This window comes from Streptomyces griseoviridis, assembly GCF_005222485.1.
Lineage (GTDB): Bacteria > Actinomycetota > Actinomycetes > Streptomycetales > Streptomycetaceae > Streptomyces > Streptomyces hintoniae.
Window position 1 is genome coordinate 1,484,804 of the sequence record NZ_CP029078.1, and the last position, 56,313, is coordinate 1,541,116.

The window sequence follows — 56,313 nt, forward strand, 5'->3', positions numbered from 1 at the left end:
CGTACGCCAAGATCCGTGACGACGACAAGCCCCCGCCGCAGCGGCGGGGCGATCCGGGCGGACGCCGAGTCCTGCCGCCGCCCGGATGACCGGTCGACAGGAGTGGATCGGCAGGAGTGGAGGACCCGAGCACGACGGGTCGCCGGGACGGTCACGCCATGACCGGGTCCGAGCAGCCCTTGGGGTGAAGCCGCGACCGCGCGGCCGGGCAACTTCGCCAGCCCGAATCCGACAGGTCATCCTTCACAGGCGGCTGACGAAGGGTTGCGCATGACTGCGCTCAATCGTGTCCCGTCGCTCATGGTCAGGGCCGGTACGGCCTCGGCCCTCACGATCGCCGCCGTGGGCGGTTCGGTCGTGGTCCCCGGTGTCGCGTCGTCCGCGGCGGCCGCCGCGCCGGCGACGAAGGCACTTCAGGTGGCGGCGTCCAAGAAGGGCTCCCCCTACCGGTACGGCGCCACAGGACCTGGTCGCTTCGACTGCTCCGGGCTCACGTTGTACTCGTTCAAGAAGGCGGGCAAGAGCCTGCCGAGGACGGCCGCCGGGCAGTACAACAAGACCCATCACGTGTCGTCCAAGAGCCGCAAGGCCGGGGACCTCGTGTTCTTCCACTCGGGCTCCAGCGTCTACCACGTCGGCATCTACGCCGGTAAGGGGAAGATCTGGCACGCCCCCAAGTCCGGGGACGTGGTGCGCCTGCAGAAGATCTGGACCAAGAGCGTCTGGTACGGCCGGGTCAGCTGACCCTCCCCCCGAGGGCACCGGCAGCTTCGCCGTCGCCGTCAGGGCCCGTCCCGGCCCCGCGGCGGCGGCACCGCCGTTCCCGGTCCTGAGGCGGCGGCCACGGGGCCGCTACGGCTCCTGCCGGCCCGCTCGCGACACCGGGCGGGCCTCGACCGTCCACGGCAGTTCGATGGAGACGGTCTTGCCGCCCTCCCGGGTGGGCCACACCCGCACCCGGCCGCCGCACTCGGCGGCCAGCCAGCGGATGATCACCATGCCCCGGCCGTTGTCCTGCTGCACGGCGGCCGGCAGCCGCTTCGGGAACCGGGGGTGGCTGTCGGTGACCCCGACGCGCAGCCGCTCGTGCCGTTCGAGCTCCATCACCACGGTGAAGGTCGGCGACTGGCCGAAGGTGTGCTGCACGGCGTTGGTGGCCAGCTCGGAGACGATCAGGCGGATGGTGTCGGCGGCGTCGCTGTCGGCCGCGAGGCCCCACTCCGCGAGCGCCGACACCACGTAGCCGCGGGCCGCGGAGACCGATGCGGGCTCGCTCGGCAGAGTGACGGATGCTTCCAGGTGGTCTGCCATGGCGACGTCGTCCCTTTCCCTCGGGACCGGAGTCCGACATGGAACGGATGGTTCGAGTACGGTCCCGGACTGGTGGTTCGCCGCCAGACTGCCATTACCGCGCCCGTCCCGGCTGGCGATCCCCCAAGATATGCATATATCTGTCGCTCGAAGCGGTGAACTCTGCGACGCGAGACCGTATTTGAGTGGCCCGGAAGGAGTAGGGAGTACTCCATGCAACATGGTCCCGCGGTGCGCCGCCGGAAACTCGGCGCGGAACTGCGCACCCTGCGGACGGTCGCGGGGTTCACGAGCGGCGAGGCCGCCCGCATCGTGGGATGGCACCAGTCGAAAGTCAGCCGGATCGAGACCGGCGCCAGTGGGGTGAAACAGGCCGATGTGCGGTTACTGCTGGACGCGTACCGGGTGGCCGATCCCCAACAGCGCGAACTGCTCATGGTGTTGGCGGGCGGCGACGAGGGCGGCAACGGCGGACACCACTGGTGGCACGCCTATCGCGGGGTGCTTCCGCCGACGTACCGGGACTTCATCAGCCTGGAGTCGCAGGCGAGCGCGATGGCCACACTGGAGACCTCCGTGGTGCCGGGACTGCTCCAGACCCCGGAGTACGCGCGGGCGGTGACCAGCGCCGCCGTCGGGGGCCTCGACGACGAACGGCTCGACGCGCTGGTCGAGGTGCGGCTGGCCCGCCAGCATGTGCTGCGCGGCCAGCCGCCGTTGCGGCTCAGCGCGGTCCTGGACGAGGCGGTGCTGCGCCGTGAGATCGGCGGCCCTGGCGTGATGGTGCGGCAGCTGCATCGCCTGATCGAGGCGGCGGAACTCCCCCAAGTGCGACTCCAGGTACTGCCGTTCACTGCCGGGGCGCATGTGGGCGTGACCGGCCCTTTCGTTATTTTCTCATTTTCGAGCACTTCTGATCTGGACGTGGTGGTGCTCGACCACTTGACGAGTAGCCTCTATCTCGAACGGAAAGAAGACCTCCGGGCCTACACCGAGGCCTTCACCACCCTTCAGATCCGCGCCCTCTCGCCCGAGGATTCGTTGGATTACATCGCCGGGATAGCTGACGGCGCGTAAGGAGGCACCATGTCAGCACTGCCTCGGAACGTCCTTTCCACCGCCGAACTGCACGGCGTGCGCTGGCTGCGCAGCAGCTACAGCACGGGAGCGAACAACTGCGTCGAGACGGCCCTGACGCGCTCGGGACACCGTGCCGGGCTGCTCGCCGTCCGCGACTCGAAGGAACCGGCGGGGCCCGCGCTGCTGTTCTCCCCCGACAGCTGGGCGGGGTTCACGGCCGCGTTCCGCGTCTGATCGGACGCCGTCCGACCGGGCACTCCGCACCTGAACAGTTCTGATCGGTTCCAGCATGACTCCACCCAGTCTGTTCGGATCTGAGCGAGTCTGATCACTTCCCTCTCGGACGACGCACGGCCGTGTCACGCCGACTCATGGTCGCGTCTCGCCGATCACTCGTACAGCGCGTTCGATCTGCTCCCCGGAGAGATCCGCACGGGCCGTCAGCCTGAGCCGGCTGATCCCGTCGGGCACGGAAGGAGGACGGAAACACCCCACGGCCACCTGGGCGGCACGGCAGTCGGCCGCCCAGCGCACGGCCTCCTCCGGGGACGGGGCACGTACGGAGACCACCGCGGCGTCCGGGCGCACCGCCTCGTGGCCCGCGGCGGTCAGCCGTGCGTGCAGTTCCGCCGCGACCCGCCGGGCGCGCGCGGCCCGCTCCGGCTCCCGGCGCAGCAGCCGCAGCGCCGCCAGGGCCGCTCCGACGGAGGCGGGCGCGAGTCCGGTGTCGAAGATGAACGTCCGTGCCGCGTTGACCAGATGGTCGATCACCCGGGCCGGCCCGAGGACCACCCCGCCCTGGCTGCCGAGCGACTTGGAGAGCGTCGCCGTCACCACGACGTCGTCGGCGCCCGCGAGCCCCGCCGCGTGCCCCGCGCCGCGCCCGCCGTCACCGAGGACCCCGAGCCCGTGCGCGTCGTCCACCAGCAGACCCGCGCCGAACTCCCGGCAGACGGAGGCCAGTTCGCCCAGCGGAGCGGCGTCGCCGTCGACCGAGAACACGGTGTCGGACACCACGAGCGCGGGTCCCTCGTGCGCGCGCAGCGCCTTGCGCGCCGCCTCCGGGTCGCGGTGTCCGACGATCTGCCGCTCGGCGCGGGCCAGTCGGCAGCCGTCGATCAGCGAGGCGTGGTTGCCCGCGTCACAGACCAGGAGCGTGCCGTGCGGGGCGAGCGCGGTGACCGCGGCGAGGTTCGCGGTGTACCCGGAGGAGAAGACGAGGGCCGCCTCGAACCCGCAGAACACGGCGAGTTCGCGTTCCAGCTCGGCGTGGAGTCCGGTGGTGCCGGTGACCAGCCGGGAGCCGGTCGAGCCCGCGCCCCAGGTGCGGGCGGCGCGCGCCGCGCCCTCGACGACCTCGGGATGGTGGGCGAGACCCAGGTAGTCGTTGCCCGCCAGATCCAGGAGCGGGGCGTCCGCCGGGCGCGGGCGGAGGGTCCTGACGAGACCGGCGCGGCGCCGCAGCTCCGCCTGCTCGTCGATCCAGCCGAACGCCATGGCTCCTCCGGGCTTTTTGTAGGCAGTGAACAGACATTAGCCGTCGGGCACGCGCCGAAGGATGTGGCGATACCCACACGTCGAAGTGGCTCTGTTGTATGAAGTCTCCTTTGCCTGGGCGGGTCAGGTAGGCAAGGATCGGCTTCCATGGACCTGCTGAACACGCTGGTGGACAAGGGGCTTCGGCGCGAGCTGCCGACCCGCGAGGAAGCGCTGGCCGTCCTCGCCACTTCCGACGACGACGTGCTGGACGTGGTGGCCGCGGCCGGCCGGGTGCGCCGGCAGTGGTTCGGCCGACGGGTGAAACTCAACTATCTCGTCAACCTGAAGTCCGGGCTCTGCCCGGAGGACTGCTCCTACTGTTCGCAGCGGCTCGGCTCCAAGGCCGACATCCTCAAGTACACGTGGCTCAAGCCCGACCAGGCGTCCGAGGCGGCCGCCGCCGGGCTCGCCGGGGGCGCCAAGCGGGTGTGCCTGGTGGCGAGCGGGCGCGGTCCGACCGACCGGGACGTGGACCGGGTCTCGCGGACCATCAAGGCGATCAAGGACCAGAACGAGGGCGTCGAGGTCTGCGCCTGCCTCGGACTGCTCTCCGACGGCCAGGCCGAACGGCTGCGCGAGGCGGGCGCCGACGCCTACAACCACAACCTGAACACGTCCGAGGGGACGTACGGGGAGATCACCACCACCCACACCTACGCCGACCGCGTCGACACCGTGCGCAAGGCGCACGCGGCAGGGCTCTCGCCGTGCTCGGGCCTCATCGCCGGCATGGGCGAGACGGACGAGGACCTGGTGGACGTGGTCTTCGCGCTGCGCGCCCTCGACCCGGACTCGGTCCCGGTCAACTTCCTCATCCCGATGGAGGGCACCCCGCTCGCCCAGGAGTGGCACCTCACCCCGCAGCGCTGCCTGCGCGTCCTCGCGATGGTGCGGTTCGTCTGCCCTGACGTGGAGGTGCGGATCGCGGGCGGGCGCGAGGTCCACCTGCGCACGCTCCAGCCGCTGGCCCTGCACCTGGCCAACTCGATCTTCCTCGGCGACTACCTGACCAGCGAGGGGCAGGCAGGACAGGCCGACCTCGACATGATCGCGGACGCCGGGTTCGAGGTGGAGGGCGCCGGGGAGACGACCCTGCCGAGGCACCGGGCGACGGCGGCGGCCCAGGGCGGCTGCGGCTCCCACGGGGACGCGGACGGCGGGGGCTGCGGGGCGCACGCGGGCGCGGACGGCGGTGGCTGCGGCTCCCACGCCGACGGCGGCGGGTGCGGGGCGCGGGGCGACGGCGGTGAGGGCGGCGTCCGCGGCTCGGCGCCCGTGGCCGCTCCCGCGTCCGGACCCGCGGCGGCACCGGCCGTACCGGCGGGCGCGCGGGCGGCGGGCGAGGCGCGCACCGACCTGGTGACGTTCCGGCGCCGCGGGGCGGGGACGGATCTCGCCCCCAATGCCTGAGCTGTCCTCGCCCGCGCTGTCCGGCCCCGGGCCGGCCGCGCCCGCGCCGGCCGCGCCGCGCCCTCCCGCGCCCGCGCTCTCCGTGCCGGAGCTGCTGGAGCTCGACCGGCGGCATGTGTGGCACCCGTACGGGCCGATGCCGGGCCGGGGTGAGCCGCTCGTCGTGGAGTCGGCGAGCGGGGTGCGGCTGCGGCTCGCCGACGGCGCGGGCGAACTGGTCGACGGGATGGCGTCCTGGTGGTCGGCGATCCACGGCTACAACCACCCGGTGCTGAACGAGGCCGCCCACGCGCAGCTCGGCCGGATGAGCCATGTGATGTTCGGCGGGCTCACCCACGAGCCCGCCGTGCGGCTGGCGAAGCTCCTGGTCGAGCTGGCGCCAGAAGGTCTCGAACATGTCTTCCTCGCCGACTCGGGTTCGGTGTCGGTGGAGGTCGCCGTCAAGATGTGCCTCCAGTACTGGCGCTCGCTCGGCCGGCCAGGCAAGCACCGGCTGCTGACCTGGCGCGGCGGCTACCACGGCGACACCTGGCAGCCGATGTCGGTGTGCGACCCCGACGGCGGGATGCACGACCTGTGGAACGCAGCGCCCGGGGTGCTGCCCCGGCAGGTGTTCGTGGACGCGCCGCCCGCCGGGTACGACGAGGCGTACGCCGAGCGGCTGCGGGCCGAGATCGCGCGGCACGCCGACGAGCTGGCCGCGGTGATCGTGGAGCCGGTGGTGCAGGGCGCGGGCGGGATGCGGTTCCACTCCCCCGCGTATCTGCGGGTGCTGCGCGAGGCGTGCGACGCGCACGACGTGCTGCTGGTGTTCGACGAGATCGCGACCGGGTTCGGCAGGACGGGCGCGCTGTTCGCGGCCGACCACGCGGCGGTGGCACCGGACGTGATGTGCGTCGGCAAGGCGCTGACCGGCGGCTATCTGACGATGGCGGCGACGCTGTGCACGGCGCGGGTGGCCGACGGCATCTCCCGCGGCGCGGTGCCGGTCCTCGCCCACGGTCCGACGTTCATGGGCAACCCGCTGGCGGCGGCCGTCGCCTGCGCCTCGATCGAACTGCTGGTCGGCCAGGACTGGCGGGCCGAGGTGGGGCGGATCGAGACGGGGCTGCGGGACGGGCTCGCCCCCGCGGGTGAGCTGCCCGGGGTACGGGACGTGCGGGTGCTCGGCGCCATCGGGGTGGTGCAGCTCGACCACCCCGTGGACATGGCGGCGGCGACCCGGGCCGCCGTCCGGGAGGGCGTGTGGCTGCGGCCGTTCCGCGACCTCGTCTACACGATGCCGCCGTACGTCACCGGGGACGCGGACGTGGCACGGATCGCCCGCGCGGTGTGCGCGGCGGCGCGGGAGGGATGACATGACGGTCCTGGTGATCACGGGCACGGGCACGGAGGTCGGCAAGACGGTCACGACCGCCGCCGTCGCCGCCACCGCCCTGGCGGCCGGCCGCACGGTGGCGGTGCTGAAGGCCGCCCAGACGGGTGTCCGGCCGGACGAGCCGGGGGACGCGGCCGAGGTGGCGCGGCTCGCGGGCGCCGTCTCGACCACCGAACTCGCCCGCTACCCCGACCCGTTGGCGCCGGCGACGGCCGCGCGGCGGGCCGGTCGGGCGCCGGTGCGTCCGTGGGAGATCGCGGAGGCCGCCGCGAAGCTGGCCACCGAACACGATCTGGTGCTGGTGGAGGGGGCGGGCGGGCTGCTGGTCCGGTTCGACGCGGACGGCGGCACGCTGGCCGACGCGGCGGTCCGGCTGGGCGCGCCGGTGCTCGTGGTGGCGACGGCGGGCCTCGGCACCCTCAACACCACGGAGCTGACGGCCCGTGAACTCGCGTCCCGTGGGCTGGAGTCGGCGGGTGTGGTGATCGGCAGCTGGCCTGACTCCCCCGACCTGGCGACGCGGTGCAATGTGACCGACCTGCCCGAGGTGGCGGGCGCCCCGCTGCTCGGCGCCCTGCCGGCCGGCGCGGGGGCCCTGTCACCCGCCGACTTCCGCGCCGCGGCGCCGACGTGGCTGGCGCCCCGGCTGAACGGCACCTGGGACGCTGCGGAGTTCGGGGCCCGCGAGGCGCTGTGACGACACCGTCACGCAGGTCGGCGGTGAGGGGAGGCGTTGTCCGGGCGGGAGTTCAGACCCTGTCCGGACGGGAGTTCAGACCGTCCACCGGCGCAGCTCCTCGGCGATGTCGTGCACCGTCGCCTCGCCGTTCTTCACCAGCCGGGCCAGTTCGCGGACCTGTACGGGCGAGGTCGCGACCTTGAGGCCGCTGGCGACCAGGTAGGCGTAGGCGACGGCCGACGCGAACAGCGCGTTGGAGCGCTCCAACGCCGGTACATGGACGAGGAGTTGGAGCAGGGCGGCGGCGCGGGCGTGCGGGGTGTCGTAGACCGGGACGTCGAATATCTCGGCCTCGTGCCGGGCGACGGCCGCGACGAGGGCGCCCCAGTCGGCGACCTGGGGGTCCCCCGGCGTCTTCTGTTCGGCGAGCATGAGGAGCCAGGCGAGGTCGATACTGAGGCGGCTCAAGGGATCAGTGGCGACCTTCGCGCGGGCCCTGGCTGCCGGTGCCGCGTCCTTCGGCCTCGGCGCCGAACTCCTCGGCGAAGACCGACTCGTACTGCTTCATGAAGTCGGCCGCCGCCTGTACGAAGGTGTGGCCCACTTCGCCGGTGTCCTGTCGGACCAGTTCCTCGATGTAGCGGTTGACGCTGATGCCGCGGGACAGCGCGCGTTCGCGGGCGGCGGCGGCCGTGCCCTCGTCCACCCGTACGTTCAGCTGGGTCTTCGCCATCCCTCGAAGCTAGCGCGGAACCGCTAGCAGCGGCAAGGTGGCGCGTGCGCGGCCGGCGGCGCTCCGGCCCCGGGAGACGCGCGCCGGGGCGCGCCGGTCCGCGCGGGCTGTCCGGATGGTGGAATTCCGGGCGCGGGGCGGTTGCCCACTGCTGGGATCACCGTATGAGCGCACCGCACATCAGGGCCGCGGGCCCCGCAGATCTGGACACCGTTCTCGCCTTCTGGCGGACGGCGGCCGAGGGAACGAGCATCAGTGACGACCGGGCGGGGGTCGAGCGGCTGGTGGAGCGCGACGCCGGGGCGCTGATCCTGGCCGAGCGGGACGGTGAGCTGGTCGGCACGGTGATCGCCGGGTTCGACGGCTGGCGCTGCCATCTCTACCGGCTCGCGGTGCACCCGGGGCGGCGCCGCCAGGGCATCGGCTCGGCGCTGCTCGCGGCGGCGGAGGAACGGTTCGTCGCGCTCGGCGGCCGACGGGCCGACGCGATGGTCCTGACCCGCAACAAGAACGCCCACCACGCCTGGGACGCGGCCGGGTACGGGCCCCAGGACCAGTGGCTGCGCTGGGTGAAGCCGCTCACCGGCTGAGGCCACCCGAGCGGAATACTTTGCAGGTACTTTACGATTGGAGGATCATCGTCCCCCTTTCGGGGGTGATCCGATCCTCCATGAAAGGTGTGAGCGTCCGCCCATGGGCGAACCTCCCAGTAGCAAGCGCGGCGTACGACATCGCGCGCTCCTCCCCTCCCTGCCCGATCCTGGGACGGAGGTGACCCGATGACCGAAGTGCTCCTCCTGCTGGTGGCGATCCTGCTCTCGCTCGCCTGTGGCGCCTTCGTCGCCGCCGAGTTCTCGCTGACCACGGTCCAGCGCAGCGATCTCGAACAGGCGGTCGAACGCGGTGAGCGGGGCGCCGAGGGCGCCCTCAAGGCCGTACGGAACCTGACGTTCCAGCTCTCCGGCGCCCAGCTCGGCATCACCGTCACCAACCTCGTCGTCGGCATGCTCGCCGAACCGTCGATCGCCAAGCTGATCGCGGGCCCGCTGGAGTCGATCGGCATCCCGGGCTCGACGGCGTCGACGCTGGCGCTGGTCCTGGGCACCGCGCTGTCGACGGTCTTCCTGATGGTCGTCGGCGAACTGGTCCCGAAGAACTGGGCGATCTCCTCACCGCTGGCCGTCGCCAAGCGGGTGGGGAACGCCCAGCGCTGGTTCAGCGCGGCCTTCCGGCCCTTCATCTCCCACCTCAACAACACCGCCAACCGGGTGGTGCGCCGCTTCGGCGTGGAACCCACCGAGGAGCTGGCCGCCGCCCGCGGCCCCCAGGAGCTGGCCGCGCTGGCCCGCCACTCCGCCAAGGAGGGCGCCCTGGAGGCGGACACCGCCGAGCTGTTCGTGCGGACCCTGAACCTCGCCGACCTGACCGCGGAGAACGTGATGACCCCGCGCGTCCAGGTGATGGCCCTGGACTCCCGTGCGACCTGCGAGGACGTGGCGAACGCGACCAGGGCGACCGGACTCTCCCGGTTCCCCGTCTACCGGGGCAACCTCGACTCGGTGGTGGGCGTCGCGCACATCAAGGACGTACTGGCCGTGCCCGGCGAACGCCGCGCGCGGGTGCCCGTCGCCGAGATCATGCGCGAGCCGCTGTTCGTCCCCGAGACCCTCACCGTCGACCGGCTCCTCGACCGGCTGTCCGGCCGGCGCACCATGGCCGTCGTCATCGACGAGTACGGCGGCACCGCCGGGGTGGCCACGCTGGAGGACATCGTCGAGGAGGTCGTCGGCGAGGTGCGGGACGAGCACGACCCGCACGAGACCCCCGGGCTCGCCCCGGCCGGCAGCGACGACGACGGCCACGCGCTGTTCTCCGCGGACGGCGCGACCCGCGTCGACCAGCTCGCCCGGGTCGGCCTGCGGGCCCCCGAGGGCCCCTACGAGACGCTCGCCGGACTGGTCGCGACCGAACTGGGCCGCATCCCGGCCGTCGGCGACAGCGTGACCGTCACCGGATGGCGGCTCGACGTGGTGGACGCCTCAGGGCACCGGGCGGCGCGCGTACGGATGCGGGCGCCCGCCGAGAACACAGCCGCCACGGACGACGCCGGCACCACGACGGCCGACGCGGCCGGCGGGAGGAACGCCCGATGACCGCCGTCCAACTGCTGATCGGACTCGCGACGCTCGTCGTGAACGCGTTCTTCGTCGGCGCCGAGTTCGCGCTGATCTCGGTGCGCCGCAGCCAGATCGAACCGCACGCCGAGGAGGGCGACCGGCGCGCGAAGAGCGTGCTGTGGGGCCTTCAGCACGTGTCCGCGCTGCTGGCGGCCGCCCAGCTCGGCATCACCCTGTGCACGCTGGTGCTCGGCGTGGTCGCCGAGCCGGCCATCGCGCACCTGCTGGAGCCCGCCTTCCACGCGGTGGGCGTGCCGACGGGCGCCGGGCACGCGGTCTCCTTCGTGATCGCGCTGGCCCTGGCGACGTATCTGCACATGCTGCTGGGCGAGATGGTCCCGAAGAACATCGCGCTCGCCGAGCCGGTGCGCAGCGCCCTGCTGCTCGGACCGCCGCTGGTGGCGCTCTCCCGGGCGCTGCGCCCGGTGATCTTCGCGGTCAACGCCTTCGCGAACACTCTGCTGAAGCTGCTCAAGGTGGAGGTGAAGGACGAGGTCACGGCGACCTTCTCGGACGCCGAGCTGGCCCGTCTGGTGCAGGACTCCGGGGAGGCCGGTCTGATCGACGACCGGGCGCTCGAACGCCTGCACGACGCGTTGGAGCTGGGCCGCAGGCCGGTGCGGGACGTGGTGCTGCCGCTGGAACGGGTCGTCCACGCGCGCGTGGGCGTCACCCCCGAGCAGTTGGAGCGGCTCTCCGCGCAGTCCGGGTTCTCGCGGTTCCCCGTGGTGGACGAGAACCGGCGGATCGTCGGCTACCTCCATGTGAAGGACGCGCTGGACGCCATGCCTCGGGACCTGCCGTTCCGGGTGCCCGACATGCGGCCCATCGCGCGCGTGCGGGCCGTCACACCGCTGGACGATGTCCTCACCGCGATGCGCGGCAGCCGCACCCACCTGGCGGCCGTACTCGGTGACGACGGCCGCCTCGCGGGCCTGGTGACCATGGAGGACGTGCTGCAGGAACTGTTCGGGCAGCGCGCCTGAGCCGGTGCCTCGGCGCCCCCGGGAGGCTTCCCGCGCGGGCGCCGAGGCCGACCTACCGGCGGGTACGGCGGCGCGTTAGCATGTCCGTCGCCATGCAGACGAACCCCACCTATTCCAGCCTGGTCGCCGTCGGCGACTCGTTCACCGAGGGCATGTCGGACCTCCTGCCCGACGGCTCCTACCGGGGCTGGGCCGATGTCCTGGCCGGCCGGATGGCCGCCCGCTCCCCCGGTTTCCGCTACGCCAACCTGGCGGTGCGCGGCAAGCTGATCCAGCAGATCGTCGACGAGCAGGTGGACGTCGCCGCGGCCATGCGCCCCGACGTGATCACCCTGGTCGGCGGCCTGAACGACACCCTGCGCCCCAAGTGCGACATGGTCCGGGTCCGTGAGCTGCTCACCGAGGCCGTGGAACGCCTGGCGCCGGCCTGCGAGCGGCTGGTGCTGATGCGCAGCCCCGGCCGCCAGGGGCCGGTCCTCGACCGGTTCAGGCCGCGCATGGAGGAGCTGTTCGCCTGCGTGGCGGAACTGGCAGAGAAGCACGACGCGCTGGTCGTCGACCTCTACGGGGCGCCCTCGCTCGGCGACCCGCGGCTGTGGGACGTGGACCGGCTGCACCTGACCGCGGAGGGCCACCGCAGGGTCGCTGCGGCGGTCTGGGAGGCACTCGGCCACGCGCCGGAGGGCACCGAGGACACCGAGTGGCGGACCCCGATGCCGCTGACACCACCGCCCGGCTGGAGCGCGCGCCGGGTGGCGGACCTCCGGTTCGCCCGGCAGCACCTGCTGCCGTGGATAGGCCGCCGCCTGACCGGCCGCTCCTCGGGCGACGGCCGAGCGCCGAAACACGCGGAACTGCTGCCGTACGAGGGGCCGATGGCGTAGGTCAGGCGACGCGGGGCCGGTGACGTGACGGGCGTCTCGTGGCTTCGCACCAACCGCCCTCGGCGCCGACCTGCACGAATCGCCAGTAGAATCCGTCCACGTGACTTCTGCGCCCGCCAAGCCCCGTATCCCGAACGTCCTCGCCGGACGCTACGCCTCCGCCGAGCTCGCCACGCTCTGGTCGCCCGAGCAGAAGGTGAAGCTGGAGCGCCGGCTCTGGCTCGCCGTGCTGCGTGCCCAGAAGGACCTCGGCATCGAGGTGCCGGACGCGGCCATCGCCGACTACGAGCGGGTCCTCGACACCGTCGACCTGGCCTCCATCGCCGAACGCGAGAAGGTCACCCGGCACGATGTGAAGGCGCGGATCGAGGAGTTCAACGACCTCGCCGGGCACGAGCACGTCCACAAGGGCATGACCTCCCGCGACCTCACCGAGAACGTCGAGCAGCTGCAGATCCGGCTCTCCCTCGAGCTGGTGCGCGACCGCGCGGTGGCCGTCCTGGCGCGGCTGGGCAGGCTCGCGGGCGAGTACGGCGAGCTGGTCATGGCCGGCCGCTCCCACAACGTCGCCGCGCAGGCCACCACCCTCGGCAAGCGCTTCGCGACCGCCGCGGACGAGCTGCTCGTCGCGCACGCGCGCGTGGAGGAGCTGCTCGGCCGCTACCCGCTGCGCGGCATCAAGGGCCCCGTCGGCACCGCCCAGGACATGCTGGACCTGCTCGGCGGCGACGCGGCCAAGCTCGCCGACCTCGAGGACCGGATCGCCCGGCACCTGGGCTTCTCCGAGGCGTTCACCTCGGTCGGCCAGGTGTACCCGCGCTCGCTCGACTACGAGGTCGTCACCGCGCTGGTGCAGCTGGCGGCTGCGCCGTCCTCGCTGGCCAAGACGATCCGGCTGATGGCCGGGCACGAGCTGGTCACCGAGGGCTTCAAGCCCGGCCAGGTCGGCTCCTCCGCGATGCCGCACAAGATGAACACCCGTTCCTGCGAGCGCGTCAACGGCCTGATGGTGATCCTGCGCGGCTACGCCTCGATGACCGGCGAACTGGCGGGCGACCAGTGGAACGAGGGCGACGTGTCCTGCTCGGTGGTGCGCCGGGTCGCGCTCCCCGACGCCTTCTTCGCCCTCGACGGCCTCCTGGAGACGTTCCTGACCGTCCTGGACGAGTTCGGCGCCTTCCCCGCCGTCGTCGCCCGCGAACTCGACCGCTACCTGCCGTTCCTGGCCACCACGAAGGTCCTGATGGGCGCCGTGCGGGCCGGGGTCGGCCGCGAGGTCGCGCACGAGGCCATCAAGGAGAACGCCGTCGCCTCCGCGCTCGCCATGCGCGAGCAGGGCGCCGAGCGCAACGAACTCCTCGACAAGCTGGCCGCCGACGAGCGCATCCCGCTCGACCGCGCCCAGCTGGACGCGCTGATGGCCGACAAGCTGTCCTTCACCGGTGCCGCCGCCGACCAGGTCGGCGCGGTCGTCGCGCGGATCGAGGAGATCGCCAAGCGGCACCCGGAGGCCGCCGGCTACACCCCCGGGGCGATCCTCTGACCCGCCTCACCCGCGACGACCTGGAGGCCGCCCGCGACCGTCTCGTACCGGACGTCGTCGCGGACGGCCTCCGCGTCCTGTTCTGCGGCATCAACCCCGGCCTCATGACGGCGGCGACCGGCCACCACTTCGCCCGGCCGGGCAACCGCTTCTGGCCGGTGCTGCACCTGTCCGGGTTCACGCCCCGACTGCTGGCCCCCTCGGAACAGGGCGAGTTGCCGGCGTACGGGCTCGGCATCACCAACGTCGTCGCGCGGGCCACCGCACGCGCCGACGAGCTGACCGCCGAGGAGTACCGCGAGGGTGGCCGGCTGCTGACGGAGAAGGTGACCCGGCTGCGACCGCGCTGGCTGGCCGTGGTGGGCGTCACCGCGTACCGGGCGGCCTTCGACGACCGCAAGGCGGCGATCGGCCCCCAGGACCGGACGATCGGCGCCACGCGCGTGTGGGTACTGCCCAACCCGAGCGGGCTCAATGCGCTGTGGACTACACCCAAGCTGACGGATGCGTTTCGTGCGTTTCGGCTGGTCACAGGGCTACCCGACGCGTCGTGTGCGGGTGGCCCCGATCACTAGTTTAGCCGCCTAGCGCCCCCAGGGACGGGCTACGGCCACCCCTGCTCGGCCCGTGCTGCTAGCGCCGGAATTGCCGCGATCTTCTCGGCAGTGAGGTCGTTCCACACCAACCCTGACGGTCGACGCCGGTTGGCGCACGGGATCACCTCGTCGGGCGTGACGATGTAGTCCACGCTGAAATCGTGCTCGGTCTCAGGGATGTTGTCCTCGACCACCTGGAGCGCGTGAACCGGCGCGACGATCACTGTCTGATCCGTCACGAGGCCCGCCTCGATCAAGAGCGCAACCTCAAGGTCGGAGTACCCGGCACCCTTGCCGATGCGGGCACCCGAGCGGTTCACGGCGACGCTGCCACACACCACCACGTCGATAGGTTCCATCGACTCTGGCGCAAGCCGGCGGGCAACCTGAGCCGCGCCCTTCTTCTCGGCGGCCTCCTCCGGCGGAAGTCCGAGGTTCTTCGGGTCGAGTAGGTAGAACGGTTCAAGCGACGCCATGCGCGGCACTGCCATGTAGAGGCGTTTGCCGTCCTGGAGCGCGCGGACTCGCACCGGAAGCTGCGCCCAGTCGGGGTTCGCCTTCACGGTGACGGCGTGCTGCCAGAAGTCCTGACCGGCCAGTTGTTCGGCAGTGTCTTCGGCCCCGTAGAAACCAGGAATCTTGCCGTACGAGTCAGCAGGTGCGCCGCCGCCGTCGATGAGTCGACGCCACACCCTCTCGCGCAGCTCCTGCTTGGCCTGGTCGATGTCGTTCACGCACACCCCACCCGTACTTAGATCGCCGCCATCAAGGCAAGCAGCCGATCGTTGATCTCCTGCGCCCATGGTTCCTGTCGCCACTGCCGGAGCTCACGCCCAGCAGAGAACGCCAGGTTAAGACCGCCACCACCACGAGTCAGCTCTACGGCATCAATCGTCCGGTGCATGGCTGACGCGGCTTCGTCGAGCTTCCGTTGCTGGATGAGCGCCAAGGTCAGGTTGCCGAGTGCGATGGCCTGGGACTTCTTCTTAGCGGCGAGCGCCCGCGTGGTCATACGGAGGATGGGTTCGGCTCGTTCAGGCAAACCGAGGAACAGGTAGCAGGAGCCCGCCAGCCGGTTGTACTCGTTCACCGAGTAGTACGGCGCGGCTACGTCGTCAGCGTGGACACGATCGAACTGGTCTTCCGCCTTCTTCAGGGCTGCTTCGCATTCGTTGGTGGCGCCGATCATGGCGTGACCCTCGGCAAGGTGGAGAAGTGACAGACCAGTCAGCGACGGACTGACCAGCTTGGCGGCATCGGCAGCTTGCTCGGCGAGCATCACACCTCGCGTCGGATTCTTCTCGCCGTACAGCGCCACGTAAGCCATCCGCAGCGTTGCGTACGACTCGGTGGATGGATCGCGGGCGTGCCGCGCAGCGTTGACCGCTTCCTCGAAGTACCCGAGTGGCGCGTGGTGATCACGTCGTTGACTGACATCCCAGACCAGTTGCCCCATGAACGTCGCTGAATCGGCTTCGACCTCATGATGAGGTCGCCATGGTCGAGGAAGAGATCACCAACGAGCGCATCACACGCAGGAGTTACGGAGGGAGCAACTCATGATGTCTGTACTCATCATCTTCGTCGTCATCCCGGGACTGTTCGTCTGGGGGATGGTGAAGGTCGCCAACTGGTACGGCCCCGGCTACATGGCACGTCGGCGGGACGAGGAGATCGAGACGGCCATGCGACTCGGAGCGCGTGACGCTGCGGCTGCCGACCGGATCGGACAGCAGATCATCGACGAACAGCACGGTCGATAGAACACCACCGCGTCACCAACAGGCGTCGGGGAAGGCAGCCATCGGCCAGTGCCACCCCGACCGCCCGTTGATCCGCCCCTTCTAGTTCGCCGCCGGCCTCGACTTTGGGTCGGCGATATCTACCCCGAGTAGATCGAGAGGAGGTGATGAACATGGAGAACAAGGTCTGCCCCGACTGCAACAGCAACGGTCTGGTTGTCCCCGCCGATGCGGGGCCAACGGATGACCCGATCGACTGCAAGAAGTGCGGCGGTGACGGCTGGATCGAGGTCGACGAGTAGTGGATTGCCCCACCCCAAGCGGCGGCTCAGGCCGCTCGGGGTGGGGTGCCGTCCTTCGTACCGAAGAACTTGGCCTTCAAGAACTCCGCGAAGGCGTCGAACTCTTGGCGCTGGACGTCTACCAGCTCGTGCCGCTCGTCCTTGGACACGACGTGCACCAGGTCCGCGGACTGAGCGGTGAGTCGGTGCCCAATCACCACGAAGCCCTGCACGATAAGCCGCTGTCGTGGTGGCACGGCACGAGCTCGGTAGAACTTGTCGAGGTACGGCAAGAGCCTCTGAAGCTCTTGGGCGTTCTGCTGAGCGGCTCGTCTCAAGAAGCGTCGCCTGAACCGTGGATCTCCATCTTCATCTGCCCGCCGGCGAAGGCCCCTTGATTGGGGTGAGCTAAAGGCGACGTACGGGCTGATGGCTCGATCGACATGTCCGCCGCAAGACGCATCCGTATGGATGCCGATCAGGCGAAGCGCGGCCACCACGCCAACCACACGGCGGTCGACGGGCTTGTCGAGACCGTCTCGAAGCTGCCGAACAGCTCGCTTCTCCCGTTCCCAGATGTGCTTTTGATCCTCCGTCATTCCTAGATCCATTTTACGCCTAGATGCCCGGCCTTTACGATCCCCGCCGGCCGCGACCGTGGGTCGGCAGCTTCTACCCGAGGAGGCCACCGTGAGGAAAGCCCGCAGTCTTCTGCTGACGCTGCTGCTCGCAGCGTTCACCGTCAAGGTGCTGTGGTGGGTGGTCGCACCCTTCATCCCGTATTTGGTGAGTCTGCTCGCCGTCGTGATGGTGCTCGGCTGGATCTACTTCCGCATGACGCGCTGGTAGAAGGCCACCTGGCGAAGCCCGTGCTTTCCCGCACGGGCTTCGCCTTCTTCTTGTCCCCGCCCACCTTGGTTCTTGGAGACCTCCATGTCCGCAGCAGACCGCTCTCGTCGTGCGTACCAACTGACGTTCCCCTCCGACTTGAAGTCCGACCAGGTGGCGACGTGGCTGCGGGCGGTAAGTGGCACGCTCACGAGCGGCCCGCGGCGACTGCTGGGTGTGTCGTCCATCGTGTTCGAGGTCGAGGCAACGGAGCAGGGGATCATCCACCGCCTGGTGGTGCCGGAGGAAACCGGCGACTTCGTCGTCAGCCAGCTGCGCTCCCTTATCCCCGGTGCTACGACCACGCCGGCGGGGACGGATGAACCTCGTCACCAGTGGACGGCCGCGGTGGAGTTGGGACAGACGAACTCACGGATGAGCCTTGGCACGGTGGACGCCGAGGCGCTGTCGGCGAGCATCCTCACGAACATGCAGGGGCTCGCTCGCAGCGAAGCGCTCCTCATCCAGTGGGTGGTGTCACCGGCCCTTCGTGAGCGACCACCGCAGCAGCGCGAGGAGCGGATAGTCTCGGGTGCTACCGGGCGACTCCTGGGCGGCCGAAACGACCGCGACCAGATCACCGACCGCCGCACCAAGCTGAGTGAACCCAACTTTCTCGGTGTGCTGCGGGTGGCGGCGAAGGCAGGCAGCGAGGAACGCGCCCGGGTGTTGCTTGGTCGGATGCGGGCCAGCATCGCCAGTACGGGCGGCACCTACAACCGATTCAAGAAGCGACTCACGACCAGTGGCCGGGTAATCGGGCGCATCCACGAGGCCGCCGTGCCGACGATGTTTCCGGCCGTCCTCGCCGCCTCCGAGTTGGTTGGCCTGATTGCCTGGCCGATCGGCAGTCCGCATGTCGCCGGACTTCCACAAGGGCGGACGCGGCAGCTTGCCGCCACGGGCACGATTCCTCGCACGGGTCGGGTAATCGCTCGCTCCAACTTCCCCAGTTCGGAACGGTTGTTGGCGCCCGCTCCCGAAGAGTCGACGTGGCACATGCAGGTCGTCGGCCCAACTGGCTCTGGGAAGACGGCACTTCTTACGAATCTCATCTCGCAGGACATGAACGCGGGCCGCGGGGTCATCCTGATCGAGAGCAAGGGCGACCTGTTCCAAGCCGTCCTCGACCGCGTCCCTGAAGGCCGGCTTCAAGATGTCGTGCTGCTCGACATGAGTGACACGGATTACCCGGTGGGCTTCAACATCTTGCAGGGCAGCCCCTTCGTGGTCGCGGCCGACATCCAAAGGCTGTTCGACCATCTGTATCCGCAGGACGCACGAGGAGTGCGCGTCCGGCAGGGCTTCTACCACCTGATCCTCACCCTCATGATGAGCGCCGGGACTTCCGCCCCGATGACGTTCGCGGATATAGGGCCGCTCGCCGTACCGCGTCCGGATCAGGTGGAGTTCTCGAAGAACCTGATTCGCGGCGTCGCGCACATCGAGGACCTGGCGACGTGGTGGGCCGGGATAGATGACCGCATGCGTGCTTCGCACTTCCAGCCGCTGATGGATCGGATCTGGCAACTCAACAACCGGCCGTCGATCCGGAACATCATCGGGCAGAGTCAGAGCACCATCGACCTACGTGACGTGATCCGGGGAAACAAGATCCTGCTCGTCAACCTCGGTCGAGCGACGGAAGGGAAGGATACGGCCGGACTGCTGGGGTCGCTCCTTCTTAATGCTGTCTGGAGTGCTGTACAGGCTGGGGCGGCGAATCCAACGCGACCAACCATGCTGTACGTCGATGAGTTTCAGGACATGATCAATTTGCCGATCGCACCCGCCGACATGTTCGCCCAGGCGCGCTCGCTCGGCCTCGCGATGACGGTGGCGCACCAGCACCTCGGGCAGCTCACCCGTGAACTCCAGGACGCCACCCAGAACAACGCACGGTCGACGGTGGTGTTCCAGACCTCGGCGGACGAAGCCCGGTCGTTTGCTCGCCAGTTCGGCCGCAGCGTCACCGAAAAAGACTTCCTGAACCAACGCCGGTTCGAGGTCCTGATGCGGCTCGCCACGAGTGACGGGGTGAGTTCGCCGGTAACTGGCGTGACGCTCCCGCCTGTTGAAACAACGGGCTTTGCTGAGGAGGTGCGACGGCATTCTCGGGCAACCTACGGCCGTTCCGCGGTGGCGGTGAACGAAGAGATCAAGCAGCGGCGGGGCGGTCAGCCGGCCCCGTCAGCATCCACCCGCCGACCGCGCTTCGGTGGGCCGAGGAGTTCAAGCGATGCGTAGCGTACAGAACCTGCTGTCGGAACTGGCTTACGTCACCCGGAGCATGGAATACCTCGGGGATGTCCTCAGCGACATCGAGGCGGTTGCCGAGCGGCTTGGTCGACGCCAAGGGGATGACCCGCTCCTTGAAGGAATGGTCGAGCACGAAACCAATGTGTGGTCTGCCGCGATGAAGCACCAATGCGATGCCGCGACGCGTACCGCCGAAGCCTGGCGCGAACGGATGGAAGGGTTGGAGACGTAGGCGAACCCCGGAGGTTATCTCCCCAGTCACGACCTACGACCGAACGACCATTCGACAGATGACTTACTGTCAGGCAGTTGTGTCACCAGACAGCAACAGATCAAAACGCTAGGAGTGATCATGTGAAGCTCCGGCGAACATGAGGGCAAACATCATCCCGCTGACCGGGCGGGACCATAGTTCTGGGGGGAACCGTGAGTACTGACACACGACCGGCTTGGACGAGTGCCGCGTTCGCTGGAATTGCCGTGGTCGTCTCTATCTCCAGTCTGGTTGTGTCGTGCCAGGCAAAGGACGACACCAACGCGCTGCGAACCAAGGACGATCGTGAGGCTCAGATCAAGCAGATCTACTACTCAATTGAGGCCAGCGAGAAAGGCATTACTGTAACCAACCCAAGCGGCGCGGCCGTCACTGACCTCGTCGTGCGTCTTTCTTACTCGCAGAATAAATACCGCTACGTCACCCTCCCGACACTCGAAGCGTGCACACGCTGGGAACTGACAGACGCCAATCTCAAAGTCGCTACTCCTAAACTCCCTGCGCTTCCGGGTGGCACATCTGGGTTTATCAGCAGCAGTAATCGCGACGCTTTGGAAATTTCCCTCAAGGATTCCGGAAAGGTAGTTTGGACTCTATCGGAGCGACCATATCGAGAGGGCGGCTATTGGAAGACAAACTACAAGACCGATCACGAGTCGGGTTCATTCGTACAGAACAAGACGACACTCCCTTCCACTAGCTGGAAAACTCTAGATGGCTGCACCGTCTGACCGGTGACTGGCGCTCTGAAAAACGGTCAGCCCATGTGCTGATGGAGCGCAAGCGCTCCATTCCTCATCGAGCATCCGGTGTAGGCGAACCTTGTAGGCCAGGGGTAGGTCGACCGTGGGTCTACCCCTGTACCTGTAGCCCTCCTGACCAGCGAAGACGCTGCGGCCCATCCGGACGGAGGACGGACGTGGAGCTAACCGCCCGCGACTACGAAGTACTCAAGCTCACCGGAGACTTTTCTCAGGTGGCCTCAACGCACATAACCGAGCTGCTGTTCGCTGACGTATCGCACAGCGTGCCGGACAAAGTGCTCGGGCGGTTGGTGCGACTCAGCTACCTTTCCCGGGTTGGACGGAGAGCGACCAGTGCCAAGGGTGGAGCGGGGGCGTTCGTGTACCAGCTCGGTCGTGCTGGCCGGTTGCTCCTGGACGTCGAGGGGCGGCTATCCCCGAACGTCAACAACCATGCCCTCATGATGGCCGACACCTATTTGGAACTGCGGCGAGCGGAGAAGGCGGGTGTTCTCACGGTCACGGCCTGGGAGGTTGAGCGGCGCGTACCGCCGAGTGTCCGGGCCGATCTGTACGTCTCGCTGGACTTTCCGCAGCAGGGGCGAAGTAATGCGTTCCTCCTTGAGATCGACCTAAGCACCGAGCAACCGGCGCGCATCCGGGAGAAGGTCGCCGGGTACTGGCGGGCCGTCGAGGTGAGCACCGCCGACTACTTCCCGTACGTGGTCTTTGTGGTGCGGCACCAAGTACGCAAGAACGAACTGGCCCGCATCTTCCGACGGCTTCCAGAGGAACAACGGGAGATGGTGAGAGTGTATTTAATCGGGGAGTTGATACCTGAATTGATGCGGCTCTAGGTGCTGTCGATAGTACGGCGGTAACAGAGGTCGGGAGGCTTGATCAACAGGGGTTGAAGGAGGATAATAAAGGCAGAGATAAACTGAGGAATCAGCCCATGGCACGACGACCGCGAAAACCACTACTTCCGAAACTGCTTTGGGCACCACGAAAGCGGACGCTTCGCAGGGCTGCCCGAGTCGGTGTCGTACGCGTTCCAGCATCACCAATGATACGTAGCCAGACGATCGAAGACTTTGCCGTGGCTGCCGTTCTAGGAGTTTCACTGACCGTCATCATGCTTCGATGATTGATCCAACAGCAAAACTATGTAGCACTTCAAGGAGACGTATCGTGGGCGAACCGACGTACCAAAATATCACCGCAACCGTGCGTCCACCCCGGTGCGCCATATTTATCAACAAGAACAGTGAATATTGGCAGACAGCAGCCAACGTTGCTATCACCCAGGCATCTCAAGTATGGGGTGGTCGCAACTTTCTGATTGTGCCTACGGATGGAGAAAAGATCGAAGACAAGTTTTGGGAGTTGCTTGAGGCCTACAGCCCTGACTATCTCGCAGTTTGCGATCTAACGTTCACGGATTTCGAAGAAGCTAATCCGGATCGATATGCGGAGATCAAGCACCTTCACAAAAATGGCGAGCCAGCCAAAGAATGGAGTGATGCAGAGTTCGAAGATTGGTTTGCGGGTAGCGCTGCGCAGTCTCGGATTGATGAACTCACTATCAGTGAAGCCTTGAGCAGTGAGCTCATCTATCGACTGAGCCCGTTTCACCACAGTGATGCGGTCGACCAGTATCTGACCAGTACGTCCGGCTTCGGGTATCCCTTCACGAAGATCGCAAAGATTATCTCGGCGACAACCAGACACATTGGCCTCGTGAGGCTTCCCCCTATAATTAACGACTCGACGTTCAAGCTACTCATCCATTCTGAGACGGGAGTGGGGAGCAGAGAGTACATCGACGAGATCAGCGAAGCTGGGTTCACTACAAAGCGAGTGCCGGACACGTATAAACTGACGAACGTTTTGACCCACGTGCAAGGACCGCAACGACCATTTCTAGGCGAGCATGAAGAGCCTCATCTAGATGAAAGTTTTCTGCCAAATACTCCGTTCGGCCTGAGCATGCTGCACCTGGGCCAGTATTACAGGGCTGACAAGCACCGTTCAGATAAAGAACCAGTGGTGGTTGTGCTTGGCGACTCTGTAGAGGACTTTTGCTTCTACTACTCGCTGTCCCGCATGCATGAGGGCATTAAGTGGCTCCCGCAAGCCTGGTTGCGCTCTTCCACTAAGGCGCGGAATGCAGCTAGGAAACGTAGTCAGCAGGGGCAAGAAGTAGATCCATTTACGCTAGAGCAGCAAGGCGCTCGCGAGCTGGTCAGCGTCGTTTCCTCCTTGATTCGTTACGGGCACAGCACCAAAAGTGTTCAGTTGTGCAGCATGAGCCTTAGTCAGCGACAGCTCGTCGCCTATCGAACCCAGATTGGAAGGCTCACGTATTTTGAGCCTGCCAGGTTCGCTTCCAAGATTGAATGCGTTCCCATTGAGTCGGTGTCTACCTCATGCGTGCTTCGGGTCTACGAGACCGACAACTACGTCAATCATCGCAGTATGGTGTTTGTCGACGGGAAGAGTGTCAGTCCCTTTGATACGCCGAAGCCTAAGAGCTTCAACGAGATTAGACTTCCTGACCACTATTGGCTGACTTCGCTGCAAATTGAGGGATACCAGCCCCCGTCGCTACCAACCTTGGGGCCGAAGCTCGCCAATCTCCACAACTCGACCACTGAGTCTCGTGTAGCTAACGATGGAATTGTTTATCTATGCCCGAACTCCATGATCTTTGGCAGTGACCTCGACGCTATTTTGGTCCGGCCGAAGATCGAGATGCCGGATGTTTTGAGTCTCATCAACTCCTATTTCGAGAGTGTTGGCATCACAGCGAAATACTCAGACAAGGGTAAGTACTTCAATGACACGATCAGCCGTTTCGGCGGCCTCGATGCCTTGGGTGAGTTCATCAAGACCAAGATGACGCGCTCCATCCTAGATAAGTTCATGCAGACCAATAAGAATGCCGAGGATGGTGTCTTCTACGTCCGGACTGACCAACGCTCCTATCTAGACCTTGATGCATTCGCAGACTGCATGGGCAGTCCGCAGGCGGCAGCCGACCTCATAGACGACATGCTTACCAAGGAGATCATTTACCGAGGCTATATCCTCAAGTGCGAGAGGTGCAGCCTTTCCTCTTGGTATAGCCTAGACGCTCTATCTTCTGTCTTTAGTTGCAACCGCTGCGATTTTCAACAACAGTTCACGCAGAAGCACTGGAAGAACGGCATGGTGGAGCCTAGGTGGTGCTACAAGCTCGCTGAGACGGTCTACCAGTTCTATGAGAAGAACTCGCACCTCACAGCTCAGGTGCTCTACAAACTTAAATCGCAGTCAACTACAGCCTTTCACTTTGCTCCCGAGATTGATCTAATCGGTTTCTCTGGTCCTGGTGATAGTCGTGAGATGGATGTTGCCTGTATCCTCGACGGTCAAATCATCTTTGGTGAGTGCAAGACGGAAACACTAAAGCTGAAGGACGTAGTGAAATTCGAGCAGCTTGCGCAGATGCCGATGAAAAATCCTGCCAGGGTCATCTTCGCAACGACGAAGCCTGTTTCCGATGACTTCAAGAAGCGGATGGGCCAAGTTCCGAACGCAGAACTGATGGTTCGCAGTGACTTGTATGACGATTAGCGGAGCCGATCGAGTGGCGCGGCTTACGCGTAGACAAGGCGAAACAAGGGTTGCCGCCGGCCTTGACCCTGTACGGCCAGCTCTACAGGCGTCCGCGATGGCCTGATGACCGGAGGCTTCCAATGAGGCACGTCAACCTACGGGGCCGTGGTCGGCGGGGCGGTGAGTCGGGCAGTTCCATGCACCGCGGTTACTGCGTGAACCCGACCGACCCAACCGCACGCCGGCGGGGACAGTAGGTCGAGACAATTCACGCCTCAACGACAACACCCCACCGCCACGACGGGCGATGGGGTGTTCTTGCATGGGAGCCAGACCCGAGGGTGTCTCGGATCAACGGCGCCGGGCTCGCGCCACGAGGCCTGGCGGATGTGCACCGTCTCGGCCTGACTGCCGTAGTTCTGGATGAAGACGAGCAAGCGGACAGCGCCGTCGTCCATGCTGTGACGGCTCACCGTCCACGAGACGTTGCCTGGTACGTCGGCCTTACACTCGATGACCAGCTCGGGGACGAGGTCGCCACTCTCGTACTCGCCGATGTCGACCCGTTCCATCCTGTCTGGTATGAAGACGACGGAGGTTGGCAGTCCGTCGCTCTCGTCCTTGATGTTGCTACGTAGTGAACTCGCTCCCATAGTGCTGTGGTCCTCGTGGGTGTTAATTGGTATATCCCCAACTCCCGCGAGTTTCTACGATTTCCTAAGCAACAGAAAGTAACTACAAACAGGCGTCACCCTCCAATCTGCGGGGGGGGGGGGGTAACTCCTTGGTGGGTCTTTAAGCCCCACACTCTACGTTACGTGGCTGAACGCCGGTAACGGTTTCCCTTACGGCGATTATGACATGCGTGATCCAGCGGTCAACTTTCTACACATGAGGTGGGTAGAAAACGCATGATTCAAGAGACGGTGGCCAGCGCACGATTGAACGTCCGGTGCTACGCGCCTGCGGTGCTGTGGTGATCGAACCGCTCAGGTGTCACCAGGTGCGCCGACAGTTGCGACCGACCCAGACGGCCTGGTCGACTCCTGTAGGTCGACAGCTTCCACCGGGTCGGCGAGCCGATGAACCGTGCGGCGGTCAGGCGGGCCGTCAACTTGCCATCGAAGCTGCCGTTTTACCGCTCGGCCCGCCGTCTCCGTCCATACTGCTGCCGTGGACACCTTCCGTCATGCAGAGACCGACACGAGTCCCGAACGTCCTCAAGCAACCCCTTGGGAGACGTACCGGGCTTCGGTGCTACCGCAGTGGCAGAGCCTCTTGGACTCCTCTCCCAGCGAGCGTCAGATGCAAGAGTTTTTGGAACTTCACCCGTGCTTCCTCCCCGGCGCAACGGACAACATCGGCCCCGGTGGTCATCATGGGCCGTCGTTCTCCGCTGTGATCCGGCAGCCCCCGCTGAAAGGTCTTGGCCCAACACGCGTTCCGGACTTCATGTGGGTCAGACTGGACACAGGAGCTATCCGGCCAATCTGCATTGAGATCGAGAGCCCTCGAAAATCCTGGTTTAACAAGGGGTCGAGGACGCCGACAGCCGAGCTCACTCAGGCGGTCGACCAACTCACAGAGTGGAAGGTTTGGTTTTCTTCGCCGGAGAACCAACTCATTTTTGCGAAGACGTATGCCCCTGATTACACCTACCGCCCCGTAGAGCCTCAGTTCGTCCTCGTGTACGGCCGAGACTCAGAATTCCGTGCAACAACCTCAAGTCACGACAACCCCGCCTATATGCGGCAGAAGCGCGACCACATGCCTCGGAGCCGTGAGTACTACTTCACCTACGACCAGTTGACTGCGGAACGAGAGGCAGGCAACTACGCAACCGTCACGTGTGAGGTCGACAAGTGGCGTCTCGACTCGCTGCCACCCACCTTCACGACCGGTTCGACCATGATGGACCTTGCTGAAATCATTGCTGACCCTTCTGCGGTACTTTCTCGTACTGAACTCATGAGCGAGGAGCGAAGGGCCTACATTGTCGATCGCTGGAAATACTGGCGTCAGGTAGCGCTTTCGAAGCATGAATACTTCATAGCTGTGGGTCGAGAGTAGAACTTAGCCGTACGAGACGATCGCTTCAGGCGTCGGTGGGTTCCGGCTGCTTCCCGGAGACGCGGGTAATCCTGAATATGGCGACGGTTCCCAGGAAGGGTGATGGTCCGCCAGTAAGAGGATAATCGTCCGCAGTTGCGGCGAAGAGGGCGAGTTTCTTCTCTGCAAGCTCCTCCAGGATGGAGGTGATGCTTCGCTGTGCGTCTCGCACCGAGGACCGAGAGAACTCGATGTCTCCTGAGATGTCGCTCCAGTCCTGGAAGCTTTGGATCGCGCTGTCAATGAGGTCCTGCTCTTCGTCGGTACAGTCGTCTGGTTCCTCATGCGGCAGCCATCCAAAGCAGCCGGAGAGGATCGGCCAGAGATCACGCCCTGTCTTCATGTGGTCGAGCAGTACGACTTCAAACTCTGGCTCGTCCACCGTGATGACGTCGATGATCCTGTCGACCTGCTCCTTCTTGAGCTTGCTGATCTCGTCGGCCAGCTTCTTGAGTCCCCAGACCTCGATTGTGACGCCGGGGTACAAGGGGCGAAGCTCGTTGTCGATGAACTGGTCGACCTCGCCGGGCACGGTGTCGTTAGTGAGGAAGCGCCACACCTGCACGTCTCGGTGCTCCTGGAGGCATCCCTCCAAGTCACCGCGGATCTTCGCCTTGGTCTTGTCGATCCGCTCGCCGCGCGTCGCGTGCGCTGCGAAGAACACCCGAGCCTTCGGGCAGTATCCGTCGTTCTTGGTGTCACCCTTCGGCCCGGCTGCTCGCACCGGTTGGTAGTCGCCGGGGTAGAGCTCCAGGCCGAGCCGATCCATGCAGTCCTGGAAGGTGTTGCCCTCAAGGCGAAGGAGCTGGCCTTCCACGAGCTTCCGCAGCGAGTTGTGATCCACGGCGACTATTACCTCACGCCTGGCCGTCCTGCGTCGCTGGATCAGACGGATCTAGTGGGCGTAGCCGGCGACGGGTTGGTCGTTGCGAACTACGCTGCAAGTCCTGTCTCCTCGCCCCTGGTGTCTTTGACGGCAGCGCTGACGGCAACCGCACCCAACACCCACTGTCGTTCGCGCGCCCTAATGAACTGTCTAACCTCAGTACCACGACCTATCAAGGTGTACGTTGACGGGCCTGATCCAAATTTTGGTGACGATGGCGGAGGAGTACGGGCGGCTGCGCGCGGAGGCTTGACGGGGCGCTCCGTGACCAGCAAGACCGCACCCAGGCGGTGATCGGCGCGCACGGGTCGGGGTTCGTCACGTCGACGCCGGGCTGACGGCGGGTGGGGACGAGGGTACGGCGGGCCGGTACGGAGGGTCCCAGAAGTCATGGGTTCGCCCCGGCACTCGCCGGGGTGCGCCGCGCCGAGTACGATCCGCCCCACACGCGCACGAGCTGGGAGGACGGGACGTTGGGGCGGCTGACCGGCGGGGATCCCTCGCTGCTGCGAAGGATCAATTCCGCGGTGGTGCTGCACGCTCTGCGTGCCGCGGACTGCGCCACGCTCACCGAGATCACCCGGCTGACGGGGCTGTCGAGGCCGACGGTCGAGGGTGTCGTCGAGGGGCTGATCGAGGCCGGGCTCGTCGTGGAGACGGCAGCGGAGGAAGGGGCCGCGCGGCGGCAGGGGCGGCCGGCCCGGCGCTTCAGGTTCCGCGCCGAGGCGGGGCATCTGCTGGGCCTGGAGATCGGCCCGCACCGCGTCGCCGCGCTCCTCGCCGACCTGGACGGCCGGGTGCTCGGCTCGCAGGCCAAGGACGTCGACGAGACCGCGCCGGCCGACGAGCGCCTCGAACGGCTGCGCACCACGGTCGCCGAACTGCTGCGCCGGGCCGGGGTGGCACGGGGCTCGCTGCGCGCGGTGGGGGTCGCGACACCGGGGATCGTCGAGGCCGACGGCACGGTACGGCTGGGGACCGCGCTGCCCCAGTGGACCGGGCTGCCGCTGGGCGAGCGGCTCGGCCGGTCCTTCAAGTGCCCGGTGCTGGTCGAGAACGACGCCAACGCGGCGGCCGTCGCCGAGCACTGGAAGGGGTCGGCCACCGACTCCGACGACGTGGTGTTCGTGCTGGCCGGGCTGAGCCCCGGGGCGGGGTCGCTGATCGGCGGGCGGCTGCACCGGGGCTACGGCGGGGCGGCCGGGGAGATCGGCGCGCTGCATCTGCTGGGCCGGGGGGTGACGCCCGAGACGCTGCTGTCCACCACGAGCGAGCCTCTGCACCCCCTGGACGAACGGGCCGTCGCGGCGGTCTTCGCGCAGGCCCGCGAGGGCGACGAGGAGGCGCGGGCGGCGGTGGAGCGCTTCATCCAGCGGCTGGTGCACGACGTGGCCGCGCTGGCGCTCGCCCTCGATCCCGAACTGGTCGTGATCGGCGGCTGGGCGGCCGGGCTCGACGGCGTACTGGAGCCGCTGCGCCGCGAGTTGGCCCGTTACTGTCTGCGCCCGCCGAAGGTGACGCTGTCTCTGCTCGGCGAGGCGGCCGTGACGACCGGCGCCCTGCGGCTCGCCCTCGACCACGTGGAGGAGGAGCTGTTCGCCGTCGAGAGCACGGTGACCGCGCGCCGTTGACGACGAAGGCGCCCCGGAATCACTCCGAATCACTCCGAGGCGCCGGCCGTGCGGCGGTAACCACCTTGCTCCGTGCGGCAGTTGCTGCCGTGCTCCGTGCGGTCGCTCAGGAGGCCGCGCGCTCCGGGTCCTGGTGGATCTCCACGCCCCCCGCGTCCCCGAAGGTCAGCCGGCAGGTGTCGGCGCGGTAGGTGGCGACGGAGAGCGCGGCCGTGCGGCCGTCGGCGAGGAAGCGGGTGGTGACGACGAGGACGGGCGCCCCCGGCAGCCGGTCCAGTTCCTTCGCGTCGTCGGCCCGCGCCGAGCCCAGCTCGACGGCGCTGTCCCGGCTCTCCAGCTCCAGCCGCTGCAACGCGCGCAGCACCGCACGCGCGCGTGCCGCGCCGGAGGGCGCGTCGATGCCGGACAGGTCGGGCACCGACGCCTCGGGCACGTAGAGCAGCTCCGCGGCGACGGGCTGGCCGTGCGAGACACGGGACCTGCGGACCGTCAGGACGGGGGTGTCGACGCCGGTCTCCAGCGCGGCGGCGACGGTCGCGGGCGGGACCGCGAGGACGCAGTCGGCGGCCTGCCAGACATCGCCCGCCGCACCCGGCCAGGCGTGCTGCTCGGTGCCGACCGCCACGCCCACCCGCGGCGGCGCCACCGTCGTCCCGACCCCGCGCCTGCGCTGGAGCCTGCCTTCCAGTTCGAGCTGTTCGAGCGCCTGCCTGAGGGTGGCGCGCGCGACGCCGAACCGGGCCGCCAGATCACGTTCGTTGGGCAGGATCTCGCCCACGGCGAACTCGGAGTCGAGTGCCTCGGTCAGCACGGTCCTGAGATGCCAGTACTTCGGTTCCGGTACCGCTTCCAGCTGCGTGGTCCCCACCCTGTCCTCCGCGATCGCTGTGGTCCGGCGGCGTTTAAGCGCCCTTGTTTATTAAAGGTTGTTGCACTTATCTGCGACCATAAGGCGGCCCAAACCCTTGGTCAAGACCAATCCTCGATCCCTGGGACAACCCATACGAACGGCGCCGCACAGCGTTCACAGGGCGTTCGCGCGGGACGGGATTCGTGACATCGCGGCAAAGCCCCCGTCGCGGAACGGGGGCTCGGGGTCACGCTCGGGGTCACGCGCAGGGGCGGGTCGGGGTGAACGGGGTGCGGACAGGCAGGTGGGCGGGGTGCGGACGGCAGAGGGCGGACGGCGGAGGAGCAAGGTGCGGACGGCAGAGGGCGGAACAGCGGGGGCAGGGTGCGGACGGCGGGCGCAGGGTGCGGACGGCAGAGGGCTACCCGCCGGTAGTAATTGCTGACAAACTGTCTACTCAAGGTCCTTCGGCTCAGCGCCCCCGGACCTCCGCCCAGTACACCCCGGACCCATCAGCCCAACGCACCCCGGACGAGGAGCAGCCGTATGTCCGCGACCGTCACGTTCGATGTCCCCACCCCGCGCGGCCCGCGCCCCGTGACCGTCTCCTACGCGCGCGTGGGGCGCGGTGAGCCGCTGCTCCTGCTGCACGGCATCGGCCACCACCGGCAGGCCTGGGACCCGGTGGTGGACATCCTCGCCACCGAGCGCGAGGTGATCAGCGTGGACCTGCCGGGCTTCGGCGCCTCCCCCGCCCTGCCGGACGGCCTGGGACACGACCTGGCCGCGACGACCGGCGTCGTCGGCGCGCTGTGCGAGGCGCTGGAGCTGGACCGGCCGCACGCCGTCGGCAACTCGCTCGGCGGTCTGATCGCCCTGGAGCTCGGCCGCGAGAAACGCGTACGGTCCGTCACCGCCTTCTCCCCCGCCGGGTTCTGGTCCGCGTCGGAACGCCGCTACGCCTTCGGGGTCCTGCTCACCATGCGGCACATCGCCCGCCGGCTGCCGCTGCCGCTGGTCGAGCGGCTGTCCCGGACGGCGGCCGGCCGCACTGCGCTCACCAGTACCGTCTACGCCCGCCCCGGCCGGCGTTCACCCGAGGCCGTGGTCGCCGAGACGCTCGCCCTCGCGGGCGCCACCGGCTTCGACGACACCCTCAGGGCGGGCGGTTCCGTGCGGTTCACCGACGACGTCCCCGGACTGCCCGTCACCATCGCCTGGGGCACCCGGGACGTGCTCCTGCCGCGCCGTCAGGGGGTGCGCGCCAAGCGGATCATCCCCCGTGCCCGCCTGGTACGGCTCCCCGGCTGCGGGCACTGCCCGATGAACGACGACCCCGCGCTGGTCGCGCGCGTCATCCTCGACGGCAGCCGCTGACCGGCCCCGCCCCCGGACCGAGAGCCCCGAACCGACCGCGACCCCGGCGCCGACGAGCGCGCTGCCGACGGCCTGCGCCACCCCGTAGGAGCCCGTTCCGACGAGCGGGGCGGTCGCCGCGGCGGCCACCGGGATGAGCCCGGAGAACAGCGTCGCGCGCTCGACACCGATGCGCCGCATGCCCGAGTACCAGCAGACGAATCCGACGACGGTGACGACGACGGCCTGCCAGAGCAGCGCCGCCGTCTCGCCCGCGTCGGGCCGCCGCAGCCAGGCGCTGCCGTCGATCAGCAGTCCGGCCGCCGCCGACTCGACGGCGGCGATCCCGCACACGGTGGCCGACAGCAGCCGGGGGCCGAGGGGCCGCAGCACCGGCACGGCGAGGACCGCGAAGCCGACCTCGCCGGCCAGCGCGCAGACCGAGAAGGCGACGCCCGCGCCGTCGGTGCGGCCCCACCCCTGCGTGGTGAGGGCGCCCGCCGCCACCAGCAGCGCGCCGTACAGGACGGCCCGCCGGGGGCCGCGTCCGTCGAGCAGCGGCACCAGTACCGCCACGACGACCGGCGCGCACCCGACGAGGACGCCGGGGACCGCCGGTTCGGCGGTGCGTTCGGCGGCGATCACCGCCAGGTTGAAGCCGACCATGCCGACGGCCGCGAGCAGCGCCAGCCGGCCCCACTGCCGGGGCGTGAGCGCGCGCAGGGCGGCCCCTGCGCCCCGGTGGGCCAGCGGGACGAGCAGCAGGCAGGCGAGGCCGTAGCGGACGAACTGGCCGCCGGCGTAGGGGTACGCGCCGAGCACGCTGTTGGCGGTGAAGGACCCGCCGACGAGCACGCAGGCGAGCCCGGCGAGCAGGGAGCCGCGGGTGGTGGTGACGTTCATGACGGCGACGTTAGGCAGCGGGGCGGTCCGGTTTAAGGTCCACTTCCATGACGTCATCGGGGACCAATCAGGGCGCCGCGCCGGCCGCCGGCACGCGGGCCGACGCGGCCTCCCCCGCGTGGGAGGTGCTGCTGCCCGCCGCCGCCGCGCCGGCCCGCGCGCGTGGACGTTCGCTGCGGGCCGCCCTGCGGGAAGCCGTGCGCTCGGGGCGGCTCGGGCCCGGGACCCGGCTGCCGTCCAGCCGGGAGCTGGCCGCCGACCTCGGCGTGTCGCGGGGGCTCGTCACCGAGGCGTACGAGCAGCTGACGGCTGAGGGCTATCTGCGCAGCGGCCGGGGCGCGGGCACCTGGGTGGCCGGTGCCGTGCGGGCCGCGTCGGCACGCGCGCGTGACCTCGCGCCCAGGCCGCCGGGCGCGGTGGTGGACTTCGTGCCGGGCTCCCCCGACCTGGCGCTGTTCCCGCGCGCGCGGTGGGCCGCCGCGGGACGCGCCGTGCTCGCCGAGCTGCCCCACCAGGACCTCGGCTACCCCGACCCGCGCGGGCTGCCCCGGCTGCGCGCAGCGCTGGCCGAGTTGCTGACCAGACGGCGGGGCGTGGTCGCCGACCCGGAACGGATCGTGGTCGTCTCCGGGGTGGCCCAGGCGATGACGGTGCTCGGTTTCGCGCTGCACGCGCGCGGGTGGCCCGCCGTCGGTGTCGAGGACCCCGGCAGCCCCCAGCACGACGCGCTGTACGCGGCCACGGGCGTGCGCACGGTGCCGCTGCCGCTGGACGAAGAGGGGCTGTCGATCGGTCCGCTGCGGGCCTCGGGGGTGCGGGCGGTGGTGACGACCCCGTCGCACCAGTTCCCCACCGGCATCGCGTACTCGGCCCGCCGCCGCGCCGAACTCCTCGACTGGGCGCGCGCGGTGGACGGCTTCGTCGTCGAGGACGACTACGACGGCGACTTCCGCTACGACAGGGCGCCGGTGGGGGCGCTGCACGGGCTCGATCCCGACCGGGTGGCCTACACCGGGTCGGTCAGCAAGTCCCTCGCGCCGGGTCTGCGCCTCGGCTGGCTGCTGGTGCCGCCCGCGCTCGCGGAGACCGTCGTCGAGCGGAAGCGGACCCTTGACCTCGGTCATCCCACCCTCGACCAGGCCCTGTTCGCGCGGTTCCTGGAGCGCGGCGACTACGACCGCCAGCTGCGGCGCTGCCAGCGCGCGTACCGGGACCGGCGGGACGCCCTGACCGCCGCCCTGACCAGGTACTTCCCGGGCGCCGAGCTGTCCGGGATCGCGGCGGGACTGCACGTCATCGTCACCCTCCCCGAGCGGTACGGGCCCGAGGAGCGCTTCCTCGCGCGCGTGGCGGAGGCGGGCGTGGCGGTGCGGTCGCTGACGGAGTACACGCACGCGCGTGCCGGACGGGAAAGGACGCGGGAACGGGTATCTGCCGGGGGTGGCGGTGTGCGGCTGGTGCTGGGGTACGCGCACCTGCCGCCGACGCGGGTCCTGGAGGGCGTCCGGCTGATGGCCGAGGCGGTGGACGGCTGACGGGCGGGAGCGGGCCGCGGGCGATGGACGATGGACGACGGGCCAGCCGGCAGGCCGTTCGCGGCGGCGCGGGCAGCAGTCGGCGGCCACGCGCGCGTGCCCGTTCCCGGCGGTGCGGGCAGGCGTGGGACGGCCCTCGGGGCGGCCTCACGCGCGTGCCGGTTCCCCTGCCGCGTCGGCCGGTTGTTCACCTGTGGTTTCCGTGGGCGCTGCGACGCACGCGTAGGTGTGGGAATCGCACATCCGCCGGACCCCGTCCTGGAGGCACATCCATGTCACACCGTCCGTTCCCCGGCCGTCGCGGCGTGCTGCGCGGCTCCCTCGCCGCGTCGGCCGCCCTCGCCCTGCCCACCGCCCTCGCCTCGGCACCGGCGTTCGCCCTGTCCGGGCGGCCGAAGGCGGCCTGGGGCGTGCAGGCGGGAGACGTGACCACCGACTCGGGTCTGGTGTGGGTGCGTTCCGACCGTCCGGCCCGGATGATCGTCGAGACGTCCGCGACGGAGTCGTTCCGCAACCCGCGCCGCCTGCACGGCCCGCTGCTGGGCGCGGACTCCGACTTCACCGGCACCACCAGGCTGCGCGGACTGCCCGCGGGCGAGCAGATCCACTACCGGGTGCTGCTGGCCGACCCGCACGACCCGCGGCGCACCGGCGAGCCGGTGACGGGCACGTTCCGCACGGCGTCCGCGAAACGCCGGAGCGGCGTCCGGTTCGTCTGGTCGGGCGACCTGGCCGGGCAGGGCTGGGGCATCAACGAGGCGATCGGCGGCTACCGGATCTACGACGCCATGGCGAAGGTCGACCCCGACTTCTTCCTGTGCAGCGGCGACAACATCTACGCGGACGGGCCGATCCAGGCGACCGCCGCGCTCCCCGACGGCGGTGTGTACCGCAGCGTCACCACCGAGGAGAAGTCGCACGTCGCGGTCACCCTGGACGACTTCAGGGGCAACTTCCGCTACAACCTGCTGGACGGCCCGCTGCGCCGCTTCAACGCGCAGGTCCCGAGCATCATCCAGTGGGACGACCACGAGGTCCGCAACAACTGGTACCCGGGCGAGGTCATCGGCACCGGCACCCCGTACCCGGCGGGGACGAGAGTCGACGACCTGGCCGTCCGCGCCCGGCGCGCCTTCTCGGAGTACTTCCCGATCACCGGCGTGAGCGGCCGTCCGGACGGCCGCATCCACCGGGTCGTCCACCACGGCCCGCTGCTCGACGTGTTCGTGCTCGACATGCGCACCCACCGCAACGCCAACTCGGCGAACGACCAGGCGAAGGACCCGCAGGGCATCCTCGGACGCGCGCAGTTGGAGTGGCTGAAGCGGGAGCTGTCCAGGTCGCGGGCGGTGTGGAAGGTCATCGCCGCGGACATGCCGCTGGGTCTCGTGGTGCCCGACGGCGTCGAGGGCAAGGCCAACTTCGAGGCCGTCGCGCAGGGCGACCCGGGCGTGCCGCTCGGCCGCGAGCTGCAGATCGCGGAGCTGCTGCGGTACATCAAGCACCGGCGGATCACCGGCACGGTGTGGCTGACCGCCGACGTGCACCACACCTCCGCCCAGCACTACGACCCGTCGCGGGCCGCGTTCAAGGACTTCGCGCCGTTCTGGGAGTTCGTCTCCGGGCCGCTGAACGCCGGCGCGTTCCCGGCCAGCGACCTGGACGGCACCTTCGGCCCCGACCGGGTCTTCGTGAAGGCTCCGACCGTCGCGAACGTGTCGCCCGCCGAGGGGTACCAGTTCTTCGGCGAGGTCGACATCGACGGCGACAGCGGGGAGTTGACGGTCCGTCTGCGCGAGTACGACGGGACGGTGCTGTTCACGAAGGTGCTCCAGCCGGGCCGCGTCGGTCAGTGACTCCCGTACCCTGGGTGCTGTGCCGCGCATCGGCGTCATCCCCCGGTGCGCGGCCGGGGCGTGCCCCCGGGAACTCCCGCCCATGCAGGGCGTCTTCGCAGGTCAGAGCGGATTGTCAGTGGTGGCCTCTACGGTTTTTCCATGACGCGATCCTTGCAGGCCGTGGCCTACCGCCGACCCTCCGTGCTGGAATCCGCCGTGGGTGGACAGCGCCTGGGGCTTGAGACCTCACGGGGCGCGACACCTTCGGGTGCCGCGGACCATCCCCGCTTCTTCAGCGGCTTCCTGACGTCCCCTCAGATCGCGGCGGCTGGGCTGCTCGCGGTCGCCGACGTGGCGGCGGCCCGCTACTACCAGCCCCAGTTGCGCGCCTCGCTCGACCCGGTGGTCACCGGCAACGGCGACCGGCTGCGGTTCGAGTCCTTCTCCGGCTGCGGCGGGGTGTACGCGCGTCTTGACGTACTGACGGGCGGTCTCGACGGCGGCGAGGTGGGCCGCGGCACGACGAACGTCGACGTGAACAACCCGCTGCGTGAGGCGCTGTCGCGGATCGGCGCGGACGACCCGCTGCATCTGCGGGTGGGGCCCGAGGAGATGGCGGTGACCACGCTGGACGGCCCGGTGGTGGAGAAGAAGGTGCCGCTTCCGGACCGCTGGCTGCGCGGTTTCGCGGAGGCCCAGGTGGTCGCCGCTGACTTCGACCTGCGCGCGGAGCTGCCCGCCGCCGAGGCCGTGCGGTTCCTGCGCTCGCTGCCGCGCTCCGGGGGCCGTGGCTCCTCGGCCGGGCCGCGCTGGGTGGTGCCCGCGGGCCGGGTGCTGCGGCCGACCACCCGCCCGGTGCCGGGCGCGGTGTGCCTGCCGGGCCCTGAGCGGCTGATCGCGCTCCAGCGGGTGCTGCGGCACGCGACGGCCCTGCGGGTCTACGGTCCCGCGGTCACCGCAGGCGGCGCGGCCACGGCGGGTGCCTGGGAGGCCGTGCTGCCCGGGATGCGGCTCACCCTCACCCTGTCGCCCGACGCCTCGCGCGGCTTCTCCGGTGAGGGCGGCGTCCTCGACGCGCTGGCCACCGGCGAGCACAGGGCGGCCCCGGCGGATCGCGACGGCGGCGGCAGCGGCAGCGGCAGCGGCAGCGGCAGCGGCGAGGACGCCGAGTCCACCGAGGCCGCCGACGACACGGACCTGGTGTCGATGCTCCTGGCCTGGGAGCCCCGGATCGATGTCGCCGACCTCGCCGCGTCCTCGGGCCTGCCGGCCGAGCGGGTCAGGGCCGCCCTGGTCCGCCTCGGCACCTCGGGGCGCGTCGGGTACGACACGGCGGAGGCCGCCTACTTCCACCGCGAACTGCCCTACGACGCCGAGCGCGTGGAGCGCCACAACCCGCGGCTGCGGTCGGCGCGGGCGCTGGTCGCGGCGGGCGCGGTACGGCTCGACGGCACCCTCGGGACGGTCACCGCGGAGGACGGCCACGCGCACCGGGTGCGGGACGACGCGGGGGTGCTCAGCTGCAGCTGCCTCTGGTGGGCGAAGTACCGGGGCGGACGCGGACCGTGCAAGCACGCGCTGGCGGTGCGGATGGTGCGCCGGGGCGCGGTGGCCCGGCCCGCGGACCAGGTGGAGCGGAGCGGCCCACCCACCGGGGCGGACCTGAACACGGCACGGATCGACGGGGACATGCGATGAGCGAGCTGATGGACGCGGTGCGGGCTGGGCACAAGGGCCGGACGGTGAGTCTGCTCGAAGCGATGACGGACGCCGAACGGCGCTCCCACCTACCGGAGTTGAAGGAGCTGCGCAAGGAGCTGCGGGCGGCCCCGTGGGACGCGCCGGCCCGCAGGGCCTATCCCACGCTGTACCTGGCCGGGATCGTCTGCCAGACGGGTGCCTCGGCGGTCGCGGCCTGGATCGCCGCGAGCGACATGCGCTGGCCCACCCCGTCCCCGGCGCTGCTGCTGCGGCTGCTGGGCGGCCGTCCCGCCGACTGGCTGGCCGATCTCGCCCACCGGCTCGCCCAGCGTCCGGAGTCGACCGGAGTCTCCTACCCGCTGATGTCCGGGCTGGTCAGGCTGGCGGGCTGCCCCGCGCCGACGACCGACGCCTATGTGCGGGGGTGGGTGGGCGACATGGAGGACAACCGGCAGCGCGGGTGCACGCTGGAGGACCGGCTGCGCGCCGACCCGCATCTGGAGCCGATGGTGAGCGCGTTGTTCGAGACGAACGACATCGGCGGCCGTCTCGAGTGGGGTGCCGGTCAGGGTCCGGGCACCTGGGCCGGCGCACTGGCCCGGCTCACCGTCGACGGACCGCTCGACCGCAAGATGATCGTCGACGCGTGCGTCTCCCGGCTGCTGCGCGGCGGCACCAGCTCCGACAGCCGGGCGTTCCTGCGCCTCCTCACGACCCTCGACCTCACGCGGGAGGAGCGGAGTGAGCGGGTCGCGGACTGGCAGGGGCTCGCCTCCGACGCGCCGTCCCCGGTGGCCGCGCACGCCCAGACCGTGCTCGGCGAACTGGCCCTCGCGGGCGAGTTGACGCCACGGCAGCTGGCGGAGATGTCGGGCGCGGTGCTGTTCCGCACCGAGAAGAAGCTGGTGCGCGCCCAGTTGGTGCTGCTCGGCAAGGTGCTCGCACGGGACGCGGCCTCGGCGGACACGCTGCTGCCCGCCGTCGCCCAGGGCTTCGGGCACCAGGACCCTGACATCCAGGAGCGGTCCCTGAAGCTCGCCGAACGCCATCTGAAGAAGGCGTCGGACCCCGGGACGCGGGCCGAACTGCTACTGGCGGCTGAGCAGTTGCATACGGGTCTGCGCACCCGCGCGGCCGACCTCCTGGGCACCTCGCCCGCGGCCCCCGAGGAGGAGGACTACCAGGAGTACCTGCCGCCGTTCCCCGAGCCGACACGGCTCGCTCCGCCGCCCGCCACCGCTCCCGAGGCCGCCGAGGAGGTCAGCGCGGCGCTGGCGTCGCCGCCGTCCGTCGCGGAGTTCGAGCGGGCGCTCGACGGACTGGTGCGGTGGGCGCACCAGGACCAGAAGGGCCTCTCGGCGGCGCTCGAACCGGTGTTCGCGCGTTGCTGGTGGGACAAGGACGAGGCCCAGGGCGCCCGTTCCGCGGAGAGCCGGTTCATCACCAACGGCAGCGGGGTGTTCACCGCGTCGAGCGGACTGGAGATCCTGCTCGCCACGGTGCGCGGCAAGATCCGCACCGGGAAGCTGCTGGCGGTGGTCCGCACGGGCGTCTCCCCGAGCGGCTGCGCACACGCCGCTCCCGCCGCGGCGTTCGAGGCACGGCTGTGGGAGGTGGCGTACCGGATACGGACCGAACCGCTGCCGTTCCTGCTGTCCACACCGACCTGGAGCACGGGCCTGCTGGAGCCGGACGAACTGGTCGACCGCCTGGACGCCTACCGGCGATCGGGCGCGCGGGTCGCGGAGACCGACTTCGCGCAGGCGCTGCTGCGGGTGCGGCGCGCGGACCCGGTGGCCGCAGCTGCCGCCGCCGGACGCGCCGCCGCACTGGGCACCGCTGAAGGGGCACGGCTGGCGGCCTGGCTCACCGCCGAGGTACCGCAGCCCACGTCCAGCCGCAGGACCCACGGCGGCCGGCTGCTCGTCGAGCTGAACGAGGTCCCCGATCTTCAGGACGGCTTCCCTGACGCGTACCGGCCGTTGGGCGAGCCGGTGCGGGGCTTCAAGGGCTGGCAGTGCTACCGCCACGACCACGCGCTCCAGCGGCAGTGGCTGGCGATCCTGCCGGAGCGGCGCGAGCTGACGGCAGGCTGGCTGCTGCCGGAGATGTCCCACCTCGCCGTGGACGGCGCCCGGGGGACCGCCGGCGTCCTGCCGCAACTGGCAGAGACAGGCGGTGCGGCGGGCGAGGCGCTGCACCTGTGCCTGGCGTACGGGCTCTCCGCCCGGCACCCCGAGGACCGGCTCGCGACGGTGGACGCGCTGCTGACGCTCGCGGCAGGCGGCGGGCTCTCCGCCGAGCGGCTGGGCACGGAGATCCGGCTGCTGATACGGACCGGCGCGCTGAAGCCGACGCGGCTGGCGGAGTCGCTCCGCACGGCGGCGGCCACGGGCGCCTACCGCACCGTCTGGGAGGTGCTCGAACACGCGCTTCCGCCGCTGCTGGCGGACCTCTCGTTCGGCGGGACCCCGGCACACGGGCTCGGGGACCTGGTGGGGGTGGCGGCGGAGTGCGCGGAGCGGTGCGGGGCGCGGGGCGCACTGCCGCACCTGGACCGGGCGGCGGAGCGACGCGGCACCTCGATGCTGGTGACGCAGGCCCGCCGGCTCCGTGACACCCTCGCGACGCCCGCAACATCGCCGCAATGAAACCGACAAAGGGGGCATAGACACGCTTTACCCATCGGTCACAGATCGTTCGCGATCACGCAACACCGTTCCTTCACAGTGGGTGCATGACTCGAAACCTGTCCGATGTGACACGTGCGAAGAACGGGCGTCCGGTGCACCACTGGCGGCGGGACGTCGTCGAGCTGGCCGCGCTGTTCACGGCGGTCGCCGTGGCCGACGCCGTGGCCAACCTGATCGGGCACGGGCCCGGGGGCATCACGCTGCTGCTGATCTCGGCGGTGGTGCTGGCCGCGACGGCGGGCTTCCACATCTGGTGGTCACGCCGCCACGGTCACGCGCCGCCGGTGATCGATACCGGTGCCCGGCCGCCGTCCCAGGGACAGCAGGCCGGGCCGTCCGCACCACTGACCGGGACGGCCCCGGGGACCTCGGGGACCGCGGCGGCCTCGATGAGCGCGGCGACCGCACCCACTCCGGAGACCGTGCCGGCGGCGAGCACGCTGTGGCGGATGCGGACGACGGTGAAGGACGAGCCGGGGTCGCTCGCGGAGCTGTGCACCGCACTCGCCGGGAGCCGGGTCGACATCCTGAGCCTCCAGACGCACCCGCTGGCCGACGGCACCGTGGACGAGTTCCTGCTGCGGGCCCCCGCCGGCCTCACCGCCTCGGCGCTGACCCGGGTGGTGGCGGTGGCCGGCGGCAGCGACACCTGGATCGAGCGGGCCGACGCCCACGACCTGGTGGACGCGCCGACCCGGGTCCTCGGCCTGGCCGCCCGGACCGCCCTGGACGCGGCGGAACTGCCGCTGGCGCTGCGCCAGTTGCTGGGCCGCTGCACCATCCGCCAGTCGCCCGCGGGAGCCTCCGACGCCGGTCGGGGTCCGGTGGGGGCGCCGGTCGAAGGGGCCCTGGAGGACACCGTGCTGCGGCTGCGGGCGCCGGAGGGCGGAGTGATCACCGTGGAGCGGCCGTATCTGCCGTTCACGCCGACGGAGTTCGCGCGGGCGCGCGCCCTGGTCGACCTGGACGCCCGGCTCGGTCCCCGGATGCCGCACGGCGAGGACGTCCTGACCCTGCCGGAGGGCAACGAGATCACCGTCCGCCGGGCGGACGTCCGGGATCTGGAGGCCGCGAAGGAGATGCACGAGCGGTGCTCGCCGCGGTCGTTGGGGATGCGCTACCACGGGCCGGTCGGGGACGCGGACCGCTATCTGAACCACCTGCTCAGCCCGCGCTACGGCCGCACGCTCGCGGTGCAGACCGCCTCGGGCCGGATCGTGGGCCTCGGCCATCTGCTCTGGGACGGCGACGAGACGGAGGTCGCGCTGCTCGTCGAGGACGGCTGGCAGCGCCGGGGCATCGGCGCCGAGCTGCTGCGCCGGCTGGTGGCGATGGCCGCCGAGGCGGGCTGCGAGAGCGTGTACGCGGTGACACAGGCGTCGAACACCGGCATGGTCGCGGCGATGCGCGGGCTCGAACTGCCCCTCGACTACCAGATCGAGGAAGGCACCCTGGTCGTCACCGCCCGCCTGGAGTCCGCGCGGGCAGCGGCGGCGGCCGCGGCGGCGGAGGAACAGCGCGCCGAGCACGTGGAGCGGATCATCAAGGACTGAGCCGGGAAGGACCGGCCCGGGTCGCCCCGGGGCGCGTCGGGCGACCCGAGCGGCCGGAACGGCCGGAACGGGTGACACGGCCTGAACGGGTGACACGGCCTGAACGGGTGACACGGCCTGAACGGGTGACACGGACGAGTGACAGGCCCGAGTGACAAGTCCCGAATGGCAGGTCACGCGTGACGAACGGCGAGTGACGAGTGACGAGCAGGGAAGGGCCCGGCGTGACCCGCCGGGCCCTTTGCGTGCTCCCGCGCTCCGAGGGCGACGGACCGGGCCCGCACGCCGCCTCAGACCAGCCGCACCGCCCCGTGCAGGGCGAGATCCCCCGCAGCCGCACCGTCCGCACCGCCGCCCGTCCCCGCACCGCCGTCCAAGTCGCCGTTCGCCCTCGCACCGCCACCTAGGCCACCGCCCGTCTCCGCCCCGCCGCCCAAGCCACCGCCCGTCTCCGCACCGCCGCCCAGGCCACCGCCCGTCTCCGCACCGCCGCCCAAGCCACCGCCCGTCTCCGCACCGCCGCCCAAGCCACCGCCCATCCCCGCACCGCCTCCCAAGCCACCGCCCATCCCCGCACCGCCTCCCACGTCACCGCCCGTCTCCGCGCCGCCGGTCAGGTCACTCCCCGTACCCGCGCCACGGCCGTCCAGTGCGTGGTCCAGGTCGGTCCACAGGTCGTCGACGTCCTCCAGGCCCACCGAGAGGCGCAGCAGGCGGTCGGTGACGCCCGCGCCGTGTCGGTCGGCCGGGTCGACGACGCGGTGGCTGATGGAGGCGGGGTGCTGGATGAGGGTGTCGACGCTGCCGAGGCTGACGGCGGGGGTGATCAGCCGGACGCCGGCGATGACGTCGTGCGGGTCGCCCGCGACCTCGAAGGCGATCATCGCGCCGCCGACGCGCGGGTAGTGGACGCGGGTGACGCGCGGGTCGGCGCGGAGCCTGCGGACCAGTTCGGCGGCGTTGGCGGAGGCGGCGCGGACCCGGACCGGCAGCGTGGACAGGCCGCGCAGCAGCAGATAGCCGGCCAGCGGATGCAGCACACCGCCGGTGGCGAACCGTATCTGCCGCAGCCGTCCGGCGAGTTCCTCGTCGCAGGCCACCACGCCCGCCAGGACGTCCCCGTGGCCGCCGAGGTACTTGGTGGCGCTGTGCAGCACCAGCCGCGCCCCCTGTTCGGCGGGCCGTTGCAGGACGGGCGTCGCGAAGGTGTTGTCGACGAGCAGCGGCACCGAGCCGCAGGAGTGCGCGACGGCCCGCAGGTCGACCTCGGCGAGGGTCGGGTTGGCCGGGGACTCGACGAGCACCAGGCCGGTGTCGGGGCGCAGCGCGTCGGTGATGCCGGCCGGGTCGGTCCAGGTGACCTCGGTGCCGAGCAGCCCGGCGGTCAGCAGGTGGTCGCTGCACCCGTACAGGGGGCGGACGGCGACCACGTGCCGCAGCCCGGCCGAGGCCCTGGCCAGCAGGACGGCGGTCAGCGCGGCCATGCCGCTGGCGAAGGCGACCGCGGCGGGGGTGCCTTCGAGGCGGGCGAGGGCGGTCTCGAAGCGGGCGACGGTCGGGTTGCCGAGGCGGCCATAGACGGGCGGGCCGTCCGGTTCGGCGCCGGTGGCGGCGAAGGCGTCGACGCGGGCGGCCTCGGCCCGGCTGTCGTGGGAGGGGTAGGTGGTCGACAGGTCGATGGGCGGGGCGTGCAGTCCCTGCCGGGCGAGGTCGTCGCGGCCGGCGTGCACGGCCTCGGTCGCCAGTGCGCGCGGTGCGGTACGCGGGGAGTCCATGGAGGGAAGGGTGAACACCGGCCGGTCCTGGGTGGGCAACTCCCGTGCTACGTTCGGCCGATGACCGAGTCCGTCGTACTGGATCCGGTGGATCTGCGTCTGCTGGGGCTGCTCCAGAACGACGCCCGGACCACCTATCGGGACCTCGCCGCGCAGGTCGGGGTGGCGCCGTCGACCTGCCTCGACCGGGTGACGCGGCTGCGCCGCTCCGGGGTGATCCTCGGGCATCAGCTGCGGCTCGATCCGGCCAAGCTCGGGCGGGGTCTCGAAGCGCTGCTGTCCGTGCAGGTCAGACCGCACAGGCGGGAGCTGGTGGGGCCGTTCGTGGAGCGGATCAGGGCGCTGCCCGAGTCGCGGACCGTCTTCCACCTGACCGGCCCCGACGACTATCTGGTCCATGTCGCGGTCGCCGACATGGCCGATCTGCAACGGCTGGTCCTGGACGGGTTCACGGCCCGGCCTGAGGTGGCGCGGGTGGAGACCCGGCTGATCTTCCAGCAGTGGGAGTGCGGGCCGCTGCTGCCGCCTACGCCCTCGGCGCAATCAGGGTGACGTGCGACGCGGGTCCGTACGAGGATGGCGGTATGTCTGACACCAACAACCCGCTGCCCCGTGCGGTCGCCGACGCGTACGTCGACGATCTCATCGCCCTCGACCCGATCACCGGCACCTACCTGGGTGTGAAGGAGAGTTCGAGCCGGCTGCCCGACACCTCGCCGGCGGGACAGGAGGCGCTCGCCGCGCTCCAGCGGGCGACGCTCGCGAAGCTGGACGAGGCCGAGCGGCGGCCCGGCGCGGACACCGACAGTGAACGCCGGTGCGGACGGCTGCTGCGTGAGCGTCTGACCGCGGAGATCGCGGTGCACGAGGCGGACGAGGGCCTGCGCTCGGTCGGCAACATGGGGACGGCCGTGCACGCGGTCCGCGACATCTTCACGGTCACGCCCAGCGGGACGGTGGCGGAGTGGACGGCGATCGTCGAGCGGCTGCGGGCGGTGCCGACGGCGCTGGCGGGCTACCGCGAGTCGCTGGCGCTGGGGCTCGAAAGGAAGCTGTACGCGTCGCCGCGTCCGACGGCGACCTTCGTGACGCAGCTCGGCGAGTGGGCGGACACCGACGGCAACGGCCTCGGCTGGTTCGAGGACTTCGTGTCGGCGGGCCCCGCTGAGCTGCGCGCCAAGCTGGACGAGGCGGCGGGCGCGGCGACGGCGGCCGTGGTCGAGCTGCGGGACTGGATGCGGGACGTGTACGCGCCGACGATCGAGGGCGCCCCGAACACGGTGGGCCGTGAGCGGTACGCCCGCTGGTCGCGCTACTTCAACGGCACGGATCTCGATCTGGACGAGGCGTACGCGTACGGCTGGTCGGAGTACCACCGGCTGCTCGCCGAGATGAGGCGGGAGGCGGAGCGGGTCCTGCCCGGCGCCGAGACGCCGTGGGCGGCGCTCGCCCACCTGGACGAGCACGGCCGGCACATCGAGGGCGTCGACGAGGTCAGGGACTGGCTCCAGGGCCTGATGGACGAGGCGATCGAGAAGCTGGACGGCACCCACTTCGACCTCGCCGACGACGTACGGAAGGTGGAGTCGCGGATCGCGCCGCCCGGCAGCGCGGCGGCCCCCTACTACACGTCCCCGTCGGAGGACTTCTCGCGTCCCGGCCGCACCTGGCTGCCGACGATGGGCCAGACCCGCTTCCCGGTCTACGACCTGGTGTCGACGTGGTACCACGAGGGCGTGCCCGGCCATCACCTCCAGCTCGCGCAGTGGGTGCACGTCGCCGGGGACCTCTCCCGCTACCAGGCGGCCGTCGGCATGGTCAGCGCCAACGCCGAGGGCTGGGCGCTGTACGCGGAGCGGCTGATGGACGAGCTGGGCTTCCTCACGGACGCCGAGCAGCGGCTCGGCTACCTGGACGCGCAGATGATGCGGGCCGCGCGGGTCATCGTCGACATCGGCATGCACCTGGAGCTGGAGATTCCGGCGGACTCGCCGTTCCACCCCGGTGAGCGCTGGACGCCGGAGCTGGCGCAGGAGTTCTTCGGCGCGCACAGCAGCCGCCCGGCGGACTTCGTGGAGAGCGAGCTGACCCGCTATCTGACGATCCCGGGGCAGGCGATCGGCTACAAGCTGGGCGAACGCGCCTGGCTGCTGGGCCGGGAGAAGGCCCGCGAGCGCCACGGCGACGCGTTCGACCTGAAGGCGTGGCACATGGCGGCCCTGTCCCAGGGCTCGCTCGGCCTTGACGACCTGGTGGACGAGCTGTCCAAGCTCTGAGCGGGAGCAGGGCCGTCGGCCCGTCCGCCTCGTCGACGGCCGGCCCGACGACGAGGCGGACCGAAGGGCTGACGGACGGCGAGGCGGGCTGACGGGCTGGTGGCGAGCGGGACGGACGGAACGGCGGGGCCGTCCGGCGCACTCGTCCGGTCCGGCTACGCCTCGTCGAGCCTCCGCAGGTGCACCAGGCCGGCCCAGATCTCGGGCCCCGGTCTGACCGCGGACCGTACCGCGTAGTGGCCCGCGGCCAGGGTGATGCGGAGGGTGTCCGTGCGGGCGGGGGCGGTGCCGGGCCAGGCGGAGTCGAAGAGGACGACCGGGCCGGGGACGTTCCAGTGCCTCTCGTCCGTCCAGTCCGCGGTGGTGAGGGCGTCCCGCGCCCCGGCGAGGAGTTCGGCCTCGGTGTCGGCCGCGTACCAGCGGACGAGCGTGCCGTGCTCCGGGAGATAGGCGGTGGCGGCGGGTTCGTCGCCGAGGACGAGGGCGGTGCGGTCGCCGACCGGGAGCAGACCGAAGGCCGTGTCGATCTCGCAGGCCCGGTCGTAGTCGGAGGCCAGGTCGTCGCCGTCGGCCCCTGACCAGAACGGCAGGACCGTCTCCGGTACCGCGATGAGGGGTCCGCCGTCCGACTCGACCCACTCGACGGTCCCGGGTTCCGCGTATCGCACCATGGCGCCACACCGTACACGCACGGCCGTCGATGTCGATCAACTGGCCCTGTGCGCAAGCCGCTTGGCGTGGTCAGCAGCCGCAGGCCGCGGCCCGCTCCGGTGCCGTCAGCGGGTCGGGGGTCCGCCGTTCACGGCCCTGTCCGGTCTCGAACTCGAAGCCCTCGCGCACCCAGTACTCGAAGCCGCCGATCATCTCCTTGACGTGGAAGCCGAGTTCGGCGAGGGCGAGCGCCGAGCGGGCGGCGCCGTCGCATCCCGGGCCCCAGCAGTAGGTGACGACGGGCACCGCCCGGTCGAGGATCTCCTCGGCCCGTTCGGGGACGAGTGCGGTCGGCAGGTGGACGGCGCCGGACACATGCCCCTGGTCCCAGGACTCGGTGGAGCGGGAGTCGATGAGCACGAACCCAGGGTCGCCCACGCCGGCCAGCGCGGCGGCGACATCGGAGACGTCGGTGTACAGGGCGAGACGGGCGCGGAAGTGGGCGGCGGCCTCGGCGGGGCGGAGGTGGCCTGTGGGGTGGGTGGTCATGGCGGGCGTCCTTCTGGTGGTGGGGTCGGCAGGCAGAAATCTACGGTGGCCGATCCGCCCTCTGAAGGTGTGATCCCCGGCACGAACGCCGTCCGGCCAGGGATTTCCCTGGTATCTCTCGGGGATGACCGAGTTTTCCCCGGACGCCACCGACTGGCGCATTCTCGACGTCCTGCAACGCACCGGGCGGGCCGGCTTCGCCGAGCTGGCGCGGGCCGTGGCCATGTCGCCGAGCGCGGTGACCGAGCGGGTGCGGCGGCTCGAGGAGGCCGGTGTCATCCAGGGGTACACGGCCGTCGTCGACCCGGAGCGGCTGGGGTTGCCGATCCTGGCGTTCGTGCGGCTGCGGTACCCGAACGGCAACTACAAGCCGTTCCACGACCTGGTGGCCGTGACGCCCGAGGTTCTGGAGGCGCACCATGTGACGGGTGACGACTGCTTCGTCATCAAGGTCGCCGCCCGCTCGATGGGGCACCTGGAGGAGGTGTCGGGGAAGATCGGCACGCTCGGTTCGGTGACCACCAGCGTCGTCTACTCCTCGCCGCTCCCCCGGCGTCCGCTCGGCCGCTGACCCGCTACCCGGCGGCGCCGCGCTGCCGCAGTGCCGACCCCGACCGCCCCTTCACGACCTCCAGTTGGGCGTGGACGCGGCGGCGCAGGTCGGCGACATGGCTGACGATGCCGACGCTGCGGTCGCGTTCGCGCAGCGAGTCGAGGACGTCGAGCACCTCGTCGAGGGTCTGCTCGTCGAGGCTGCCGAAGCCCTCGTCGATGAAGAGGGTGTCGAGGCTGACCCCGCCCGTCTCGTCGGTGACGACGTCCGCGAGGCCGAGGGCGAGGGCCAGCGAGGCGAAGAAGGTCTCGCCGCCCGAGAGGGTCGCCGTGTCCCGCTCGCGTCCGGTCCACGCGTCGACCACGTGCAGCCCGAGTCCGCTGCGCCCGCGCCCCGACCTGTCGTCGGAGTGGACGAGGGTGTAGCGGCCCGAGGACATGCGCTGGAGCCGTACGGTCGCGGCGGCGGCCACCTGTTCGAGGCGGGCGGCCAGGACATACGACTCCAGGCGCATCCGGCGTTCGTTCTGTGCCGAGGTGCCCGCGGTGAGGGTGGCGAGCCGGGCGACCCGGTCGTACTCCTCGCGCAGCGGCGCGAGTCGGCGGACGCCGGTGGCGGAGTGGGCGGAGAGCCGGTCGAGTTCAGCGCGCCGGCGGTCGGCCGCGTCGCGGGCGGAGGCGGCGTCACGGACCCGGGCGGCGGCGGCCGCCGCGCTCCGTTCGGCGCCCGCGAGGTCGGCGGCGGGCCGGGCGGCGGCCTCGGCGGTCTCGGTCTCGGCGAGCACCGCGCGCACGGTGGCCTCCTCCGACTGCCAGGCGTCCAGGCGCCGTTGCAGCTCGCGGTGGGCGGCGGCGTCCAGGAGGGCGTCCGCCGCGGCCTGCGGGGTGTCGAAGCCGGCCCGGAAGGCGGCGTCGGCGAGCCGGGCGTCGGCGTCCTTGAGGCGCTGGGCGGTGTCCTCTGCGGCGCGTGCGGTGTCGGCGGCGTCGGTGAGCAGCGCGACCTGCCGCTCCAGTTGCCCGGCCCGGGTGGCGACGCTGTCGGCCGTCCCGCGTGCCTGGGTCAACTCCGCTTCCAGTGCGGTGCGTTCACGGTCGAGGGGTTCGCGGGCCGCGACCCGGGAGGCGGCGCCGACGGCGGCCTTCTGCTGGGCGGTGACCCGCCGCTCGCGCTCCTGTTCGGCGACGCCGAGGCGTTCGGTGGCGGGGTGGAGTTGGGCGGCGGCGCTCCTGGCCTCGGCGTACCGCTCCTCCAACTCCTGCGCTTCCCGCACCAGTTGGTCGGTGGGCGTGTCGCCCGCCTCACCCTCGGCGGTGGCCAGCGCGCGCTGCACCTCGCCGAGCCGCCGTTCGGCGCCCGCCCGCCGCTCGTCGGCCGACTGGTAGGCGGCCAGGGCGTGTTCCTCGCTCTCGCGGTCCACGTGCCCGGCGTCCTTGCGGGCCGGCGCCGGGTGTTCGGTCGCTCCGCACACCGAGCAGGGTGCACCGTCGGCCAGTTGGGCGGCCAGCTCGGCGGCGATGCCGTTCAGCCGTCGTTCCTTGACGTCGAGCCAGGCGGCGCGGGCCGTGAGGGCGTCGTCGGTGGCGGCGCGGACCGACTCGCCCTCCTCGCGGGCCTCTCGGGTGAGCCGGTCGCGTTGCCTGGCCGCCGCGAGCCTGGTCCGCGCGGGTTCGCGCTGGACGGCGAGCTGTTCGGCCCGGGTGGCCGCCTGCTGCGCCGACTCGACGGCGGCCCGTAGCGCGGCCCGGCGCTCGTCCCAGCCGGACAGCCAGGCGTCGGCGTCCTGGAGCGCGTCCTCGTCGGCCCGTTCCTGGCGGTCCAACCGGTCGCGTTCGACGGCGAGTTCGGCGAGGCGCTGTTCGGCGCGGCGGGCGGATTCGAGGCCGCCGAGCTCCTCGGCCGCGCGGCGGGCGGCACCGGCGAGCCCGCTCGCTCCGGCGTCCGCGAAGCGTGCCGGGAGCTGGGCTCGCGCCTGGGCCTCGGCTCGGCCGGCCCTGCGGTGCTCGGTGTCGGCGGAGTCCCGCAGCTCCAGTGCGGGTGCCACCGCCTCGGCCTTGCGGGCCCGTTCCATGCGGGTCTGCGCGTCGCGGTAGGCGGGTGAGCGTTCCTCCAGCAGCGCGGCCCGCTCCCGTGCCTGGGCGAACCGCCGCTGCAACCGGTCGAGTTCGCGGGCGTCGGCGAGCGCGCGGTCGGCGGCGGCCTGCGCGGACTCGGCGGCCGTAAGACGCGAGGAGGCGATGGCCAGCTGTTCGCGGGCGGTGCTGCGGGCGAGCGCGGCGGCGGTCAACACGGCTTCGGCGAGGCCCGGTTCGCCCGGCTTCAGGTCGGGCAGCTCCATGGCGTCGCCCGCGGCCTGCTGCATGCGGTGCGCGTCGGCGAGCAACGCCTCGTCGCCCTCGCGGACCTGTGCCTCGGTGGAGCGCCGCCGGTCGGCGAGGCGCTTCTCCACGTCGGCGAAGCGCTGGGTGTCGAAGAGGCGGCCGAGCAGTCGGCCGCGTGCCTCGGCGTCGGCGCGCAGGAAGCGGGCGAAGTCGCCCTGGGGCAACAGGACGACCTGGCAGAACTGTTCGCGGCTCATGCCGAGGAGTTGGGTGATCTCCTCGCCGATCTCCTGGTGGGAGCGGCTGAGGTCCTTCCAGGTGCCGGTGGCCGGGTCGTGCTCGCGCAGCCAGCTCTGGGCCTTCTCCAGGGTGGTGCCGGTGCCGCGTTTCTTGGGGCGTGCCCAGGGCGGCTGCCTGGTGACCTCCAACCGGCGTCCGGCGACGGTCAGTTCGAGGGTGACGCCGGTGCGGGTGGCGGGGGCGGCGTGGTCGCTGCGGAGGTTCTGGCCCTGGCCGCTCTGCCGGGCGCCGGGGACGGAGCCGTAGAGGGCGTAGCAGACGGCGTCGAGGACGGAGGTCTTGCCCGCGCCGGTCGGGCCGTGCAGCAGGAAGAGGCCGGCGGCCGACAGGTCGTCGAAGTCGACGGTCTGGGCGGCGCCGAACGGGCCGAACGCGGTGAGGTCGAGCCGGTGCAGTCTCACCGCGCGACCTCCCGTACCGTCTCGTCGACCCGGACGGCGTCGAACGCGTCCCGCAGGACGCCCTGTTCGCTGGTGTCGGGTCCGGCGCCGCGCACATGGGCGACGAAGTCCTCGGCGATCTGCTGGTCGCTGCGGCCCGCGAGCCGCTTGGCGTAGGAGACCTCGGGGTCGTCGGGGGCGCGTTCGGGGTCGAAGGCGAGGCTGAGGGTGTGCGGGAACCGTTCGAGGAGCCGGGCCATGGGGTCGGCAGGGCGGACGGCGTCGGTGAGGGTGGCCTCGACCCACGCGTCCTCGTGCCGGGTCAGCTCGGGGTCGGCGAGCAGTTCCTCCAGGGTGCCGCGGAGGCGGGCCAGCGCGCGCGGCACCGGGCAGTCGACGCGTTCGGCGGTGACGGAGCCGTCGGCACCGAGGTCGACGAGCCACATCGTCTTGCGGTGGGCCGTCTCGGAGAAGGAGTACGGGAGCGGGGAGCCCGAGTAGCGGATCCGGTCGGTGAGGGTCTGGCAGCCGTGCAGATGGCCGAGGGCCACGTAGTCGACGCCGTCGAAGACCCCGGCGGGCACCGCGGCGACCCCGCCGACGGTGATGTCCCGTTCGCTGTCGCTGGGCTCGCCGCCGGTGACGAAGGCGTGCGCGAGGACGACGGAGCGGGTGCCGGCGGGGCGGGTGGCGAGGTCGGCGCGGACCCGTTCCATGGCCGCGGCGAGCACCGTCTCGTGTCCGGCCTTCGCCACCCCGAACTCGCCTTTGACCAGGGCCGGTTCGAGGTAGGGCAGGCCGTAGAGGGCGACGTCGCCGAAGGTGTCGGCGAGCACCACGGGGGTGCCGCACGCCGACGGCTCGGTGCGCAGGTGGATGCCGGCCCGGCCGATGAGTCCGGCGCCGACGCCGAGCCGGCGGGCGGAGTCGTGGTTCCCGGAGATCATCACGGTGGGGACGCCGAGGCCGGCGAGCCGGTGCAGGGCGTCGTCGAAGAGTTCGACGGCGGCGAGGGGCGGCACCGCGCGGTCGTAGACGTCTCCCGCGACGACCACGGCGTCGACGGCGTGCTCCCGCACGGTGGTGACGAGGTGCGTGACGAATGCGGCCTGGGCGCCGAGCATGTCCACCCGGTGGAAGGAGCGGCCGAGATGCCAGTCGGAGGTGTGCAGGAGTCTCATGAAACCGACCTGACCTGCATGTCTACCTCTACCGCACCTTTGTTCCAGAACACACCGACCTGGGCCGCGCCATGGGCGCACCCGTCACGCTAACGCATGCCGCCCTCTGATCCACCCCACACCTCACAACCCCCTGGGGTCGGCGGTGGTCCGGCCGCGCCTGCCGGTGGGTCAGCTCCGGCCACCGGACGGGCCGCGTCCGCACCGGACACGACATGCCCGCGCGGCTCGGACATCCCCGCAGCGCGTAGCCGCCCGTTCAGCTCAGGCGCCCCCGCACCGCTCAGGCGCCCGCACCGCTCAGGCGCCCGTACCGCTCAGGCGTCCCCGTACGCCTCCCCGCCCGGCTCGAAGCGTGCCGTGCCCGCCGTCGCGTCGGCGAGCCAGGCGCGGAAGGCAGGCACCTCGGCGTCCGGGAGGCCGATGTCGATGGTGACCTGTTCGCCGTAGTGGACGTCGAGGACGGCGCGTCCCGAGGTGCGCAGGTCGTTCTGGACGCGGCCCGCGCGCTGGTGGTCGACGGTGACCGTGGCCAGCCGGAAGCGGCGTCTGGTGCGGGTGCCGAGCGAGTCGAGCGCCTCGCCGACCGCTCCGCCGTAGGCCCTGATGAGGCCGCCCGCGCCGAGTTTGACGCCGCCGTAGTAGCGGGTGACGACGGCGACGACGTACCGCATGTCGCGGCGCAGCAGCATCTGGAGCATCGGGACGCCCGCGGTGCCGCCGGGTTCGCCGTCGTCGCCGGCGCGCTGCACGGAGGCGTCGGCGCCGATCACGTACGCCCAGCAGTGGTGGCTGGCGTCGGGGTGCTCCTTGCGGACGGCGGCCAGGAAGTCCTGCGCCTCCTGCTCGGTGGCGGCGGGGGCGAGCGCGCACAGGAAGCGTGAGCGGTTGACCTCGGTCTCGTGGACGCCCGGGTGGGCGACGGTGCGGTACTCGTCCTGCATCGGGCCAGCCTAAGCGGAGCGGGTGCGCGGGCCGCGCCCCCGGGTAGAGGGGACCATGTCGGGGACGCCCGCCCCCGTCGACGGTCCGTACCGAGCGCAGGGAGGCCGGCCCATGACGGCGACCGAGGCCGGGAGCACGTCCGGTGCGGCGCACCCCGCGCCCATGAGATCCCGGCTGCGGTCGTGGCTGCTGGAGGGGTTGAGCGAGCAGTCGGCCAGGCACCCGGGGCCGCACGCGGCGCCGTCCGTCGAGCACCGGGGCCACCGGTGGTGGCGGGTGATGTGCCTGACCGGCGTCGACTACTTCTCGACCCTCGGCTACCAGCCGGGCATCGCGGCCCTCGCCGCCGGGCTGCTCTCGCCGCTCGCGACGCTGGTACTGATCGCGCTGACGCTGCTGGGCGCGCTGCCGGTATACCGGCGGGTGGCGCGGGAGAGCCCGCACGGCGAGGGTTCGATCGCGATGCTGGAGCGGCTGCTGTCCTGGTGGGCGGGGAAGATCTTCGTCCTGGTGCTGCTGGGGTTCGCCGCCACCGACTTCATGATCACGATCACCCTGTCGGCCGCCGACGCCGCCGCGCACGTGGTGGAGAACCCGTTCGCCCCGCACTGGGCGACGGGCGCGGGCATGGCGATCACGCTGCTGCTCGTGGGACTGCTCGGCGGGGTGTTCCTGAAGGGCTTCCGGGAGGCCGTCGGGATCGCGGTGGTGCTGGTGTCGACGTATCTCGCCCTCAACGTGGTGGTGCTCGCCGTCTCCGGGTGGGAGGTGCTCAGCCGTCCGGTGGTCATCGGGAACTGGGCGGACGCGCTGACCGCCGCGCACTCCTCACCGCTCGCGATGGTCGGCGTGGCGCTCCTGGTCTTCCCGAAGCTGGCTCTCGGGATGTCCGGGTTCGAGACGGGCGTGGCGGTGATGCCGCAGGTCAAGGGCGATCCGACGGACACCTGGGAGAAGCCGGCCGGGCGGGTGAGGGACACCAGGAAACTGCTCACCACGGCCGCGCTGACGATGAGCTGCTTCCTGCTCCTGTCCAGTCTGGCCACGACGATCCTGATCCCGCAGCGCGACTTCGCGGCGGGCGGCCCGGCCAACGGCCGCGCCCTGGCCTACCTCGCGCACGAGCGGCTCGGCCCGGTGTTCGGCACGGTCTACGACGTCTCGACGATCGCGATCCTGTGGTTCGCGGGCGCGTCCGCGCTGGCCGGGCTGCTGAACCTGGTGCCGCGCTATCTGCCGCGCTACGGGATGGCGCCCGAGTGGACGCGGGCGGTGCGGCCGCTGGTGCTGGTCTTCATGGTGGCGGCGGTCCTCATCACGGTCTGGTTCGACGCGAGCGTGGACGCGCAGAGCGGCGCGTACGCGACCGGTGTGCTGGTCCTGATGCTGTCGGCGTCGTTCGCGTCCGCGGTCGCCGTGCACCGGCGCGGCCGGCGCCCGGCCACCGTCGGCTTCGGCGCCATCACGGCGGTGTTCGCGTACACCCTGGTCACCAACGTCAGGGAGCGCCCGGACGGCATCAAGATCGCGCTGATCTTCATCGTGGCGATCCTGGTGACGTCGTTCGTCTCCCGGGTGCACCGGGCGTTCGAACTGCGCGCCGCCGAGGTCACGTTCGACGAGACGGCGGCCCGGCTGGTCGACGAGGCGGCGCGGCTCGGCCCGCTGCGCCTGATCGCCAACGAGCCCCAGGAGCACAGCAGGCGCGAGTACCGGGCCAAGGAGGACGACCAGCGCACCCACACCCCCATCCCGGACGACGGACACCCGCTGTTCCTCGAAGTGTTCGTGCGCGACTCCTCCGACTTCACCTCGGACATCACCGTGCGCGGCGACCACCGGCACGGGGTGCGCAGGCTGCGGGTGTCGGGGCCGACGGTGCCCAACACGATCGCGGCGGTGCTGCTTGCGCTGCGCGACCGGACGGGCGAGGTCCCGCACGCCTACTTCAGCTGGACCGAGGGCAACCCGTTCGGCCACCTGGTGCGCTTCCTGGTCTTCGGCGACGGCGAGGTCGCCCCGGTGACCCGTGAGGTGCTGCGCCGCGCGGAGCGGGAACCGGAGCGCAGGCCGCACGTGCATGTGGGGTAGGCCCGGTGCGGGTCAGGGCTTGCGGCCGCGCGGGACGAGGAGGCTGGTCAGCAGGGCGGTGCCGGGCAGCAGGGCCCGCCAGTCGGGGCCGCGCCAGGCGAGGACGGCGATGGCGGAGGTCGGGAACTTCGTCCGCACCTGGTCGAGGGCGCCGTCGTCGAGGCTGTCACCCGCGAGGGTGAGGACGAGGTCTTCGAGGCCGGGGTTGTGGCCGACCAGGAGCAGGGTCTCCACCCCGGTGGACACCTCGTGGACGACGTCGAGCAGTTCGGGCGCTTCGGCGGCGTAGAGGCGCCGGTCGAGGCGGACCGGCGGCGGGGTGCCCCACTGCGCGGAGGCCAGTTCCCAGGTGTGGCGGGCGCGCGCGGCGGTGGAGCAGAGGGCGAGGCCGGGCAGGCAGTCGCCGTCGGCGAGGGCGTGTCCCGCGGCGGGTGCGTCGCGCAGCCCGCGCGGGGCGAGCGGCCGGTCGTGGTCGGGGACGCCCGGGGGCCAGGCCGACTTGGCGTGCCGCAGCACCACGAGACGGCGCAGGGCGCCCGCCCGCTCGATCACGCGCCCGCTCCCACGCCGAGGGTGAGGTCGAGGCCGAGCAGCCGGTCGGCGTAGGCGTACGTCTCGAAGCGCGCGCCGTCCGCGAGTCCTTCGGAGGTCTCCACGGCGGCGAGCACCCGCAGCACCTCGGGTACGTCGAGGTCGTTCTCCCAGGCGTTCCGCAGCCGCACCCGCACCTCCTCGGGTACCGGTCTCGAAGGGTGCGCGGCCCAGCCGGCGACGGCGCGCCGCCAGCGCAGGAGGGTGTCGTGGGCCGCGCCGAGCACGGCCGCGTCGAGCCGGAGGGGGGTGGCGCGCGGCGGGGAGAGCAGGGCGAGGCGGACGGCGGCGGGGTCGACGGCGGGGTCGCGGGCCAGGTCGGGGAAGGGGAGGCGGTCGGTGCTGACGGGGGCGACGGCGACGCGTACCCCGTCGGGGGTGGCGCCGCCCTGGGCGACCACGTGCAGGACCTGCGCCTCGCCGAGTCCGAGGCCGATGTCGCGGCTGTCCTCGAAGGGGCGCATGCCGAGCGCGGCGGCGGCGGACCGCAGCGCCGGGAGCCCGCGGTCGGCGGGCTGTCCCGGGGCCTCGGTCAGCAGGCTCCAGACCGGCGTACCGCCGAGTTCGAGGGTTCTGACGACGAGGTCGGCGACCAGCAGCACCCGCAGAGCTCCTGGTCCCCGGTCCGCCACATGGGCCTCGACCCTGGTCAGTCCCCTGCGGGCCGGGGCGGCGTCGACGGTCTCGCCGTCTCGGGCGTCGATGATGCGCAGCACGAGGCGAGCGTAGGCGGAGGAGGGACCGGACGCGGACGCGCGGCACGGATTTCCGGTCAGAGAACGGGTCGCGGACCCCGGTGTCCGGGCCCACGGCCGGGAATCCACGCGGGTTCTTCGCCGTTGTGGATCTCGACGGCACATTCATCCGGTTCAGGGAGGCCCACGGTGTACGGAGACGACGCGGCGGTGCGTGACATTCTCACCGGACTCGGTGACACCTGGGCGGTGGTGGGCCTGTCGGCCAACCCGGACCGGGCCGCGTTCGGTGTCGCGCGGGTGCTCCAGCGGTACGGCAAGCGGATCGTGCCGGTGCACCCCAAGGCGGAGACGGTGCACGGCGAGCGCGGGTACCGGAGCCTCGCGGAGATCCCGTTCGACGTGGACGTGGTGGACGTGTTCGTGAACAGCGCGCTGGCCGGGGCGGTCGCCGACGAGGCGGTGGCGAAGGGCGCGAAGGCGGTCTGGTTCCAGCTCGGGGTCGTCGACGCCCCGGCGTTCGAGCGGACCCGTGCGGCGGGCCTCGCGATGGTCATGGACCGCTGCCCCGCGATCGAGATCCCGCGTCTCGGCTGACGCCGATACGGCGATTCGGCCGTCCGGGAAAACAGCGAAATAGGCGGGTCCACGGCACGGCACAGGACGGGACACGGGTAAGGCGACCCGGGTCCCGTCTTATTTTCTTACCTAAAGCGGCACTCGGATGGTCCACGGTTTTTCGACGGCCGGAAAAGGCCGGGCGGAGCCGCAGGTCAGCGGCGCGTACAGAACAGTCGACGCGCTGTCCAGAGTCATCCCCCGTTCGGGTCAAGCTTTGGCCCGGGGTCTT

The 56,313-nt window shown here is 70.6% G+C and carries 49 protein-coding genes and 3 pseudogenes; 33 read left to right on the plus strand and 19 right to left on the minus strand.

What is annotated here, in order from left to right; translation table 11 throughout:
- Window positions 1–270 precede the first annotated feature (270 nt).
- Window positions 271–744: a C40 family peptidase gene (locus DDJ31_RS05610; protein ID WP_127181394.1), complete on the plus strand. Its 474-nt coding sequence runs from the start codon at window positions 271–273 to the stop codon at window positions 742–744.
- Window positions 745–852: 108 nt separating this feature from the next.
- Here the strand turns inward: DDJ31_RS05610 and DDJ31_RS05615 are convergent, their stop codons facing one another.
- Window positions 853–1,311, minus strand: a complete 459-nt coding sequence (locus DDJ31_RS05615; protein WP_127181393.1) for an ATP-binding protein — start codon at window positions 1,309–1,311, stop codon at window positions 853–855.
- Between the two features lie 213 nt (window positions 1,312–1,524).
- Here DDJ31_RS05615 and DDJ31_RS05620 point away from each other — a divergent pair, with 213 nt between their 5' ends.
- A complete protein-coding gene (locus DDJ31_RS05620) occupies window positions 1,525–2,388 on the plus strand; it encodes a helix-turn-helix domain-containing protein (protein WP_127181392.1) in 864 nt (287 codons plus the stop codon).
- A 9-nt stretch (window positions 2,389–2,397) separates the two neighbouring features.
- Window positions 2,398–2,625, plus strand: a complete 228-nt coding sequence (locus DDJ31_RS05625) for a DUF397 domain-containing protein (RefSeq protein WP_127181391.1) — start codon at window positions 2,398–2,400, stop codon at window positions 2,623–2,625.
- A gap of 135 nt (window positions 2,626–2,760) precedes the next feature.
- Here the strand turns inward: DDJ31_RS05625 and DDJ31_RS05630 are convergent, their stop codons facing one another.
- Window positions 2,761–3,888: an 8-amino-7-oxononanoate synthase gene (locus DDJ31_RS05630; protein ID WP_127181390.1), complete on the minus strand. Its 1,128-nt coding sequence runs from the start codon at window positions 3,886–3,888 to the stop codon at window positions 2,761–2,763.
- 147 nt (window positions 3,889–4,035) lie between these two features.
- On the opposite strand from DDJ31_RS05630, the gene bioB reads away from it, so the two are divergent.
- From bioB to bioD, 3 genes are read left to right on the plus strand one after another with little or no spacing between them, the layout of a single operon-like run.
- Window positions 4,036–5,340 (plus strand): biotin synthase BioB, encoded by a 1,305-nt coding sequence (bioB, locus tag DDJ31_RS05635; protein ID WP_127181389.1) that lies wholly within the window; start codon window positions 4,036–4,038, stop codon window positions 5,338–5,340.
- Window positions 5,333–6,697, plus strand: coding sequence for an adenosylmethionine--8-amino-7-oxononanoate transaminase (locus DDJ31_RS05640; RefSeq protein WP_431028691.1), 1,365 nt, complete (start codon window positions 5,333–5,335; stop codon window positions 6,695–6,697). Before bioB ends, DDJ31_RS05640 begins: the two co-directional genes overlap by 8 nt.
- A 1-nt stretch (window position 6,698) precedes the next feature.
- Window positions 6,699–7,415: a dethiobiotin synthase gene (gene bioD / locus DDJ31_RS05645; RefSeq protein ID WP_127181388.1), complete on the plus strand. Its 717-nt coding sequence runs from the start codon at window positions 6,699–6,701 to the stop codon at window positions 7,413–7,415.
- Between the two features lie 75 nt (window positions 7,416–7,490).
- Here bioD and DDJ31_RS05650 read toward each other — a convergent pair whose 3' ends face one another.
- Both DDJ31_RS05650 and DDJ31_RS05655 read right to left on the minus strand, forming a co-directional pair.
- A complete protein-coding gene (locus DDJ31_RS05650) occupies window positions 7,491–7,865 on the minus strand; it encodes a fic family toxin-antitoxin system, toxin component (RefSeq protein ID WP_127181387.1) in 375 nt (124 codons plus the stop codon).
- Between the two features lie 4 nt (window positions 7,866–7,869).
- Window positions 7,870–8,130: a toxin-antitoxin system HicB family antitoxin gene (locus DDJ31_RS05655; RefSeq protein ID WP_127181386.1), complete on the minus strand. Its 261-nt coding sequence runs from the start codon at window positions 8,128–8,130 to the stop codon at window positions 7,870–7,872.
- 164 nt (window positions 8,131–8,294) lie between these two features.
- On the opposite strand from DDJ31_RS05655, the gene DDJ31_RS05660 reads away from it, so the two are divergent.
- The 6 genes from DDJ31_RS05660 (at window position 8,295) to mug (ending at window position 14,295) form a co-directional block, all read left to right on the plus strand.
- A complete protein-coding gene (locus tag DDJ31_RS05660; protein ID WP_127181385.1) occupies window positions 8,295–8,720 on the plus strand; it encodes a GNAT family N-acetyltransferase in 426 nt (141 codons plus the stop codon).
- Window positions 8,721–8,909: 189 nt separating this feature from the next.
- Window positions 8,910–10,283: a hemolysin family protein gene (locus DDJ31_RS05665; RefSeq protein WP_127181384.1), complete on the plus strand. Its 1,374-nt coding sequence runs from the start codon at window positions 8,910–8,912 to the stop codon at window positions 10,281–10,283.
- Window positions 10,280–11,293: a hemolysin family protein gene (locus DDJ31_RS05670; protein WP_127181383.1), complete on the plus strand. Its 1,014-nt coding sequence runs from the start codon at window positions 10,280–10,282 to the stop codon at window positions 11,291–11,293. The genes DDJ31_RS05665 and DDJ31_RS05670 overlap by 4 nt, the downstream gene beginning before the upstream one ends.
- A gap of 92 nt (window positions 11,294–11,385) precedes the next feature.
- Complete coding sequence (locus DDJ31_RS05675) at window positions 11,386–12,177, plus strand: SGNH/GDSL hydrolase family protein (protein WP_127181382.1); 792 nt, start codon at window positions 11,386–11,388, stop codon at window positions 12,175–12,177.
- Window positions 12,178–12,277: 100 nt separating this feature from the next.
- Window positions 12,278–13,720 (plus strand): adenylosuccinate lyase, encoded by a 1,443-nt coding sequence (purB, locus tag DDJ31_RS05680; RefSeq protein WP_127181381.1) that lies wholly within the window; start codon window positions 12,278–12,280, stop codon window positions 13,718–13,720.
- A complete protein-coding gene (gene mug, locus DDJ31_RS05685) occupies window positions 13,717–14,295 on the plus strand; it encodes a G/U mismatch-specific DNA glycosylase (protein WP_127182935.1) in 579 nt (192 codons plus the stop codon). Before purB ends, mug begins: the two co-directional genes overlap by 4 nt.
- A 29-nt stretch (window positions 14,296–14,324) precedes the next feature.
- Here mug and DDJ31_RS05690 read toward each other — a convergent pair whose 3' ends face one another.
- Window positions 14,325–15,050, minus strand: coding sequence for a 5-formyltetrahydrofolate cyclo-ligase (locus DDJ31_RS05690; RefSeq protein WP_127181380.1), 726 nt, complete (start codon window positions 15,048–15,050; stop codon window positions 14,325–14,327).
- 17 nt (window positions 15,051–15,067) lie between these two features.
- Window positions 15,068–15,805: pseudogene (locus DDJ31_RS05695) on the minus strand (transcriptional regulator); the annotation flags it as partial.
- A gap of 70 nt (window positions 15,806–15,875) precedes the next feature.
- On the opposite strand from DDJ31_RS05695, the gene DDJ31_RS05700 reads away from it, so the two are divergent.
- The gene (locus tag DDJ31_RS05700; protein ID WP_127181379.1) at window positions 15,876–16,079 is read left to right on the plus strand and encodes a hypothetical protein; all 204 of its coding nucleotides are present in this window, start codon (window positions 15,876–15,878) and stop codon (window positions 16,077–16,079) included.
- A 152-nt stretch (window positions 16,080–16,231) separates the two neighbouring features.
- Window positions 16,232–16,360, plus strand: a complete 129-nt coding sequence (locus DDJ31_RS39635; protein WP_276319320.1) for a hypothetical protein — start codon at window positions 16,232–16,234, stop codon at window positions 16,358–16,360.
- A gap of 26 nt (window positions 16,361–16,386) precedes the next feature.
- Here DDJ31_RS39635 and DDJ31_RS05705 read toward each other — a convergent pair whose 3' ends face one another.
- Entirely contained in the window at window positions 16,387–16,938 is a 552-nt protein-coding gene (locus tag DDJ31_RS05705; RefSeq protein WP_127181378.1) for a hypothetical protein, read from the minus strand.
- Window positions 16,939–17,029: 91 nt separating this feature from the next.
- Between DDJ31_RS05705 and DDJ31_RS05710 the strand changes: the two genes are divergently transcribed.
- From DDJ31_RS05710 to DDJ31_RS05735, 6 genes are all read left to right on the plus strand, one after another.
- Window positions 17,030–17,188 (plus strand): hypothetical protein, encoded by a 159-nt coding sequence (locus DDJ31_RS05710; RefSeq protein ID WP_164785033.1) that lies wholly within the window; start codon window positions 17,030–17,032, stop codon window positions 17,186–17,188.
- An 84-nt stretch (window positions 17,189–17,272) separates the two neighbouring features.
- Complete coding sequence (locus DDJ31_RS05715; protein ID WP_127181377.1) at window positions 17,273–19,474, plus strand: type IV secretory system conjugative DNA transfer family protein; 2,202 nt, start codon at window positions 17,273–17,275, stop codon at window positions 19,472–19,474.
- On the plus strand, window positions 19,467–19,718 hold the full coding sequence (locus tag DDJ31_RS05720) for a hypothetical protein (RefSeq protein ID WP_127181376.1): 252 nt from the start codon (window positions 19,467–19,469) through the stop codon (window positions 19,716–19,718). Before DDJ31_RS05715 ends, DDJ31_RS05720 begins: the two co-directional genes overlap by 8 nt.
- 194 nt (window positions 19,719–19,912) lie before the next feature.
- Window positions 19,913–20,491, plus strand: a complete 579-nt coding sequence (locus DDJ31_RS05725; RefSeq protein WP_127181375.1) for a hypothetical protein — start codon at window positions 19,913–19,915, stop codon at window positions 20,489–20,491.
- 188 nt (window positions 20,492–20,679) lie between these two features.
- On the plus strand, window positions 20,680–21,360 hold the full coding sequence (locus DDJ31_RS05730) for a replication-relaxation family protein (protein ID WP_164785032.1): 681 nt from the start codon (window positions 20,680–20,682) through the stop codon (window positions 21,358–21,360).
- A gap of 334 nt (window positions 21,361–21,694) precedes the next feature.
- Window positions 21,695–24,121 (plus strand): hypothetical protein, encoded by a 2,427-nt coding sequence (locus tag DDJ31_RS05735; protein WP_127181373.1) that lies wholly within the window; start codon window positions 21,695–21,697, stop codon window positions 24,119–24,121.
- A gap of 257 nt (window positions 24,122–24,378) precedes the next feature.
- Here DDJ31_RS05735 and DDJ31_RS05740 read toward each other — a convergent pair whose 3' ends face one another.
- A complete protein-coding gene (locus DDJ31_RS05740; RefSeq protein WP_127181372.1) occupies window positions 24,379–24,756 on the minus strand; it encodes a hypothetical protein in 378 nt (125 codons plus the stop codon).
- Window positions 24,757–25,276: 520 nt separating this feature from the next.
- On the opposite strand from DDJ31_RS05740, the gene DDJ31_RS05745 reads away from it, so the two are divergent.
- Window positions 25,277–26,173, plus strand: a complete 897-nt coding sequence (locus DDJ31_RS05745) for a Shedu anti-phage system protein SduA domain-containing protein (RefSeq protein ID WP_127181371.1) — start codon at window positions 25,277–25,279, stop codon at window positions 26,171–26,173.
- A 25-nt stretch (window positions 26,174–26,198) separates the two neighbouring features.
- On the opposite strand, the gene DDJ31_RS05750 is transcribed toward DDJ31_RS05745, so the two are convergent.
- The gene (locus DDJ31_RS05750; protein WP_240678265.1) at window positions 26,199–27,056 is read right to left on the minus strand and encodes a hypothetical protein; all 858 of its coding nucleotides are present in this window, start codon (window positions 27,054–27,056) and stop codon (window positions 26,199–26,201) included.
- A 515-nt stretch (window positions 27,057–27,571) separates the two neighbouring features.
- Between DDJ31_RS05750 and DDJ31_RS05755 the strand changes: the two genes are divergently transcribed.
- Entirely contained in the window at window positions 27,572–28,729 is a 1,158-nt protein-coding gene (locus DDJ31_RS05755; RefSeq protein WP_127181370.1) for an ROK family transcriptional regulator, read from the plus strand.
- 106 nt (window positions 28,730–28,835) lie between these two features.
- Here DDJ31_RS05755 and DDJ31_RS05760 read toward each other — a convergent pair whose 3' ends face one another.
- On the minus strand, window positions 28,836–29,597 hold the full coding sequence (locus DDJ31_RS05760; RefSeq protein WP_127181369.1) for a GntR family transcriptional regulator: 762 nt from the start codon (window positions 29,595–29,597) through the stop codon (window positions 28,836–28,838).
- A gap of 528 nt (window positions 29,598–30,125) precedes the next feature.
- Between DDJ31_RS05760 and DDJ31_RS05765 the strand changes: the two genes are divergently transcribed.
- On the plus strand, window positions 30,126–30,956 hold the full coding sequence (locus tag DDJ31_RS05765) for an alpha/beta fold hydrolase (protein WP_127181368.1): 831 nt from the start codon (window positions 30,126–30,128) through the stop codon (window positions 30,954–30,956).
- Between the two features lie 93 nt (window positions 30,957–31,049).
- On the opposite strand, the pseudogene DDJ31_RS05770 reads toward DDJ31_RS05765, so the two are convergent.
- A pseudogene (locus DDJ31_RS05770) lies at window positions 31,050–31,895 on the minus strand (EamA family transporter); the annotation flags it as partial.
- On the opposite strand from DDJ31_RS05770, the gene DDJ31_RS05775 reads away from it, so the two are divergent.
- The 5 genes from DDJ31_RS05775 to DDJ31_RS05795 all read left to right on the plus strand — a co-directional run bounded on the left by DDJ31_RS05775 (window position 31,886) and on the right by DDJ31_RS05795 (window position 41,158).
- Entirely contained in the window at window positions 31,886–33,373 is a 1,488-nt protein-coding gene (locus DDJ31_RS05775) for a PLP-dependent aminotransferase family protein (protein ID WP_127181367.1), read from the plus strand. The pseudogene DDJ31_RS05770 and the gene DDJ31_RS05775 overlap by 10 nt on opposite strands.
- A gap of 272 nt (window positions 33,374–33,645) precedes the next feature.
- Complete coding sequence (locus tag DDJ31_RS05780) at window positions 33,646–35,229, plus strand: alkaline phosphatase D family protein (RefSeq protein WP_127181366.1); 1,584 nt, start codon at window positions 33,646–33,648, stop codon at window positions 35,227–35,229.
- 141 nt (window positions 35,230–35,370) lie between these two features.
- Window positions 35,371–36,909: an SWIM zinc finger family protein gene (locus DDJ31_RS05785; RefSeq protein WP_240678264.1), complete on the plus strand. Its 1,539-nt coding sequence runs from the start codon at window positions 35,371–35,373 to the stop codon at window positions 36,907–36,909.
- The gene (locus DDJ31_RS05790) at window positions 36,906–39,563 is read left to right on the plus strand and encodes a DUF7824 domain-containing protein (protein ID WP_127181365.1); all 2,658 of its coding nucleotides are present in this window, start codon (window positions 36,906–36,908) and stop codon (window positions 39,561–39,563) included. Before DDJ31_RS05785 ends, DDJ31_RS05790 begins: the two co-directional genes overlap by 4 nt.
- Before the next feature lie 86 nt (window positions 39,564–39,649).
- Window positions 39,650–41,158 (plus strand): GNAT family N-acetyltransferase, encoded by a 1,509-nt coding sequence (locus tag DDJ31_RS05795; RefSeq protein ID WP_171480774.1) that lies wholly within the window; start codon window positions 39,650–39,652, stop codon window positions 41,156–41,158.
- 620 nt (window positions 41,159–41,778) lie between these two features.
- Here DDJ31_RS05795 and DDJ31_RS05805 read toward each other — a convergent pair.
- Window positions 41,779–42,933 (minus strand): annotated as a pseudogene (locus tag DDJ31_RS05805) (trans-sulfuration enzyme family protein); the annotation flags it as partial.
- A gap of 60 nt (window positions 42,934–42,993) precedes the next feature.
- Here DDJ31_RS05805 and DDJ31_RS05810 point away from each other — a divergent pair.
- The gene (locus tag DDJ31_RS05810; protein ID WP_127181364.1) at window positions 42,994–43,485 is read left to right on the plus strand and encodes an Lrp/AsnC family transcriptional regulator; all 492 of its coding nucleotides are present in this window, start codon (window positions 42,994–42,996) and stop codon (window positions 43,483–43,485) included.
- A 32-nt stretch (window positions 43,486–43,517) separates the two neighbouring features.
- Window positions 43,518–45,209 (plus strand): DUF885 domain-containing protein, encoded by a 1,692-nt coding sequence (locus tag DDJ31_RS05815; protein ID WP_127181363.1) that lies wholly within the window; start codon window positions 43,518–43,520, stop codon window positions 45,207–45,209.
- A 155-nt stretch (window positions 45,210–45,364) separates the two neighbouring features.
- On the opposite strand, the gene DDJ31_RS05820 is transcribed toward DDJ31_RS05815, so the two are convergent.
- Both DDJ31_RS05820 and DDJ31_RS05825 read right to left on the minus strand, forming a co-directional pair.
- Window positions 45,365–45,880 carry an Imm21 family immunity protein gene (locus tag DDJ31_RS05820; RefSeq protein WP_127181362.1) on the minus strand — a complete coding sequence of 172 codons (516 nt, stop codon included), beginning with the start codon at window positions 45,878–45,880 and terminating at the stop codon, window positions 45,365–45,367.
- A gap of 70 nt (window positions 45,881–45,950) precedes the next feature.
- Window positions 45,951–46,409: a rhodanese-like domain-containing protein gene (locus DDJ31_RS05825; protein ID WP_127181361.1), complete on the minus strand. Its 459-nt coding sequence runs from the start codon at window positions 46,407–46,409 to the stop codon at window positions 45,951–45,953.
- 124 nt (window positions 46,410–46,533) lie between these two features.
- Between DDJ31_RS05825 and DDJ31_RS05830 the strand changes: the two genes are divergently transcribed.
- Window positions 46,534–46,980, plus strand: a complete 447-nt coding sequence (locus tag DDJ31_RS05830; RefSeq protein ID WP_127181360.1) for an Lrp/AsnC family transcriptional regulator — start codon at window positions 46,534–46,536, stop codon at window positions 46,978–46,980.
- Window positions 46,981–46,984: 4 nt separating this feature from the next.
- Here the strand turns inward: DDJ31_RS05830 and DDJ31_RS05835 are convergent, their stop codons facing one another.
- The 3 genes from DDJ31_RS05835 to DDJ31_RS05845 form a co-directional block, all read right to left on the minus strand.
- On the minus strand, window positions 46,985–49,981 hold the full coding sequence (locus tag DDJ31_RS05835) for an AAA family ATPase (RefSeq protein WP_127181359.1): 2,997 nt from the start codon (window positions 49,979–49,981) through the stop codon (window positions 46,985–46,987).
- Window positions 49,978–51,141 (minus strand): exonuclease SbcCD subunit D, encoded by a 1,164-nt coding sequence (locus DDJ31_RS05840; protein ID WP_127181358.1) that lies wholly within the window; start codon window positions 51,139–51,141, stop codon window positions 49,978–49,980. The genes DDJ31_RS05835 and DDJ31_RS05840 overlap by 4 nt, the downstream gene beginning before the upstream one ends.
- Window positions 51,142–51,458: 317 nt before the next feature.
- Window positions 51,459–52,085, minus strand: coding sequence for a YigZ family protein (locus DDJ31_RS05845; protein ID WP_127181357.1), 627 nt, complete (start codon window positions 52,083–52,085; stop codon window positions 51,459–51,461).
- 112 nt (window positions 52,086–52,197) lie between these two features.
- Between DDJ31_RS05845 and DDJ31_RS05850 the strand changes: the two genes are divergently transcribed.
- On the plus strand, window positions 52,198–54,177 hold the full coding sequence (locus DDJ31_RS05850) for an amino acid transporter (RefSeq protein WP_431028674.1): 1,980 nt from the start codon (window positions 52,198–52,200) through the stop codon (window positions 54,175–54,177).
- 12 nt (window positions 54,178–54,189) lie between these two features.
- Here DDJ31_RS05850 and DDJ31_RS05855 read toward each other — a convergent pair whose 3' ends face one another.
- Window positions 54,190–54,729 carry a SixA phosphatase family protein gene (locus DDJ31_RS05855; RefSeq protein ID WP_127181356.1) on the minus strand — a complete coding sequence of 180 codons (540 nt, stop codon included), beginning with the start codon at window positions 54,727–54,729 and terminating at the stop codon, window positions 54,190–54,192.
- Entirely contained in the window at window positions 54,726–55,484 is a 759-nt protein-coding gene (locus tag DDJ31_RS05860) for a hypothetical protein (RefSeq protein ID WP_171480775.1), read from the minus strand. Before DDJ31_RS05860 ends, DDJ31_RS05855 begins: the two co-directional genes overlap by 4 nt.
- A 168-nt stretch (window positions 55,485–55,652) precedes the next feature.
- On the opposite strand from DDJ31_RS05860, the gene DDJ31_RS05865 reads away from it, so the two are divergent.
- Window positions 55,653–56,060, plus strand: a complete 408-nt coding sequence (locus tag DDJ31_RS05865) for a CoA-binding protein (RefSeq protein ID WP_127181355.1) — start codon at window positions 55,653–55,655, stop codon at window positions 56,058–56,060.
- Window positions 56,061–56,313: the final 253 nt, after the last annotated feature.

Excerpts from the sequence above, each read along its gene's own strand:
- DDJ31_RS05610 (WP_127181394.1), top strand. The coding sequence starts at position 271 with ATGACTGCGCTCAATCGTGTCCCGTCGCTCATGGTCAGGGCCGGTACG.
- DDJ31_RS05615 (WP_127181393.1), bottom strand. The coding sequence starts at position 1,311 with ATGGCAGACCACCTGGAAGCATCCGTCACTCTGCCGAGCGAGCCCGCA.
- DDJ31_RS05620 (WP_127181392.1), top strand. The coding sequence starts at position 1,525 with ATGCAACATGGTCCCGCGGTGCGCCGCCGGAAACTCGGCGCGGAACTG.
- DDJ31_RS05625 (WP_127181391.1), top strand. The coding sequence starts at position 2,398 with ATGTCAGCACTGCCTCGGAACGTCCTTTCCACCGCCGAACTGCACGGC.
- DDJ31_RS05630 (WP_127181390.1), bottom strand. The coding sequence starts at position 3,888 with ATGGCGTTCGGCTGGATCGACGAGCAGGCGGAGCTGCGGCGCCGCGCC.
- bioB (WP_127181389.1), top strand. The coding sequence starts at position 4,036 with ATGGACCTGCTGAACACGCTGGTGGACAAGGGGCTTCGGCGCGAGCTG.
- DDJ31_RS05640 (WP_431028691.1), top strand. The coding sequence starts at position 5,333 with ATGCCTGAGCTGTCCTCGCCCGCGCTGTCCGGCCCCGGGCCGGCCGCG.
- bioD (WP_127181388.1), top strand. The coding sequence starts at position 6,699 with ATGACGGTCCTGGTGATCACGGGCACGGGCACGGAGGTCGGCAAGACG.
- DDJ31_RS05655 (WP_127181386.1), bottom strand. The coding sequence starts at position 8,130 with ATGGCGAAGACCCAGCTGAACGTACGGGTGGACGAGGGCACGGCCGCC.
- DDJ31_RS05660 (WP_127181385.1), top strand. The coding sequence starts at position 8,295 with ATGAGCGCACCGCACATCAGGGCCGCGGGCCCCGCAGATCTGGACACC.
- DDJ31_RS05665 (WP_127181384.1), top strand. The coding sequence starts at position 8,910 with ATGACCGAAGTGCTCCTCCTGCTGGTGGCGATCCTGCTCTCGCTCGCC.
- DDJ31_RS05670 (WP_127181383.1), top strand. The coding sequence starts at position 10,280 with ATGACCGCCGTCCAACTGCTGATCGGACTCGCGACGCTCGTCGTGAAC.
- DDJ31_RS05675 (WP_127181382.1), top strand. The coding sequence starts at position 11,386 with ATGCAGACGAACCCCACCTATTCCAGCCTGGTCGCCGTCGGCGACTCG.
- DDJ31_RS05700 (WP_127181379.1), top strand. The coding sequence starts at position 15,876 with ATGATGTCTGTACTCATCATCTTCGTCGTCATCCCGGGACTGTTCGTC.
- DDJ31_RS39635 (WP_276319320.1), top strand. The coding sequence starts at position 16,232 with ATGGAGAACAAGGTCTGCCCCGACTGCAACAGCAACGGTCTGGTTGTC.
- DDJ31_RS05705 (WP_127181378.1), bottom strand. The coding sequence starts at position 16,938 with ATGACGGAGGATCAAAAGCACATCTGGGAACGGGAGAAGCGAGCTGTT.
- DDJ31_RS05715 (WP_127181377.1), top strand. The coding sequence starts at position 17,273 with ATGTCCGCAGCAGACCGCTCTCGTCGTGCGTACCAACTGACGTTCCCC.
- DDJ31_RS05720 (WP_127181376.1), top strand. The coding sequence starts at position 19,467 with ATGCGTAGCGTACAGAACCTGCTGTCGGAACTGGCTTACGTCACCCGG.
- DDJ31_RS05740 (WP_127181372.1), bottom strand. The coding sequence starts at position 24,756 with ATGGGAGCGAGTTCACTACGTAGCAACATCAAGGACGAGAGCGACGGA.
- DDJ31_RS05765 (WP_127181368.1), top strand. The coding sequence starts at position 30,126 with ATGTCCGCGACCGTCACGTTCGATGTCCCCACCCCGCGCGGCCCGCGC.
- DDJ31_RS05775 (WP_127181367.1), top strand. The coding sequence starts at position 31,886 with ATGACGTCATCGGGGACCAATCAGGGCGCCGCGCCGGCCGCCGGCACG.
- DDJ31_RS05780 (WP_127181366.1), top strand. The coding sequence starts at position 33,646 with ATGTCACACCGTCCGTTCCCCGGCCGTCGCGGCGTGCTGCGCGGCTCC.
- DDJ31_RS05785 (WP_240678264.1), top strand. The coding sequence starts at position 35,371 with ATGACGCGATCCTTGCAGGCCGTGGCCTACCGCCGACCCTCCGTGCTG.
- DDJ31_RS05790 (WP_127181365.1), top strand. The coding sequence starts at position 36,906 with ATGAGCGAGCTGATGGACGCGGTGCGGGCTGGGCACAAGGGCCGGACG.
- DDJ31_RS05795 (WP_171480774.1), top strand. The coding sequence starts at position 39,650 with ATGACTCGAAACCTGTCCGATGTGACACGTGCGAAGAACGGGCGTCCG.
- DDJ31_RS05810 (WP_127181364.1), top strand. The coding sequence starts at position 42,994 with ATGACCGAGTCCGTCGTACTGGATCCGGTGGATCTGCGTCTGCTGGGG.
- DDJ31_RS05815 (WP_127181363.1), top strand. The coding sequence starts at position 43,518 with ATGTCTGACACCAACAACCCGCTGCCCCGTGCGGTCGCCGACGCGTAC.
- DDJ31_RS05820 (WP_127181362.1), bottom strand. The coding sequence starts at position 45,880 with ATGGTGCGATACGCGGAACCCGGGACCGTCGAGTGGGTCGAGTCGGAC.
- DDJ31_RS05825 (WP_127181361.1), bottom strand. The coding sequence starts at position 46,409 with ATGACCACCCACCCCACAGGCCACCTCCGCCCCGCCGAGGCCGCCGCC.
- DDJ31_RS05830 (WP_127181360.1), top strand. The coding sequence starts at position 46,534 with ATGACCGAGTTTTCCCCGGACGCCACCGACTGGCGCATTCTCGACGTC.
- DDJ31_RS05840 (WP_127181358.1), bottom strand. The coding sequence starts at position 51,141 with ATGAGACTCCTGCACACCTCCGACTGGCATCTCGGCCGCTCCTTCCAC.
- DDJ31_RS05845 (WP_127181357.1), bottom strand. The coding sequence starts at position 52,085 with ATGCAGGACGAGTACCGCACCGTCGCCCACCCGGGCGTCCACGAGACC.
- DDJ31_RS05850 (WP_431028674.1), top strand. The coding sequence starts at position 52,198 with ATGACGGCGACCGAGGCCGGGAGCACGTCCGGTGCGGCGCACCCCGCG.